52 protein-coding genes (2 of these 52 only partly in view) are annotated in these 55,433 nt (G+C 68.3%); 23 read left to right on the top strand and 29 right to left on the bottom strand.

The window, feature by feature from the left end:
• Together ACAM57_RS15640 and ACAM57_RS15635 are read left to right on the top strand one after the other, a co-directional pair.
• A protein-coding gene (locus tag ACAM57_RS15640; RefSeq protein ID WP_369662290.1) for a DUF3540 domain-containing protein crosses the window boundary here: on the top strand, positions 1-346 show its 3' portion. Its footprint begins 389 nt before the window's first position; only the last 346 of its 735 coding nucleotides appear in the window; its start codon lies off the left edge, out of view; its stop codon occupies positions 344-346.
• 23 nt (positions 347-369) lie between these two features.
• Positions 370-756: a DUF4150 domain-containing protein gene (locus ACAM57_RS15635; RefSeq protein WP_126019990.1), complete on the top strand. Its 387-nt coding sequence runs from the start codon at positions 370-372 to the stop codon at positions 754-756.
• Between the two features lie 28 nt (positions 757-784).
• Here the strand turns inward: ACAM57_RS15635 and ACAM57_RS15630 are convergent, their stop codons facing one another.
• The 4 genes from ACAM57_RS15630 to ACAM57_RS15615 form a co-directional block, all read right to left on the bottom strand.
• Positions 785-2,275, bottom strand: coding sequence for a tannase/feruloyl esterase family alpha/beta hydrolase (locus tag ACAM57_RS15630; protein WP_369662289.1), 1,491 nt, complete (start codon positions 2,273-2,275; stop codon positions 785-787).
• A gap of 220 nt (positions 2,276-2,495) precedes the next feature.
• Entirely contained in the window at positions 2,496-3,476 is a 981-nt protein-coding gene (locus ACAM57_RS15625; protein WP_369662288.1) for a tripartite tricarboxylate transporter substrate binding protein, read from the bottom strand.
• Positions 3,477-3,551: 75 nt separating this feature from the next.
• Complete coding sequence (locus ACAM57_RS15620) at positions 3,552-4,973, bottom strand: sensor histidine kinase (protein WP_369662287.1); 1,422 nt, start codon at positions 4,971-4,973, stop codon at positions 3,552-3,554.
• On the bottom strand, positions 4,966-5,673 hold the full coding sequence (locus tag ACAM57_RS15615; RefSeq protein WP_369662286.1) for a response regulator transcription factor: 708 nt from the start codon (positions 5,671-5,673) through the stop codon (positions 4,966-4,968). The genes ACAM57_RS15620 and ACAM57_RS15615 overlap by 8 nt, the downstream gene beginning before the upstream one ends.
• A gap of 187 nt (positions 5,674-5,860) precedes the next feature.
• Here ACAM57_RS15615 and ACAM57_RS15610 point away from each other — a divergent pair, with 187 nt between their 5' ends.
• The 5 genes from ACAM57_RS15610 to ACAM57_RS15590 are packed head-to-tail and all read left to right on the top strand — an operon-like array spanning position 5,861 to position 12,370.
• Positions 5,861-7,027 carry an efflux RND transporter periplasmic adaptor subunit gene (locus ACAM57_RS15610; RefSeq protein WP_369662285.1) on the top strand — a complete coding sequence of 389 codons (1,167 nt, stop codon included), beginning with the start codon at positions 5,861-5,863 and terminating at the stop codon, positions 7,025-7,027.
• On the top strand, positions 7,020-10,115 hold the full coding sequence (locus ACAM57_RS15605) for an efflux RND transporter permease subunit (protein WP_369662284.1): 3,096 nt from the start codon (positions 7,020-7,022) through the stop codon (positions 10,113-10,115). Before ACAM57_RS15610 ends, ACAM57_RS15605 begins: the two co-directional genes overlap by 8 nt.
• Before the next feature lie 16 nt (positions 10,116-10,131).
• Positions 10,132-11,637: an efflux transporter outer membrane subunit gene (locus tag ACAM57_RS15600; RefSeq protein ID WP_369662283.1), complete on the top strand. Its 1,506-nt coding sequence runs from the start codon at positions 10,132-10,134 to the stop codon at positions 11,635-11,637.
• Positions 11,634-12,014 carry a RidA family protein gene (locus ACAM57_RS15595; protein WP_369662282.1) on the top strand — a complete coding sequence of 127 codons (381 nt, stop codon included), beginning with the start codon at positions 11,634-11,636 and terminating at the stop codon, positions 12,012-12,014. Before ACAM57_RS15600 ends, ACAM57_RS15595 begins: the two co-directional genes overlap by 4 nt.
• Positions 12,014-12,370, top strand: a complete 357-nt coding sequence (locus ACAM57_RS15590; RefSeq protein ID WP_369662281.1) for a hypothetical protein — start codon at positions 12,014-12,016, stop codon at positions 12,368-12,370. Before ACAM57_RS15595 ends, ACAM57_RS15590 begins: the two co-directional genes overlap by 1 nt.
• On the opposite strand, the gene ACAM57_RS15585 is transcribed toward ACAM57_RS15590, so the two are convergent.
• The 6 genes from ACAM57_RS15585 to ACAM57_RS15560 all read right to left on the bottom strand — a co-directional run bounded on the left by ACAM57_RS15585 (position 12,334) and on the right by ACAM57_RS15560 (position 18,389).
• Positions 12,334-13,407 (bottom strand): phospholipase, encoded by a 1,074-nt coding sequence (locus ACAM57_RS15585; RefSeq protein WP_369662280.1) that lies wholly within the window; start codon positions 13,405-13,407, stop codon positions 12,334-12,336. The two genes, ACAM57_RS15590 and ACAM57_RS15585, sit on opposite strands and share 37 nt — an antisense overlap.
• Positions 13,404-13,817, bottom strand: a complete 414-nt coding sequence (locus tag ACAM57_RS15580) for a type II toxin-antitoxin system VapC family toxin (RefSeq protein ID WP_369662279.1) — start codon at positions 13,815-13,817, stop codon at positions 13,404-13,406. Before ACAM57_RS15580 ends, ACAM57_RS15585 begins: the two co-directional genes overlap by 4 nt.
• A 7-nt stretch (positions 13,818-13,824) precedes the next feature.
• Positions 13,825-14,082, bottom strand: coding sequence for a type II toxin-antitoxin system Phd/YefM family antitoxin (locus tag ACAM57_RS15575; protein ID WP_369662278.1), 258 nt, complete (start codon positions 14,080-14,082; stop codon positions 13,825-13,827).
• Positions 14,083-14,148: 66 nt separating this feature from the next.
• Positions 14,149-16,524 (bottom strand): Tex family protein, encoded by a 2,376-nt coding sequence (locus ACAM57_RS15570; protein WP_369662277.1) that lies wholly within the window; start codon positions 16,522-16,524, stop codon positions 14,149-14,151.
• An 81-nt stretch (positions 16,525-16,605) separates the two neighbouring features.
• Positions 16,606-17,586 carry a sensor histidine kinase gene (locus tag ACAM57_RS15565; protein WP_369662276.1) on the bottom strand — a complete coding sequence of 327 codons (981 nt, stop codon included), beginning with the start codon at positions 17,584-17,586 and terminating at the stop codon, positions 16,606-16,608.
• Between the two features lie 8 nt (positions 17,587-17,594).
• Positions 17,595-18,389 (bottom strand): response regulator transcription factor, encoded by a 795-nt coding sequence (locus tag ACAM57_RS15560; RefSeq protein WP_126020026.1) that lies wholly within the window; start codon positions 18,387-18,389, stop codon positions 17,595-17,597.
• Positions 18,390-18,759: 370 nt separating this feature from the next.
• Here ACAM57_RS15560 and ACAM57_RS15555 point away from each other — a divergent pair, with 370 nt between their 5' ends.
• From ACAM57_RS15555 to ACAM57_RS15540, 4 genes are all read left to right on the top strand, one after another.
• Positions 18,760-19,275 carry a hypothetical protein gene (locus ACAM57_RS15555; RefSeq protein ID WP_369662275.1) on the top strand — a complete coding sequence of 172 codons (516 nt, stop codon included), beginning with the start codon at positions 18,760-18,762 and terminating at the stop codon, positions 19,273-19,275.
• 22 nt (positions 19,276-19,297) lie between these two features.
• Positions 19,298-19,696: a GIY-YIG nuclease family protein gene (locus tag ACAM57_RS15550; RefSeq protein ID WP_369662274.1), complete on the top strand. Its 399-nt coding sequence runs from the start codon at positions 19,298-19,300 to the stop codon at positions 19,694-19,696.
• Positions 19,697-19,804: 108 nt separating this feature from the next.
• Positions 19,805-20,377 carry a DUF2239 family protein gene (locus ACAM57_RS15545; RefSeq protein WP_184637798.1) on the top strand — a complete coding sequence of 191 codons (573 nt, stop codon included), beginning with the start codon at positions 19,805-19,807 and terminating at the stop codon, positions 20,375-20,377.
• A complete protein-coding gene (locus ACAM57_RS15540) occupies positions 20,374-21,813 on the top strand; it encodes an MATE family efflux transporter (protein WP_369662273.1) in 1,440 nt (479 codons plus the stop codon). The genes ACAM57_RS15545 and ACAM57_RS15540 overlap by 4 nt, the downstream gene beginning before the upstream one ends.
• Positions 21,814-21,825: 12 nt before the next feature.
• On the opposite strand, the gene ACAM57_RS15535 is transcribed toward ACAM57_RS15540, so the two are convergent.
• Positions 21,826-22,302 carry a VOC family protein gene (locus tag ACAM57_RS15535; protein WP_126020037.1) on the bottom strand — a complete coding sequence of 159 codons (477 nt, stop codon included), beginning with the start codon at positions 22,300-22,302 and terminating at the stop codon, positions 21,826-21,828.
• A gap of 82 nt (positions 22,303-22,384) precedes the next feature.
• The gene (locus tag ACAM57_RS15530; protein WP_369662272.1) at positions 22,385-23,416 is read right to left on the bottom strand and encodes a hydroxyacid dehydrogenase; all 1,032 of its coding nucleotides are present in this window, start codon (positions 23,414-23,416) and stop codon (positions 22,385-22,387) included.
• Between the two features lie 110 nt (positions 23,417-23,526).
• Between ACAM57_RS15530 and ACAM57_RS15525 the strand changes: the two genes are divergently transcribed.
• Together ACAM57_RS15525 and ACAM57_RS15520 are read left to right on the top strand one after the other, a co-directional pair.
• Positions 23,527-24,057, top strand: coding sequence for an HD domain-containing protein (locus tag ACAM57_RS15525; protein WP_369662271.1), 531 nt, complete (start codon positions 23,527-23,529; stop codon positions 24,055-24,057).
• 290 nt (positions 24,058-24,347) lie between these two features.
• Entirely contained in the window at positions 24,348-24,812 is a 465-nt protein-coding gene (locus tag ACAM57_RS15520) for a hypothetical protein (protein ID WP_369662270.1), read from the top strand.
• Positions 24,813-24,899: 87 nt separating this feature from the next.
• On the opposite strand, the gene ACAM57_RS15515 is transcribed toward ACAM57_RS15520, so the two are convergent.
• The 9 genes from ACAM57_RS15515 to ACAM57_RS15475 form a co-directional block, all read right to left on the bottom strand.
• Entirely contained in the window at positions 24,900-26,381 is a 1,482-nt protein-coding gene (locus ACAM57_RS15515; RefSeq protein ID WP_369662269.1) for a flavin-containing monooxygenase, read from the bottom strand.
• A 13-nt stretch (positions 26,382-26,394) separates the two neighbouring features.
• Positions 26,395-28,020: an MFS transporter gene (locus ACAM57_RS15510; RefSeq protein WP_369662268.1), complete on the bottom strand. Its 1,626-nt coding sequence runs from the start codon at positions 28,018-28,020 to the stop codon at positions 26,395-26,397.
• Between the two features lie 61 nt (positions 28,021-28,081).
• Positions 28,082-28,720, bottom strand: a complete 639-nt coding sequence (locus ACAM57_RS15505) for a membrane integrity-associated transporter subunit PqiC (RefSeq protein WP_369662267.1) — start codon at positions 28,718-28,720, stop codon at positions 28,082-28,084.
• Positions 28,717-30,369: an intermembrane transport protein PqiB gene (locus tag ACAM57_RS15500; RefSeq protein ID WP_126020052.1), complete on the bottom strand. Its 1,653-nt coding sequence runs from the start codon at positions 30,367-30,369 to the stop codon at positions 28,717-28,719. Before ACAM57_RS15500 ends, ACAM57_RS15505 begins: the two co-directional genes overlap by 4 nt.
• Entirely contained in the window at positions 30,366-31,037 is a 672-nt protein-coding gene (locus ACAM57_RS15495) for a paraquat-inducible protein A (RefSeq protein WP_260319303.1), read from the bottom strand. The genes ACAM57_RS15500 and ACAM57_RS15495 overlap by 4 nt, the downstream gene beginning before the upstream one ends.
• Before the next feature lie 107 nt (positions 31,038-31,144).
• Positions 31,145-31,795 carry a paraquat-inducible protein A gene (locus tag ACAM57_RS15490; protein ID WP_184637782.1) on the bottom strand — a complete coding sequence of 217 codons (651 nt, stop codon included), beginning with the start codon at positions 31,793-31,795 and terminating at the stop codon, positions 31,145-31,147.
• 20 nt (positions 31,796-31,815) lie between these two features.
• Complete coding sequence (locus ACAM57_RS15485) at positions 31,816-33,297, bottom strand: MFS transporter (protein WP_369662266.1); 1,482 nt, start codon at positions 33,295-33,297, stop codon at positions 31,816-31,818.
• On the bottom strand, positions 33,297-34,529 hold the full coding sequence (locus tag ACAM57_RS15480; RefSeq protein WP_184637778.1) for a multidrug effflux MFS transporter: 1,233 nt from the start codon (positions 34,527-34,529) through the stop codon (positions 33,297-33,299). The genes ACAM57_RS15485 and ACAM57_RS15480 overlap by 1 nt, the downstream gene beginning before the upstream one ends.
• 144 nt (positions 34,530-34,673) lie before the next feature.
• Positions 34,674-35,549, bottom strand: coding sequence for a CmcJ/NvfI family oxidoreductase (locus ACAM57_RS15475; protein ID WP_369662265.1), 876 nt, complete (start codon positions 35,547-35,549; stop codon positions 34,674-34,676).
• 229 nt (positions 35,550-35,778) lie between these two features.
• On the opposite strand from ACAM57_RS15475, the gene ACAM57_RS15470 reads away from it, so the two are divergent.
• The 3 genes from ACAM57_RS15470 (at position 35,779) to ACAM57_RS15460 (ending at position 39,343) form a co-directional block, all read left to right on the top strand.
• Complete coding sequence (locus ACAM57_RS15470) at positions 35,779-37,638, top strand: M48 family metallopeptidase (RefSeq protein ID WP_369662264.1); 1,860 nt, start codon at positions 35,779-35,781, stop codon at positions 37,636-37,638.
• 78 nt (positions 37,639-37,716) lie between these two features.
• Positions 37,717-39,015, top strand: a complete 1,299-nt coding sequence (locus ACAM57_RS15465; RefSeq protein ID WP_369662263.1) for an MFS transporter — start codon at positions 37,717-37,719, stop codon at positions 39,013-39,015.
• Between the two features lie 166 nt (positions 39,016-39,181).
• Entirely contained in the window at positions 39,182-39,343 is a 162-nt protein-coding gene (locus ACAM57_RS15460; protein ID WP_165909549.1) for an HHHH-motif protein, read from the top strand.
• Positions 39,344-39,413: 70 nt separating this feature from the next.
• Here ACAM57_RS15460 and ACAM57_RS15455 read toward each other — a convergent pair whose 3' ends face one another.
• Both ACAM57_RS15455 and ACAM57_RS15450 read right to left on the bottom strand, forming a co-directional pair.
• Positions 39,414-40,034: a pyridoxamine 5'-phosphate oxidase family protein gene (locus ACAM57_RS15455; protein ID WP_184637771.1), complete on the bottom strand. Its 621-nt coding sequence runs from the start codon at positions 40,032-40,034 to the stop codon at positions 39,414-39,416.
• Positions 40,031-41,197, bottom strand: a complete 1,167-nt coding sequence (locus ACAM57_RS15450; protein WP_369662262.1) for an MFS transporter — start codon at positions 41,195-41,197, stop codon at positions 40,031-40,033. The genes ACAM57_RS15455 and ACAM57_RS15450 overlap by 4 nt, the downstream gene beginning before the upstream one ends.
• Before the next feature lie 77 nt (positions 41,198-41,274).
• Here ACAM57_RS15450 and ACAM57_RS15445 point away from each other — a divergent pair, with 77 nt between their 5' ends.
• Positions 41,275-42,165, top strand: coding sequence for a LysR substrate-binding domain-containing protein (locus ACAM57_RS15445; RefSeq protein ID WP_369662444.1), 891 nt, complete (start codon positions 41,275-41,277; stop codon positions 42,163-42,165).
• Here the strand turns inward: ACAM57_RS15445 and ACAM57_RS15440 are convergent.
• The gene (locus ACAM57_RS15440) at positions 42,162-43,019 is read right to left on the bottom strand and encodes an NmrA family NAD(P)-binding protein (protein ID WP_369662261.1); all 858 of its coding nucleotides are present in this window, start codon (positions 43,017-43,019) and stop codon (positions 42,162-42,164) included. The genes ACAM57_RS15445 and ACAM57_RS15440 overlap by 4 nt on opposite strands.
• Before the next feature lie 131 nt (positions 43,020-43,150).
• Between ACAM57_RS15440 and ACAM57_RS15435 the strand changes: the two genes are divergently transcribed.
• Complete coding sequence (locus ACAM57_RS15435; RefSeq protein ID WP_369662260.1) at positions 43,151-44,086, top strand: LysR substrate-binding domain-containing protein; 936 nt, start codon at positions 43,151-43,153, stop codon at positions 44,084-44,086.
• 57 nt (positions 44,087-44,143) lie between these two features.
• Positions 44,144-45,370, top strand: coding sequence for an MFS transporter (locus tag ACAM57_RS15430; RefSeq protein ID WP_369662259.1), 1,227 nt, complete (start codon positions 44,144-44,146; stop codon positions 45,368-45,370).
• Here ACAM57_RS15430 and ACAM57_RS15425 read toward each other — a convergent pair.
• The 4 genes from ACAM57_RS15425 to ACAM57_RS15410 all read right to left on the bottom strand — a co-directional run bounded on the left by ACAM57_RS15425 (position 45,367) and on the right by ACAM57_RS15410 (position 51,027).
• On the bottom strand, positions 45,367-45,903 hold the full coding sequence (locus tag ACAM57_RS15425; RefSeq protein ID WP_369662258.1) for a methylated-DNA--[protein]-cysteine S-methyltransferase: 537 nt from the start codon (positions 45,901-45,903) through the stop codon (positions 45,367-45,369). The genes ACAM57_RS15430 and ACAM57_RS15425 overlap by 4 nt on opposite strands.
• Positions 45,900-47,138, bottom strand: coding sequence for a YbfB/YjiJ family MFS transporter (locus tag ACAM57_RS15420; RefSeq protein WP_369662257.1), 1,239 nt, complete (start codon positions 47,136-47,138; stop codon positions 45,900-45,902). Before ACAM57_RS15420 ends, ACAM57_RS15425 begins: the two co-directional genes overlap by 4 nt.
• Positions 47,139-47,204: 66 nt before the next feature.
• Positions 47,205-50,285, bottom strand: a complete 3,081-nt coding sequence (locus tag ACAM57_RS15415; protein ID WP_369662256.1) for an FAD-binding and (Fe-S)-binding domain-containing protein — start codon at positions 50,283-50,285, stop codon at positions 47,205-47,207.
• Between the two features lie 46 nt (positions 50,286-50,331).
• Complete coding sequence (locus tag ACAM57_RS15410) at positions 50,332-51,027, bottom strand: GntR family transcriptional regulator (protein ID WP_369662255.1); 696 nt, start codon at positions 51,025-51,027, stop codon at positions 50,332-50,334.
• Positions 51,028-51,148: 121 nt separating this feature from the next.
• On the opposite strand from ACAM57_RS15410, the gene ACAM57_RS15405 reads away from it, so the two are divergent.
• From ACAM57_RS15405 to ACAM57_RS15395, 3 genes are all read left to right on the top strand, one after another.
• Complete coding sequence (locus ACAM57_RS15405; RefSeq protein WP_369662254.1) at positions 51,149-52,390, top strand: alanine--glyoxylate aminotransferase family protein; 1,242 nt, start codon at positions 51,149-51,151, stop codon at positions 52,388-52,390.
• Between the two features lie 65 nt (positions 52,391-52,455).
• A complete protein-coding gene (locus ACAM57_RS15400) occupies positions 52,456-53,433 on the top strand; it encodes a tripartite tricarboxylate transporter substrate binding protein (protein WP_126020094.1) in 978 nt (325 codons plus the stop codon).
• Positions 53,434-53,463: 30 nt separating this feature from the next.
• Positions 53,464-54,234 (top strand): fumarylacetoacetate hydrolase family protein, encoded by a 771-nt coding sequence (locus tag ACAM57_RS15395; protein ID WP_369662253.1) that lies wholly within the window; start codon positions 53,464-53,466, stop codon positions 54,232-54,234.
• Here ACAM57_RS15395 and ACAM57_RS15390 read toward each other — a convergent pair.
• Positions 54,183-55,145, bottom strand: coding sequence for a LysR substrate-binding domain-containing protein (locus ACAM57_RS15390; protein WP_126020098.1), 963 nt, complete (start codon positions 55,143-55,145; stop codon positions 54,183-54,185). The two genes, ACAM57_RS15395 and ACAM57_RS15390, sit on opposite strands and share 52 nt — an antisense overlap.
• A gap of 94 nt (positions 55,146-55,239) precedes the next feature.
• On the opposite strand from ACAM57_RS15390, the gene ACAM57_RS15385 reads away from it, so the two are divergent.
• Positions 55,240-55,433 carry the beginning of an MFS transporter gene (locus ACAM57_RS15385; protein ID WP_369662252.1) on the top strand. It continues 997 nt past the right edge of the window, so 194 of the gene's 1,191 nt are visible here — the first part of the coding sequence; its start codon is at positions 55,240-55,242; its stop codon lies beyond the right edge, outside the window.

Genomic DNA, 55,433 nt, shown 5'->3' with positions numbered 1-55,433 from the left:
CCCCATGGCGCTGGAGTCGGACACCTCGATCGCCATGCAGTCGCCCGAGTGGCGCGCGCAGGCCCGGCAGGCCCATTGCGAGATCGGCGAGATGGATTACCAGGGCGCCCGCGTCCGCTTCAACGTGCTGGTGTCGCGCTTCGTCGGGCGCGCCTGCGAGGTGGTGCTGGAGCGCCTCAACCTGCTCACCCGCTCGAGCTTCCGCCTGACCGAGGAAGTGGAACAGGTGCGTGCCGGCCAGCTCGACATCCAGGCCGAGCAGACCCTGCGCCTGCATTCGAACAACACGCTGCTCACCAGCAAGGGGCTGGTCAAGGTCGATGCCGAGCAGATCCACATGGGTTGACCCCGAACGAAGGAGCCGTTGCCATGTTCGCCAATGCACAGATGATGGGCGTCGACCTCGCCTTTCCCGACGTCTGCAAGACGCCGCCGGCGCTGCCGATTCCCTATCCCAACTTCGCGCTGGGGCCGACCGCCATCCCCAACGCCTGGAACATCCTCTACGGCGGCACTCCCGCGCACAACCTGGCGACCGTCACGCCCATCACCAACGGCGACAACGCCGGGGTGCTGATGGGCGTGGTGTCGCAGACGGTGATGGGGCCCTCGCGCCACATCACCGGTGCATTCACCGTGCTGCTGAAGGGCACGCCGTGCACGCGCATGACGAGCCTGTCGGTGCAGAACCGCTGCAACATCGTCGGCATGCGGATCGTGCCGAGCCAGTTCAAGGTGCTGGTGCTGGCGCCCTGATTCCGGGCGCCCGGAGGCGCTCCCGGCCTCAGGGTGTCGCGATGCACTTCCACGCGCTCAGCGACTGGTTCGCTGGAATCTCGCCCGTCGCGTTCCTCGCGAGCGATGGCGCGCCATAACGGGCCTGGTCGTCGTACACCCAGTTATCGAGATCCGCAACGGCATTCCAGGCCAGTTGCAGCGGCGTCAGCCCCACTCGCCTGAGCAGCGAGTTTGTGTTGTAGAAGCCGTGGCTGTAGTCCTCGATGAAATAGGCACGCACCGAGCCCTTGATGTCGCTTGCCGTCACCTTGCCGCCCGAGGGCAAGGCCGCCAGCTTGCTGACGAACTCGCCGGCCTGGGTGCAGGGCACCAGGAAGTCCGACGTGCCCTGGTAGATGATGATCTTCTTGCCCTTTCCGCCCGCCTTCTTCTGGCTTGCGGCCGCATCGAAGAACGCAAGCAGTTCGGCAGGCCGCACGTTCCAGACGGGCGCGAGTTCGTCGAGCAGCCTGTTGTAGCCGTCGTAGTCCGCGCCGGACTCGATGGCCACGTCCGCCAGGTGCCGCGAGACCGCGCCCAGCCCGTCGCTCAGGGTCTGCTGCGACACCTGCCGGCCGAAGAGGCTGGTGATCATTGCCGAAGCGCCGGCCCAGTTGACCACCCAGTCGTTGACCACCGCCGGTACCTCGATCGTCTTGAGCAGGTTGGTCTCGTCCACGGGCGGCGCTCCGGCGACGATGCCGTCGTAGGCGTCGGGCCAGTTCGCCATGGCCTTCAACGCCTGCCGGCCGCCGGTGGAAATGCCGACGAAATAGGTGTCGGTCGGCTTGCTGCCCGAGAGCTTCTTCAATAGATAGAGCCCGACGTCCAGCGACTTCTTGATGGAGTCCTGGCCGAAGTTCTTCACCATTTCCTGCTTCGCGACGTCGCTGAGCTTCCTGCCGGCCTGCACGAATTCGGGGTCGAAGGATTTGCCCGAATCGCCGACGCCCGCATCGGCGAGGATCACCGCGTAATTCGACAGCGCAATTCCCTGCAGCGAGGGCGAATACTGCAGATTGGTCTGGATGCCGTTGGCGACCACGTCGGTCTTCCAGGCAAAACCTCCGCCGCCGAGTTGCACGAATTTGCCGTTCCATTGCGACGGGACATAGATCTGGAAATTGATGTCGGACACGCGGTAGCTCGGGTCCTTCACCGCCGGATCGACACCGCCCGGAGAAGTCGGCTGGATCGTTCCCTTGATGAGGCAATAGGCCGGCAGCGCGAGCCAGACCTGCTCGACGGAAGTGACCGTGAAGCCGCCCGTCCTTGGCGAAGGAAAGCGGGTGCCGCGGAAATCGTCCAGCACCGCATCGGCATATCGCGAGCCGTTCAACTGGTTGGAGCAGGTCCTGATGAGCGTGCCGGAAATGTCGTTGGCCGCGTGTGCCGATGAAATGAACGCGCCGCAGGCCATTGCGAGGAGAAATGGCCGTAGCAGCCGCCCCGGCCACCGTGTTGCTCCATGAAAGCCGGAAATCTTCGTCTTGTTCAAGATTTGTCTCCAGGGTATCGATTTGGATTTCACAAACCCACCGCCGCCGCTTCTTCTTTCCGATTCAGCGTGGATGGACCCGTGCCTTCTTTTGAGGCAGTGAAATTCTCGATTGCCCTGCAATGGGCCGCACTATCCGTGCAGCGCCATCCGAATGACCTTCCGGACCTCGGAACCTGTCTTGAACGACTGAATTACCTTGAAAGCGCTACTGCGCTTGTTATTCGGCTTTCACGCCCGCGGTGCGGATCACCTTTCCCCATTTCGCCGTTTCGGCGGTAATGAACGCATCGAATTCCTCCGGCGTGCTGCCCGCGGGAATGGTGCCCATCGCATCCAGCTTGGCGCGCGTGTCGTCGCTCCTGATGATGTTCGCCACCTCCTGCGACATGCGCCTGACGATGTCGCGCGGCGTGCCCGCCGGCGCCAGCATGCCGGCCCAGGTGCTGCCGGTGAAGCCCGCGAAACCCTGCTCGATGAAGGTCGGCACATCGGGTGCCGCCGCCAGCCGCTTGTCGCCCGCCACGCCGATCAGCCGCACCTTGCCGGCCTTGGCCTGGTTGATGAGGCCCGTGGGCGCGTCGAAGAAAAGCTGGATCTGCCCGCCCATCAGGTCCGTCAGCGCCGGCACCGCGCCGCGGTACGGGATGTGGATCATGTAGGTCTGCGTCAGCGACTTCCACAGCTCCGTGGTCAGGTGCGCGGCCGAGCCGTTGCCCGAGGAGCCGAAGCTCACCTTGCCCGGATTGGCGCGCGCATAGTCGATGAGCTCGCGCGCCGTCTTGAACGGCGCATCGACGTTCACTGCAGCCAGCAGCGGCGATACGCCCATCAGCGAAACGCCCGTCAGGTCCTTGCGCGGGTCATAGGGCAGCTTGGGATACAGCGTGGTGTTGGCCGCATAGGCCGCGATGACCACGCCGAAGGTCGTGCCGTCCGGCGCCGCCTTCGCGATCGCATCGACGCCGATCAGGCTGTTGGCGCCCGGCTTGTTATCGACCAGCACCGGCTGCCCGAGCTTCGTCTGCAGCCCGATCTGCACCAGCCGCGCCATCTGGTCGGTGAAGCCGCCGGGCGTGTAGGGCACGATCACGCGGATCGGCTTGGTGGGCCATGCGGTCTGCGCGAAGGACGGCAAGGCAAGGCTTGCGGCGGCGGTGGCGAGCGTGAACCGGCGGCGGGACAGCGTGGCTTGGGACATGGCGGCGGAGACCCTTTCGTTGCGTCGTTTCGGGAATGGACCGGGTCATTCTCGAAGCGCCATTCGCGTGCCCGGTCAGGGTTTGCCCGGCACCGCCAGCGGCAACCTCATGTCGAACCGCGCCCCGCCCCCGCTCTCGTTCGCCGCCTCGATCCGCCCGCCATGCGCGTGCACCACCGCCTGCGAAAGCGCCAGCCCGAGGCCCAGGCCCGGCGTCTTCTCATCCGAGCGCGCCGTGGCGCCGCGGTAGAAGCGCTCGAACAGGTGCGGCATCTCGTCACCGCGAATGCCGGGGCCGCTGTCGGCCACGGTGATGACGGCCTCGTTCGCCTCCGCGTCCGCGCGCAGGCTCACGCGCACCGTGGTGTCAGGGGGCGAGAACTTGAGGGCGTTGTCGAGCAGATTGGCCAGCGCGAGGCTGGCCGCGCCGCGGGCGAAGCGTGCAGCGACGGGTCGCGCCGCATCCAGCGACAAGGCAAGGCGCCGCTCGCGCGCCAGCGGCTCGAGCCGCCTCAGTGCTTCTTCGGCGAGCTGGTTCAGCGACACCGTTTCCACCGCGTCGCGTTCCTGGCCGGCGTCGAGCCTGGCCAGCACCAGCAGTTCCTCGACCAGCAGCGTGAGCGACTCGACCTCCTCCAGCGAGGAGCGCAGCGTCTCCACATACGCGGCCGGTTCGCGCGGCCTGCGCAGAGCCAGTTCCAGCTCCGTGCGCAGGCGCGACAGCGGCGAGCGGAGCTCGTGGGAGGCGTCGGCCGTGAAGCGCCGCTGCGCCTCCATGCCCTGCTCGATGCGCGCCAGCATGTCGTTGAGCGTGTCGACCAGCCGTCCGATCTCGTCGCGCGTGCCGGGGTGGGGCAGCCTTTCGCCGAGGTTCGCGTCGCCGATGCGGTGGGCCTGCCGCACCACGTCGTCGATGGCGCCGAAGGCGCGCCGGGTGATGAGCGCGCCGGCCGCGCCCAGCGCCAGCAGCAGCGCACCGCCGAGGATGATGAACAGCGCGCTGGCCATGGCCACGGTGCGGTTCACGTCGTCCAGCGAGCCAGCCACCTGCACCGCGAGCAGCGAGGCGCGACCGGGCACGGGCACCGAGACCATTCGCGTAGGCTCCTCGCCGTAGCCGTCGAGCGTCTCGAACACGGTTTCGCCCGCCGCGAGCCGCTCGCGCAGCGCGGCCGGAATGGGCAGCTGCGCCTCGCCGAGGTTGCTGCTGCGCGCGAGCACGCGCCCATCGGCGTCGACGATCTGCACCAGGCGGTCGAGTCGCACGAAAGAAGGCGCGCCCGGGCCCGGCGGGGCCTCGTGGACGATGACGGTGTCGCCCTCGCCGGCCGACAGCAGCATGCCCATCTCGGTCTCGGCCAGCGCCAGCAGCGCGGCGTCGAGCTCGCGGTGCACGTTGCGCGAGAACACCAGGTACGAGCCGAGGGCCGCGACCGCCATCACCACCACGATCACGCTGACATGCGCCAGCGCCAGCCGCTTGCGGAAGCTAAGCATGCGCGACGCTTGCGGCACCTGCACCGTCGTCCGCCGGCGCCAGCCTGAAGCCGCGCCCGCGCACGGTCTGGATCAGCGGCGCGGCCGGCGGCGCGTCGACCTTGCGGCGCAGGTTGCTGATGTGCACGTCGATCAGGTTGTCGATGGAAATCAGGTCGTCCTTCCACACCTGCTCGGCCAGGCGCGAGCGGCTGACCACCTCGCCGGCGTGGCGCAGCAGGATCTGCAGGATCGCGAACTCCTTGTGGGTCAGCTCCAGCACCATGCCGCCGCGCAGCACGCGCTGGCTCATCGGATCGAGGCTGAGGTCGGCCAGCGAAAGCACCGTCGGGCGCACGAGTTCGGAGCGGCGCAGCAGCGCGCGCACGCGGGCCAGCAGTTCGTCGAAGGCGAAGGGCTTGGTGAGGTAGTCGTCGGCGCCGGTGTTGAGGCCAGCCACGCGGTCGCTCAGCGCATCGCGGGCGGTGAGCATGAGCACGGGCGTCTTGCAGCCGCGCTGGCGCAGGTCGCGGCACAGGGTGAGGCCGTCCTTTCCGGGCAGCATCCAGTCGAGCACGATCAGGTCGTAGGCGACGACGAAAGCTTCTTCGTCGCCCTCCTCCGCGGTGTGCACCACGTCGACCACGAAGCCCTCTTCCTGCAGCCCCCGGGCCAGCAACCGGGCGGCCTTTCGGTCGTCTTCGATCAGCAGAATTCTCATGGCGCGGATCATGCCGCGCGTTCCTGACTTCCGGCCACCGGTCCGGATCCTTAAGAGAACTTCAGGATTTCTTGGGAGCTTCTTCAGGCGCCTTTTCTTACGCTCCCCGGCAGGAGACGGGAGCGGATCGAGGGCATGGGAAGGCGTCCCGTGCACGGCGCGCCCGTCCCGCGAGATCCGTATCGCGATGAAGAAGAAATCCCTCTACCAGATCACTCCCGCGCGCATCGTCTTCGGCGTGATGACCTGCGCGGCCCTATACCTCGACTCCTTCGTCGACTCCTTCCACGGCACCGCCCATGCAGCCACCACGGTGGCCGCCGCTCCCGCGCCGATGCTCGTGCGCCAGGGCAGCCGCCTGAGCGTACCTGCCGGTTCGCCGCTGCGCGACCGGCTGCTCGTTGCCACGGTCGGCCAGGACACGCTGCCGCACGAGGTGAGCCTGCCCGCCACGGTGGAGGCCAACCCGGCCAATACCGTCAACATCCTCCCGCCGCTGACCGGCAGGCTGCTCGAACTCAAGGTGCGCCTGGGCGATACCGTCAAGCGCGGCCAAGTGCTTGCGACGATGAGTTCGCCCGACCTCGCGCAGGCCCTGGCCGACGCGCAGAAGGCCCGCGACGCACTCGACCTCGCGCAGCGCGCACTGGTGCGTGCACGCGGCGTGAACGAGGCCGGCTCCAACGCCGTGAAGGACGTGGAAGCGGCCCAGAGCGCCGTCGCCCAGCAGAAGGCTGAACTGCAGCGCAGCGAGGCACGCCTGCGCAGCCTCGGCGCGGAAGGCAGCGGAGCCCAGGCCGGCCAGGTGCTGAAGATCGTCGCGCCCACGTCAGGCACGATCACCGCGCTGAACGCGGCCGCCGGCGCGAACCTGAACGACGCCAACGCGGCGCTGATGACGGTGTCGAACCTCGATTCGGTCTGGGTGACGGTCAACGTGCCCGAGGGCGTCGTGGGCACGGTCGCGCCCGGGCAGAACGTGGTGGTCACGCTGGCCGCCTACCCGGGCCGCAGCTTCAGCGGCAAGGTCGCCTTCGTGAGCGCGGTGCTCGACGCCGACACGCGCCGCGCCCGCGCGCGCATCGCGTTCGCCAACCCCGAAGGCATCTTCAAGCCCAACATGTACGCGACGGCGGTGCTGGGCGTGCCGCAGGGCGCGCAGCCGCAGGTGCCGGCATCGGCGCTCTTGATGAACAACGACAGCGTGAGCGTCTTCGTCGAGGCCGAGCCCTGGACATTCGTGCGCCGCACGGTGGAGCTGGGCCGGGAAGACGGCGACAAGGTCCGCATCCGCAGCGGCCTGGCCGCGGGGGAGCGCGTGGTGGTGCGTGGTGGTGTGCTGCTGAATGATTAATCTCGTCATCACCCAGTTCCTTCGCCGCAGGCACCTGGCCTGGGCGATGTCGGTGGCGCTCGTGCTCTTCGGCGCGTGGTCGTGGACGCAGATGACGGTGGAGGCCTACCCCGACCTCGGCGACGTGAACGTGCAGGTGACCACGCAGGTCAACGGCCTGGCCGCCGAGGAGATCGAGCAGCAGATCACCACGCCGCTGGAGCGCGCGCTGAGCAACACGCCGGGGCTGGCCTCGATCCGCTCCAGCAGCACCTTCGGCCTCTCGCTGATCACCCTGACCTTCAAGGACGGCACCGACGACTACTTCGCCCGCCAGCGCGTGACCGAGCGCATCGGCCAGGTCAGCCTGCCCTCGGGCGCGCAGCCCGGGCTGGGGCCGGTGGCGGGGCCGGCCGGCGAGATCTACCGCTACACGCTGGAGTCGGACAGCAAGAACCTGATGGAGCTGTCGGAGCTGCAGCGCTGGAAGGTGATTCCCGCGCTCAAGCAGGTGGCCGGCGTGGTCGACATCAACAACTTCGGCGGCTTCACCCGCGAGTTCCAGCTGGAGCTGGACCCGGCGCGGCTGCAGAAGTACGGACTGGTGCTCAACGACGTGGTCACGGCCATCAACAACAACAGCGCCAACGCAGGTGGCGGGCGCATCGCGCGCGGCGACCAGAGCTACGTGGTGCGCGGCATCGGCCAGATCCGCACGCTGGACGACCTGGGCTCGGTGGTGGTGGCGCAGAGCAGCGGCTCGCCGGTGCTGGTGCGCGACCTGGGGCGGCTGCAGTTCGGCCACCAGGAGCGCGGCGGCATCCTGGGCAAGGACACCAACCCGGACACCATCGAGGGCATCGTGCTGATGCTCAAGTACGAGAACCCCTCGCGCGTGCTCGAAGGCGTGCACAGGAAGATCGACGAGCTGCAGGCCGAGCTCGCGCCCATGGGCGTGAAGATCGTGCCCTACATCGACCGCGACGACCTGGTGAAGCTCACGGTCGACAAGGTGACGCACACGGTGCTGGAAGGCATGGCGCTGGTGTGCTTCGTGCTCATCCTTTTCCTGGGCAGCCCGCGCAGCGCGGTGGTGGCGGCGGTGGCCATTCCGATGTCGCTGGTGACGGTGTTCATCGTGATGCACTTCACCCGCATGCCGGCCAACCTGTTCTCGCTGGGTGCGATCGACTTCGGCATCATCGTGGACGGCGCCATCGTGGTGATGGAGGCCATCCTGCGGCGCCGCGAAGAGGAGCCGCACGCCACGCTCACCGAGGGCAACATCCTCGAGACGGTGAGCCATGTGTCGGGGCCGATTTTCTTCGCCACGCTGATCATCATCACGGCCTACTTCCCGCTCTTCGCCTTCGAGCGGGCGGAGGGCAAGCTGTTCAAGCCGATGGCGTTCACGGTCGGCTACGCGCTGGTGGGCGCCCTGCTCTGCGCGCTCACTCTCATTCCGAGCCTGGCCTACGTGGCGCTGCGCAAACCGAGCAAGCCCTTCATCAACAAGCCGCTGGTGTGGCTCACGGGCGCGTACCGGCGGGTGCTGGCGCGGCTGCTGGACGTGCCGGCCATCGCCTACGGGCTGAGCGTGGCGGCGCTGGCCGCGGTGGTGGTGCTGGGCGCCACGGCCGGGCGCGAGTTCCTGCCCGACATCGACGAAGGGGCGCTTTGGCTGCAGGTGCAGCTGCCCTCTGGCCTGTCGCTGGACAAGGCCAGCGAGATGGCCACCGAGCTTCGGCACGTGCTGCTCGAATACCCCGAGGTCTCGTACGTGGTGACGCAACTCGGGCGCAACGACGACGGCACCGACCCGTGGACGCCCTCGCACATGGAGGTGCCGGTGGGCCTCAAGCCGTACGGCGAATGGCCGGCCGGGGTGAAGAAGGCCGACTTCGTGCGCACGCTGACCGAGCGCTTCGCGCGCATGCCTGGCTTCGACGTGGGTATCAGCCAGCCGATCATCGACGGCGTGAACGACGCCGTGGGCGGTGCGCACAGCCCACTGGTGCTGCGCATCTACGGCGACGACCTGAAGGAAAGCCGGCGCATCGGCAACCAGATCGTCGACCTGCTGCAGACCGTGCGCGGCACGGCATCGGCGTCGCTCTTCCAGGAGCCGCCGATCCCGCAGGTGGTGATCCAGCTCAACCGCGAGGCGGCGGCGCGCTTCGGCGTGAACGCGAACGACGTGGCCAGCCTGATCCAGACCGGCATCGGCGGCGCGCCCGTCATCACCGTGTACTCGGGCAACCGCACCTACAACGTGTCGGTGAAGATGCCCAGGAGCGCCAAGGGCAACACCGAGGCCATCGGCTCGCTGCTGCTCAACAGCTCCAGCGGCGCCAAGGTGCCACTCGCGCAGGTGGCCGACATCCGCCTGCAGACCGGCGAAAGCACGATCTCGCACGAGATGAACGAGCGCCAGATCACGGTGCGCGTGGACAACCGCGACCGCGACCTCGCCTCCTACCTCGACGAGGCGCGCGATCGCATCGCGAAGGAAGTGAAGTTCGACCCGGCGAAATTCCGCCTGCAGTGGGCCGGCCAGTTCGAGAACCAGCAGCGCGCGCAGGCGCGGCTGGGCGTGTCGCTGGCGATCGTGGTCAGCATCATGGCGGTGCTGCTGTTCTTCCAGTTCGGAAAGATCCGGCAGGTGGCGCTGATCCTCGGCGTGGTGCCCATGGCCACGCTGGGCGGGCTGATCGCGGTGCACGTGGCGGGTGAAACGCTCAATGTGGCGACGGCCGTGGGCTTCATCGCGCTCTTCGGCGTGTCGATACAGAACGGGATCATCATGGTCGCCAACTTCCGCCGCGTGCGCGGCGAAGGGCTGGCGCTGCAGGCCTCGGTGCTCGAAGGCGCGACCGAGCGGCTGCGGCCGGTGCTGATGACGGCCACGGTGGCGTCGGTCGGCATGCTGCCCGCAGCCCTGGCCACCGGCGTGGGCACCGACGTGCAGCGCGGGCTGGCGACCGTGGTGGTTGGCGGGCTGGTGGTGTCGACGCTGCTGACGCTCTTCATCCTGCCCACGCTGTATTTCGCGATGGAACGCGTGTTCGAACGCAAGGGCTGGGGCACGCGCTCGCGGCGCGATCGCTAGGAAATCGGAACAACCAGTGAAGACAAAGAAGACAAACCTGGCGACGCCCGTGGCGGCCGGCATTGCGGCGATGCTGCTGGCCGGCTGCGCGGTCGGCCCCGACTACGCCCGCCCGCAGCTGAACCTGCCCGCGCGATATACCTCCGCACCACCCGCGAGCAAGGAAGCCGAAGGCGTGCCGCTGGCGCGCCTGTCGCCCGAGCTCGACGTGCCGGCCCAGTGGTGGCAGGCCTTCCGCAGCGAGCCGCTGAACGCGCTGGTCACGCAGAGCCTCGCCGGCAACCCGACCATCGAGGCGGCAGACGCCGCCCTGCGCGCGGCGCAGGAGAACGAAGCCGCCGACCGTGCCGCCTTCTGGCCCAGCGTGGCGCTGGGCTACTCGCCCACGCGGCAGCGCGTGGCCAGCGCGGTGGCGAGCCCGGTGTCGTCCAACGCGAGCCTGTACACGCTGCACACGGCGCAGGTGACGGTGTCATACACGCCCGACGTGTTCGGCGGCACCCGCAGGCAGGTGGAAGGCGCGAAGGCCAGTACGGAGCTGCAGCAGTTCCAGAGCGTGGCCGCAAAGCTCACGCTCAGCAGCAACGTGGTGACCGCCGCGATCACCGAGGCCTCGCTGCGCGCACAGCAAAGCGCCACGCTGACCATCATTGCGGGCCAGAAGGAAGTGCTGCAGGCCTATCGCAGGCAGCTGGCGCTGGGCCAGGCGGCGCCGGCCGACGTCGATGCGCAGGAGGCCGCACTGGCCGCCACCGAAGCGACGCTGCCGCCGCTCGACCGGCAACTGGCGCAGCAGCGCAACCTGCTGGCCACGCTGGCCGGCCGCTTCCCGAGCCAGGGCGTAGAGGCGCGCTTCGATCTCGATGCGCTGCAGCTGCCGACGGAATTGCCGCTGACCTTGCCCTCCAGCCTCGTCGAGCATCGGCCGGACGTGCGTGCGGCCGAGGCGCAGCTGAAGTCGGCGAGCGCCGCCATCGGCGTGGCGGTGGCGGCCCGGCTGCCGAACGTCACGCTGGGCGTGAACTCGTACGGCTCCTCGGCCTACCGGCTGGCGGACCTGTTCAAGTCGTCCTCGCTCTTCTGGACGGTGGCTGGGAGCGTGACGCAGCCCATTTTTGACGGCGGCGCGCTGAAGCATCGCGAGGCCGCCGCGCGCGCATCGTTCGACCAAGCGGCCGCGCAGTACCGCGCGACGGTGCTCGCAGCCTTCCAGGACGTGGCCAATACGCTGGAAGCCATCGACGCCGACACCCGCGCGCTGCAGGCGGCGGTGAAGGCCGAGCGCACGGCTTCGCAGAGCCTGGCGCGCACGCAGGCGCAAGTGCGGCTGGGCGACGCCAGCGCGCTCTCGCTGCGCATCGCGCAACAGGCCCAGCAGCAGGCGCTGCTGAATCTGGTTCAGGCCCGCGCGCTGCGGCTGACCGACGCGGCCGCCCTCTTCCAGGCGCTGGGCGGCGGCTGGTGGAATGCACCCCAAGCTGCCATCGTCTCGTCTTCTTCCATCTCTCCCGCATCGCCATGAACATCATCCGCCACGACATGGGCCCCCGCTTCAGCGAGATGGTGACCGTCGACCTGGGCGCCGCGCGCCTGCTGTACCTCTCGGGCCAGGTGGCCGAGAACCCGTCGCTGGACATCACCGGGCAGATGCGCGAGATCCTGCGCCACATCGACCGCCTGCTCGCCACGCAGGGGGCGACCAAGCAGGACCTGGTGAGCGTGACGATCTACCTGCGCACCGTGGGCGACTACGCCGCGATGAACTCGGTGTGGGACGAATGGGTGCCCGCCGGCCATACCCCCGCGCGCGCCACGGTGGGCGCGAAGCTGATCGACTCCGAGTACCGCGTCGAGATCCAGGCCACGGCGGCGATCGCTGCGACAGGGCCGGTGCCGTGATGCGCTCGGCCCTCCTCTGTGCGCTGATGCTGGGCGGCTGCTCGGCCTTCAATGCGCACTCGTTCGGCCGCTCGGCCGGCTGGCGCGCTGCCGAGGTCGTCAGTGTCGGGCGCGCGGGCGAGCTTGCCGCCACGGTCGATCGCGATTGCGGCTCGGACGGCGGTGCCGCGGTGCCCTACGCCGTCGTGCGCTACCACAACGGCGGCGTACACAGCCGCTCGCTGGGCACCGGGCGATGGCCTGCGGGCGCCCGGCTCAATGTAGGCGATGCGGTGGAAGTGAACGTGCTCGACTGCGCCCTGCCCCTGGCGCTGCCGGGTCAGAGCGGCAGCAGTTCGGGCACGCCGTCGCGCTGAAGCCAGCCCTCGAACTCGTCCGACAGCCGCCGCGCCTCGCGCGTGGCGCGGCCCCATGCCGCGATGCGCGCCTGCGCGTCATTCGCGAAGTGGATGAAGTCCTTGCGGTCGGGCAGCTTGCCGTTGGGCAGCGTGCGCACCCATTCCGGGTCGGGCGCGAGCACCACCATCCGGTCGAGAAAACCGCTGGCCTTGTGGCGCCAGCGCAGGCCCTTGTCGAGCCAGCCCGGCACCACCGCCTGCTGGAAATGCGGATACAGCACGATGCCCTCGTCGGCCGGCTGGTAGTCCAGGTGCAGGTGGTAGTCGGTGATGCCGCCGTCCCAGTAGGCGCCGCGCGGCGCGCCGGGAATGTCGTGCACCGCCGGCAGCAGGAACGGAATGGAGCACGAGGCCTGCAGCACCATGTTGAAGTTGGCCTCGCTCAACGCGTGCTGGCGCGTACGGAAGTCGCGCGTGGCGAAAGGCAATGCCGCGCCGGGCGTGGAGAACACGCAGCGCTCCAGCCACGCGCCCAGGCTCTTGCGGTGAAGGCTGTTGGTGGCGAAGGCGCCCAGGTAACCCACCGGCGTGCGCGCCCTGCCCTCGCGCCCGAGGATGTGACGGCCGCGCGATGTCACCACGTGCAGCCGGTAGCGCGGATGGCTCAGCACCTCGGCGATACGTCCGCCATAGAAGGCTTCGAGGCTCTCGGCGAAGCGCTCGCTGAGCTGGCGCGGGCTGAGCTTCTTCTGCCCCGGCGGTACCTCGAACTGCTGGTGCACGTAGTCGTGCTCGAAGCGCTCGAATGCCGCGTCGGAACCCGACAGGCAGGCCGTCGACAGCCGCCACGCGCCGATCGACGCACCCACCAGGTGCACCTGCTGGCTGGACTGCGGCAGCCAGCGGCCGAAGATGAAGCGGTCCAGCGGCCCGAGGATCAGCCCCTTCGGCCCGCCCGCCGCGCCGGGGATGGTGCGCACGTCCTGCGGACGCAGGCCGTGCTGCGCGATGTGCTTGCGGGCCGCGGGGCCGGCGTAGATGCGCAGGGCTTTCATGCCTTCGGCTGCTCGAAAGGATTCAGAACCTCGACGCCGAATCCGGCGAAGTCGCTGACGTTGCGGGTCACCACGGTCAGCGCGTGCTGCCGGGCGGTGGCGGCGATCATCGCGTCCTCGTACAGCGTGTCCGAACTGCGATGCATCAGCTTCGCCCAGAGCCTGAAGGTTTCCGCATCCATGGGCAGGACGTTGTACGAGACGGCAACCATGGCCGCCCATTGCTCGATCTCGTCGGCCTTGGCTGCGTCCTGCTCGCGCGTGAGTTCGATGCCGGCCTGGATCTCTCCGAGCGTCACCGCCGAGAGATGCAGGTCGCCGTCCGCGATGGGGGCGATCCACGCGAGCACCGCGCCGTGCGGGCGGGGCCTGCGGAGTTCGGAAATGACGTTCGTGTCCAACAGGTACATGCCGACCTCAGCGCATCGGGATGACGCGGCGCCTGCGAGCGCTACCCCGCTGAGGGACGAGAAATTCGGTGCGGGCTTCTTCCGAAAGCAGCAGATCCTTGAGCGACGGCTTGGCGCTCGCGTGCAGGCGCCGCCACTCAGCCGCCGGAACGAGCACGGCTGCTTCGGCGCCGCGCTTCGTCACCATCTGAGGCCCGTCGACCAGGCAAGCCTCCAGGAATTCACTGAAACGCGCCTTGGCGTCTTGTACCGGCCAGGTTTTCATGGCGGATCACCCATTCATAACTAGTTAGATGACTAGTTTAATGGGCAATCGTTCTTTCGGAAGGACTTACTTGCGAAGCCCCTGCAGCTTGGCGAAGGCATTGGCCATCTGCCCCGCCGGTTGCGGCGAGCTGTCGCGGCGGCCGTGCTGCTGCTGGCCGCGTCCTGCGCCCTCGAAGCGGTTGTCGCGCGGGCCGTCGCGGCGCGCGGGCGCCGCATCCAGCTTCATCGACAGGCCGATGCGCTTGCGCGCCACGTCCACTTCCATCACCTTGACCTTGACGATGTCGCCGGTCTTCACGACCTCGCGCGCGTCGTTCACGAACTTGTGGCTCAGCTGGCTCACGTGGACCAGTCCGTCCTGGTGCACGCCGAGGTCGACGAAGGCGCCGAACTGAGCCACGTTGCTCACGGTACCTTCGAGCACCATGCCTTCCTTCAGGTCGGCGATGTCCTCCACGCCGTCGTTGAAGCGCGCCACCTTGAAGTCGGGGCGCGGGTCGCGACCGGGCTTCTCGAGTTCGCCCAGGATGTCCTTGACGGTGATGACGCCGAACCTCTCGTTGGCGAAGAGTTCGGGCTTCAGCGTCTTGAGCATGTCGGCACGGCCCATCAGCTCGGCGATGGGCTTGCCGGTCTTGACGATGATCTGCTCGACCAGCGGATAGGTTTCAGGGTGCACGCCGGTGATGTCCAGCGGGTCGGCGCCGCCGCGGATGCGCAGGAAGCCCGCGCTCTGCTCGAAGGCCTTGGGGCCGAAGCCGGTCACGTCCAGCAGCTGCTTGCGGGTGGAGAAGGCGCCGTTGGCTTCGCGCCAGCGCACCACCGCCTTCGCCACGCTGGCAGACAGGCCCGACACGCGGCTGAGCAGCGGCACGCTGGCGGTGTTCAGGTCGACGCCCACCGAGTTCACGCAGTCTTCGACCACGGCCTGCAGGGTGCGTGCGAGCTCGCTCTGGTTCACGTCGTGCTGGTACTGGCCCACGCCGATGCTCTTGGGGTCGATCTTCACGAGTTCGGCCAGCGGATCCTGCAGGCGGCGCGCGATGGAGGCGGCGCCGCGCAGGCTCACGTCCACGTCGGGCATTTCCTGCGAGGCGAATTCGCTGGCGGAGTAAACCGAGGCGCCGGCCTCGCTCACCACCACCTTGTCGACCTTGAGCTCAGGGGCACCGGCCTGCGCGGCCATCTTGGCCAGCAGCTTGATGAGGTCGGCGGCGAGCTTGTCGGTCTCGCGGCTGGCGGTGCCGTTGCCGATGGCGATCAGGTTCACGCCGTGCTTGGCGCACAGCTTACCCAGCGTGTGCAGCGAGCCTTCCCAGTCCTTGCGCGGCTCGTGCGGGAACACGGTGGCGGTCTCGACCAGCTTGCCGGTGGAATCGACCACCGCCACCTTCACGCCGGTGCGGATGCCGGGGTCCAGGCCCATCACCACGCGAGGGCCGGCGGGCGCAGCCAGCAGCAGGTCGCGCAGGTTGTCGGCGAACACTTTGATGGCGACCTTCTCGGCGTCTTCGCGCAGGCGGGTGAACAGGTCGCGCTCGGTGGAAAGCGCGAGCTTCACGCGCCAGGTCCAGGCCACGCACTTGCGGATCAGGTCGTCGGCCGGACGGCCCGAATGGCTCCAGCCCAGGTGCAGCGCGATGCGGCCTTCGGCGATGCTGGGCTTGCCCGGCTCGGGCTCCACCGGCAGCACCAGCTTGGCGTCGAGGATCTCGAGCGCGCGGCCGCGGAACACGGCCAGCGCGCGGTGCGAAGGCACGCGGCCGATGGGCTCGTCGTATTCGAAGTAGTCGCGGAACTTGGCGACGTCGGCGTTGTTCTCGTCCTTGCCGGCCATGAGGCTGGAGCGCAGCAGGCCCTCGTTCCAGAGCCATTCGCGCAGGCTCTGCACCAGCGCGGCGTCTTCGGCCCAGCGCTCGGAAAGGATGTCGCGCACGCCGTCGAGCACGAGCGGCACGGTGGAGAAATCGGGGCCCGGCTTGCCGTCGTCCAGCGTGGTGGCGGGTTGCAGGAAGGCCTTGGCTTCCACGGCGGGGTCGAGCGTGGGGTCGGCCAGCAGCTTGTCGGCCAGCGGCTCGATACCGAATTCGCGGGCGATCTGGCCCTTGGTGCGGCGCTTCTGCTTGAACGGCAGGTAGAGGTCTTCGAGCTCCTGCTTGGTGGGCGCCAGCTCGATGGCGGCGCGCAGTTCGGGCGTCAGCTTGCCCTGCTCGTCGATGGCCTTGAGCACGGCCACGCGGCGGTCCTCGAGTTCGCGCAGGTAGGAAAGGCGGGCTTCAATCTCGCGCAGCTGGGTGTCGTCGAGGCCATCGGTGGCTTCCTTGCGGTAGCGGGCGATGAATGGAACCGTGGCGCCTCCGTCGAGCAGTTCGACGGCGGCCTTCACCTGGTTCTCGCCGACCTTGATCTCGACGGCGAGCTGGCGAATGATTTTCTGCATGTCTTGAGCGCGTCCCTGGCAAAGCGCGGGAGTTTGCCATAGGCGGGGACGGCATCCGCCCCGGGCAAGCCGGCGGGCGTGTTACAGCTTGCTTTCGGATTCCTGCCTTGCCTCGGCTTCGCACGGCACCACGAGGCGCACGCACAGGCCGTGCGGCGCGACGGGGCCGATGTCGAGCTCGGCACCGATCGCCTCGGCGCGCGAATGCATGCTGCGCAGCCCCTTGCCCAGACTGCCGGAGGGGCCCGCGTCCCCGGCCGGCGCGCTCCCGGCCGGGCTCAGCCCCCTGCCGTTGTCGCGCACCTCGAGCACCATCGCCCGGCCCTGCTCCTGCGGCGCGACGCGCAGCTCGACGCGGGTCGCGCGGGAGTGGCGCAAGGCATTCGACAAAGCCTCCTGCGCCACGCGGCAGACCTGCGACGCGGTCTCCGCCGGCATCGGGAAGCTTTCAGTCTCGGCCGAGATGTTCCATTCGAAGGCGACGCCCATGCGCTCGAACGCGGGGCGCAGGCGGTAACGCAGGTGGCCCAGCCGCTCGACGACGGTGCTGTCGCCCTGGTCGTCGAGGTCGTCCACCGTCATCTGCAGTTCGAGCAGGCAGGCCTGCAGCGCCATCGAGAGGCTGCCGGGGCCGCCCGATTTCGGGTCCTGGCTGGCCAGCAGCGCCACGAGCCGGGAACCGACGCCGTCGTGCAGGTCGTTGGCGATGCGGCGGCGCTCGGCCATCACCGCCTGCGCCTGGCGAAAGCGCGCGGCCCGACGCTGCGAGACGTACCAGATGCCCAGGATCATTCCCAGCACCAGCACGTTGGCCGCCTGCAGAGCCCAGAAGGCGAACGGCATGTCGCTGGCCATGACGGTGACAGCGGAGCCTGCCCTGATGGCCTGCGCTGCGACCGGCGTCAGGTGCAGCGCGCCCGCGAGCGCGGCCCATGCCAGCAGCCGGCGTCGCGAGACGTGCTGGCGCAGCCAGACGAGCAGTACGCACCACGAGCCGATCGACAGCCACACGAACTGGTCTTCCAGAAGATGCGGAAGCTGAAGGACCTGCGGCGCGAGCATGGCATGGCCTAGAGAAGTCCCCGATGGGAGGCGAAGCTCACGGCCTGCGCGCGGGTGTGCGCATGCAGCTTGCGGTAGATGTTCTTGACGTGCGCGTTAACCGTCTGGGCACTGATGGTTAGCTGCAAAGCGATCTCTTCGGTTACGTAGCCCGTCGCTACAAGTCGCAACACTTCGCGCTCCCTGGCGGATAACGTCGCCTTGCTGTCCGGCGGGCGCACCGGGTTCACGTTGGAGCGCTTGTGATCGAGGTGCACGAGCAGCCGGCGGGCCAGCCGCGGGGTGATGGCGGCACCGCCATTGACCACCTGCAGCACGGCCTGCGCATAGCTCTGGAACCACGCGTTCTTGACCAGGTAGCCAGAGGCGCCGAGCTCGAAGGCATGCAGCACCTGAGGCTCGTCCTCGAGGGCGGAAATGACGATGATCTCGGCCGCGCTGCGATGGCGCTTGGCCTCTTCGATCAGCTCGAATCCGCTGCCGTCTCCGAGGCGGATGTCGACCATGAGCACGTCGAACTCGTGCTGCATCAGCAGCCGCCGTCCTTCGCGCAGCGTGCCTGCCTGCCCTTCGAGCTGGATGCGCAGATCGCCCAGCAATTCCTGCGCGATGACGCGGCGTACGAAGGGGTCGTCGTCCACCAGCAGGACGCGCACCGGCTTGGTCTGTTGCCCGGTCAGGAAGTCGGGCCAAGGGAGGGTATCCGCGGACGGTGAAAGTAGTCCGCCGAACTGGCCAGGGTTGGTGTATTTCCTAGCGGAGTTGCTTGAATCTGTCAACGAAACGTCGAGATCGCTTTCCATTTCAGCCCCTTTGTGACAACTAGTCCATCTTGTTCGTTTCCAAAAGTTAATTCATTTCTACTCAGATTTTTATCTTCAGCTTTTTTGATTACTTTGGTTGCATCTTGTTGCGATTGACTACTCGAGTCAAGCAAAAGTAGTAATTCTCCCTTTGGGCGGCGCATGTAATACCAGCCCGCTGCTCTCTTGAAGCGCTGCTCGACATGTCTTTTGCCATAGCCTCGCTCTACCCAGCAGGGCCCTTTCTTCCCCCGTTTCCCGGGCGCCGAAGAAGCATTTCGGCTGACATCTGGCCCTTCCGGACCGCCTCGCTGATCGCTGGCTGATCGCGAAGCGGCCCGCGGCCCCTTGCGTGCCTTACCCTCGCGCAATGACATTCCTTGCGCGCGTGCTGCGCGTACTGCGTGCCCTGCTCCGCGCCATCGGCACCGCGCTCATCGTTGCGCTGCTGCTCTTCGAGGAGTGGGGCTGGGAGCCGCTCGCGGCCCTTGCTGCGCGGCTGTCCCGCCTCCCCCTCTGGGCCGCGCTCGAGGAACGGCTGCGCCGGCTGCCGCCGTGGGGTGCGCTCCTGGCCTTCTTCGTGCCGGTGCTGTTGCTTCTGCCGGTGAAGGTGCTGGCGCTCTTTCTCTTCAGCCGTGGCCATGCGGCGACCGCCCTCACGGTGCTGGTGCTGGCCAAGCTGGTGGGCACCGCCATCGTGGCGCGGATCTTCCAGCTGGTCGAAGGGCCGCTGATGCGCATTCCGTGGTTCGCCCGCTGGTATCCGCGGTGGAAAGCCTGGAAGGACCGCGTGCTCGACCTCGTCCGGCAGAGCCGTCCCTGGCGCCTTGTGCGGGCACTGAACAGGCGCATGGCTCGCGGCTGGCGGCGGTTCAGGGAAAGCTGAACTCCATTTTTACCCGGATGTATTGTCGTTCCAATTTAATCCGGGTAATATTTGGGGCATGAACCTGTCCACGGAAAACCGCCGCGCCCTGATCCGGCAATACAAGGAAAACCCGCGCCCGGCCGGCGTTTACGCGATCCGCAACAAGCTCAGCGGCCGCGTCTACGTGGCCGGCAGCCTCGATGTGGATGGCGCGATGAACCGCGCGCGCTTCGAACTGAACATGCGCTCCCATCGCAGCAAGGCGCTCGGCCAGGACTGGATCGCGCATGGCGCCGAACATTTCAGCTTCGAGGTGGTCGACCGCATCAAGGAGCGCAAGGACCCCGGTTTCGATCGCAAGGCCGAGCTCGAGAAGCTTCTTTCGCTATGGCAGGAAGAGCTTCAATGCTTCGGCGCGAACGGCTACAACACACCCTGAGCGCATGCGCGACACATGGCGACGAGATGGCGCGCATCGAAGCGCGGCAGCGAGTAGATTACGCACCTCGTTTCGCTTGGTACCCCCCAGGAACAAACAAACATCCGAATGTCTTCCGACACCCCAACAACCACTTTGACCGTGTTCTTCGGCTTCCAGCGCGTGGCACACGGCAGCAAGACCGAAGTGCTCGAACAGCTGAGCCGCCGCGACGACCCCGGCCCGTATCTCGTGTTCGATGACCAGACCGGCGCCCAGCTCGACCTCGACATGCGCGAGCTTCCGCCCGAGCTGCGCTACCCCGAGGCCGAGCCGCATCGCGACGATGCCCCGCGCGGCGTGGGCCGTCCCAAGCTCGGCGTGGTCGCTCGCGAAGTCACGCTGCTGCCGCGCCACTGGGACTGGCTCGGCCGCCAGCCCGGCGGCGCCTCGGTCGCGCTGCGCAAGCTGGTCGAAGACGCGCGCCGCGTGAACGCCGAGCGCGACACCGTGCGCGCAGCGCAGGAAGCCGCCTACCGCTTCATGACCGCGATCGCGGGCAACCTGCCCGGCTTCGAGGAAGCCACCCGCGCGCTCTTCGCCGGCGAGGAGCAACGCTTCGCCACCCTGATCGACCCCTGGCCCGCCGACGTGCGCGCCCATCTGCAGAAACTCGCGGCCGCCGGCTGGAACCATCGATGAGAACGACAACCGAGACGCCCGGCACCGGCAGCAGCAACAGCCCCGGTGCCGGCCAGAGCGGCCTGCAGGGCGTGCCCGTGTCGCCCGTCAACGCGCCGCGCCCGCTGTGGAAGGTCTTTCTCTTCTTCCTCGCGCCGATGTTGCTCAGCAACATCCTCCAGTCGCTCTCCGGCACGCTCAACAACGTGTACGTGGGGCAGATGCTCGGCGTGGGCGCGCTCGCGGCGGTGTCGAGCTTCTTTCCGGTGATGTTCTTCTTCATCGCCTTCATCATCGGCCTGGGCGCCGGCGCCTCGGTGCTCATCGGCCAGGCATGGGGTGCGCGCGACGTCGCCAAGGCCAAGGCCGTGGCCGGCACCACGCTCACCGTCGGCGTGCTGATGGGGCTGGTGATCGCCGTATTCGGAGGCGCGTTCACCACGCCGATGCTGGCCGCGCTGGGCACGCCCCCCGACGTGCTGGCCGACTCCACGCGCTATGCCCGCATCATGCTGATCGCGATGCCCGGCGTGTTCATCTTCCTGCTGGCCACCGCGATGCTGCGCGGCGTGGGCGATACCGTCACGCCGCTGCTCACGCTGCTGATTTCCACGCTGATCGGCCTGGTGGTCACGCCCGCGCTCATCCGCGGCTGGGGCGGCCTGCCGCAACTCGGCGTGGCCAGCGGCGCGTGGGCGTCGGTGCTGTCGTTCGCAGTGGCAACCACCTGGCTGGGCTTTCGCCTGCACCAGCGCAAGAGCCCGCTCGCGCCAGACGCGGAATTCATGCGCAACCTGCGCATCCAGCCGCACCTGCTGAAGGCCGTGCTGCGCATCGGGGTACCCACGGGGGTGCAGATGATCGTGGTGGCGCTGGCCGAGGTGGTACTGCTGTCGATGGTCAACGGCTTCGGCTCGAACGCCACGGCCGCCTACGGCGCGGTGAACCAGGTGGTGGCCTACGTGCAGTTCCCGGCGATCTCGATCGCGATCACCGCGTCGATCCTCGGCGCGCAGGCCATCGGCGCGGGCCGGGCCAACCGGCTCGGCGCCATCGCGAAGACGGCGCTGCTCATGAACCTGGTGCTGACCGGCGGCCTGGTGCTGCTGGGCTACCTGTTCTCGCGGCCGCTGATGGGCTTCTTCATCACCAGCGCGCCGGTCATCGAGATCGCGCAGACGCTGCTGCACATCATGCTGTGGAGCCTGGTGGTCTTCGGCATGGCTTCGGCGCTGTCGGGGATCATGCGCGCCAGCGGCTCGGTGCTGGTGCCCACGCTGATCTCGATCTTCTGCATTCTCGGCGTGGAGGTGCCGGTGGCCTGGGTCATGAGCCACCGCATCGGGCTCGATGGGGTCTGGGTGGCCTACCCGGTGACCTTCGGGGCGATGCTGCTGCTGCAGACTGCCTACTACCAGCTGGTGTGGCGCAAGAAATCGATCCACCGGCTGGTGTAGCCGGCGCGCCGGCTACTTGCCGTCGAAGGCCCGCTGCACCTGTGCGAGGTCGAGCTTGACCATCTTCATCATGGCCTGCATCGCGCGGTTGGCCTTGGCAGCGTCCTTGTCCTGGAACATGCGGATCATGGCCTTGGGCGCGACCTGCCACGAAACGCCATAGCGGTCGGTGAGCCAGCCGCACTGCACCGGCTGGCCACCGCCTTCGAGCAGCCTGTCCCAGTAGTAGTCGACATCGGCCTGCGTCTCGCACGGCACGAACATCGAGATGGCCGGGTTGAACTTGTACTCCGGGCCGCCGTTGAGAATCATGAATTCCTGCCCGTCGAGCTCGAAGGTCGCGGTGAGCAGCGAGCCCTTGCGGCTGGGGTTGGCGTCGCCCCACAGCAGTGTGTCGGTCACGCGCGAGTTCGGAAAAATGCTGCTGTAGAACTTCAGCGCCTCTTCTCCGTTGGTGTCGAACCAGAGACAGGGAACGATCTTCTGCATGGGACTCCTTCGCTTCTGACGATGAACCTGATAGTTCAGTATCCAGGCGTCGCAGGCCCCCTGTCAACCCGTGCGACGCCTGTCAGCGGGAAGTTCCCATGGACCCGGCTTTCGAGGCGCCTGCCCCGAAGGCCTTCCGCCAGCGATAGGCCTCGGCCGCATTGACCGCGCCCTTCGGCGCCCTGCCCTGGAAGATCTCCGCGAGTTGCGACACGGTTTCCATCGCCTGGTGCTCCACCGCCGGCGGCGTGAGCCCGCCGATGTGGGGCGTGGCGATCACGCGCGGATGCGCCGCCACGTCCGGCGAAGGCATCTGGTCGGGTGCGCGGCCCACGTCGAGCGCGCATCCAGCGATCACGCCCGCATCCAGCGCCGCTAGCAGCGCACGCTCATCCACCAGGTTTCCGCGCGAGGCATTGATGAAGAAGGCGTGGGGCTGCATCGCGGCGAACGCCCGGGCATTCATCATGTTCTCGGTCGCCTCGGTGGCGGGCGCGAGGCAGACCACGAAGTCCGATTGCGCCAGCAGCGCCTCGAAGCTCACCTGCTCGAACTCCGCTCGATCGGTAGCCGTGTACGGGTCGTGCACGACGATGCGCATGTTCAGCGCCAGCGCGACATCGCAGAGGTACCGGCTGATCTGCCCGTAGCCGATCACGCCCAGCGTGCTGCCGCGCAGTTCGCGCCCCATCGCGGGCGGCGGCGGGCGGCCCGCGTGGTAGCTCGCGGCGGAGGCACTGATGCCCCGGCCCAGATCGATCATCGCGCCTACGATCCACTCCGACACCGAGGTGATGAACCCTGCGCTCGCCTGCGTCACCAGCACGCCATGCCGGCTGGCGGAAGCCACGTCGATGTTGCGGATGTCGATGGCGCAGCGTACGAAGGCCTTGAGTTGTGGCAGCGCCGCGAACAGCGCCTCGTCGCCCACCGTCTGGCGGTAGGAAATGATCGCGTCGCAGTCCTGCGCCAGATCGGCGAGCTCGCGCGAGGAAAGTTCGGCGTCGCTGGGATTGAGGCGAACCTGCGCGATGGCCCGAAGGGCGGCGGTGGCGCGGTCGCCGAAGTAGTTGGCCAGCTTGGCTGGCGGATGGCTGACGAAAACCGTGGTCATGAAAAAACTTCTGTTCGGGAAGAAAGACTGGCCGCGAGCATCATGCTGCTGCAAGCGCCAGGACCGTGCGCCGCCACGAAGGCAGAATGGAAAAATCAACAGGACGCAGCATGACCATAACCTCGCAGACACCCGACGCCGCTCGCGCTTACGCCGTCGAAATGCATGGTGACCAGAAATACGGCATCCATCCGTACGTGCACCACCTCGACGCCGTCGCCGCCCTGCTCCAGCCCTACGGCGACAAGGCGCGCATCGTCGGCTACCTGCACGACGTGGTCGAGGACACGGCAGCGACGGTGGCGGACGTGCGCTCGCGCTTCGGCGACCTGGTCGCTTCCTGCGTCGCGCTGCTGACCGATGCGCCCGGCGCCAACCGCAAGGAGCGCAAGGCCAGAACCTATGCGGCGCTGGCCGAGGTGAAAGGCGACGAGGAACTCGCGCTGCTGGTGAAGGCCGCCGACCGGCTGGCCAACGTGCGCGCATGCGTGGCCGATGGCCAGCGCGCGCTGTGGGACACGTACCACGGCGAGCACCCGACCTTCAGGGCAGCTGCGTTCAGGGCTGGGCAATGCGATGCGTTGTGGATCGAGCTCGACACGCTGCTCTCGCCCTCTTGCGCGCCAGCAGCGACGCCCTGACAAGGGCCGCGCCCGGTTGGTTCGCCCCAGACAGGCGAGCGATCTTTCGAGGGCAAGGCGCTCGTCGTGGTCCGGACAGACGGGCCACGCGCCCTGCGCCGGCCAGCCCGAGCCTGTAATGGTGCGAAATTGATTGGTGCCCGAATGGACGCCACAGTGCACCGACTTCAGTTCTCCGGAAAGCCAGAAAGGGGTCAGGTTGCTGGCAGCCCCCCCTACCCCGGGCACGCATCCGGAAGAAGTCGGGTACATCCATTTCAGTAACGCAATCAATCGAACTGGAGGGCTAAATGGGCATTGTGTTTGCAGAAAACTGGGACAACATCGATGGACTCAGGGCAAAACATGGCGATTGGTATGAGGACACATACAACACCCTGGGCGATGCCAGCTACCAGCAGATAACCGCCATGCTGAATACATGGGCGGACAGAGAAATTGCCAATGGGCACGCAGTCGAACTGCACGAATTGGCCGTTGCCGTATTGAGCGACAGGCTCAAGGTCACAGTGGAACTGGGCTTCCACCAACGTCAGACTTTCAGGGGGCAGGACTACTTCCACATCACCGTGATTCACCCGGATGGATGGAAAGCCCACCTGTTCAGCCGCGCGGCGATCTATATGGGCAGCGTCGCGCACATCGAGAAAACGATCGAAGGCGGCACCAAAGTCCCCACCGTCTACGAAAAAGAATCTACGTGCAGCCTCAACAGCCCTACACGCCGTTCGTTTGAGTCTCGCAAGTTCGAGTAAGGGCAGCCCACGGCCGACGGTGTGATGTCAGCTGGCGCATGACGCCATATGAATTCCAAGTTCGTTTTCCTCGAACTCCGGCAATAGCTAACCAGCACGCCGATTCGTGAACTCCATCACCCCGTCGTCCACCGAACCGAAGCGCAGGCTCACCAGATCGCGCGCGTAGTTCTGGTACACGCGCCACGGCGCGCGCGAGCCCTGCTTCGGAAACCTGTCCACCGCGCGCTGCACATAGCCCGAAGAGAAGTCGAGCCAGGGCTCGGGCGCCAGCGCCGGGTCTGTGTTGCGCGGCGTGCATTGCCTCCAGCCTTGCTTCTCCATGTGGTTGAGCACCCGGCAGACATACACGCAGGTCAGGTCGCTCCTGAGCGTCCACGAGGCGTTGGTGTAGCCGAACGACGAGGCCAGGTTGGGCACGTCGCTGTACATCATTCCCTTGTAGCTGAAGGTCGCGGCCGGTTCCACGCGACGGCCGTCCACCTCGAGCTGCACGCCACCGAGCACCTGCAGTTCCAGCCCGGTGGCGGTGACCACCACGTCGGCCTCCAGCTCCCTGCCCGACTTCAGCCTGATGCCGCCCGGCGTGAAGGTGTCGACGTGGTCGGTGACCATCGAAGCGCGCCCTGCCCTGATGGCCGCGAACAGGTCGCCGTCGGGAACCAGGCAAAGGCGCTGGTCCCACGGGTTGTAGCGCGGCGTGAAATGCGTGGCGATGTCGTAGCCGGGGCCGAGCGCCTGCCGTACGCCGCCGAGGATCATCTTCTTCGCGTAGTCGGGCTTGCGCCGGGCGAGGCGGAAAAAGTACATCGACAGCAGCACGTTCTTCCAGCGCGTGAGGCCGTAGGCCAGCCCGGCCGGGAAGATGCCGCGCAGCCTTCGCGCGATCGGGTCCTGCGCCGGGCGCGCGACGACGTAGGTAGGCGAGCGCTGCAGCAGAGTCACGTGGCCGGCCGTCTTCGCCATCGCGGGCACCAGCGTCATCGCGGTCGCGCCGCTGCCGATGACGACCACGCGCTTGCCGCCGTAGTCCAGGTCCTGGGGCCAGTGCTGCGGATGGACGATGCGGCCCGTGTAGTTGCCGATGCCCGCGAAGTCGGGCGTGTAGCCCGCGTCGTACCTGTAGTAGCCGCTGCACAGGAAGAGAAAGTTGCAGCGCAGGCGCAGCGGAAGCCGCTCGGGGCCGCGCTCCACGTCCACGCTCCAGCAGGCCTCCGGCGTCGACCACGAGGCGCGCACCACGCGGTGGTTGAAGCGGATCCTGCGGTCGATGCCGTGCTGCGCCGCCGTCTCGCGCAGGTAGTTCAGGATCGACGGCCCGTCCGCGATGGACTTCGCCTGCGTCCACGGCCGGAACGAATAGCCCAGCGTGTACATGTCGGAGTCCGAACGCACGCCCGGATAACGGAACAGGTCCCAGGTGCCGCCGCTGCGCTCACGCCCTTCGAGGATCGCGTAGCTGCGGCCCGGGCAGTGCTTCTGCAGGTGGTAGCCGGCACCGATGCCCGAGAGGCCGGCGCCGACGATCAGTACATCGAAGTGCTGCTGTTGCTCGCTCTCTTCCCGCATCGGTCGTGCCCTTTCACTTCTTGCCGTCCGTGCCTCCTGCCGCCGGTGGAGTGCTCCGGATCATCAGCCACGCGCTCAATGCGCTGAGCACGGCCAGCGCCGCGCTCGACAGCATCACCCAGCGAAAGCCCGCGACGAAGGATTCGGCCACCGCGCGTTTCACGGCTGCCGCAGTGGCCGCGTCCGCGCCCGGAGGGATCGCCGCGCCCGCCAGCTTGCTGCGCTCGCCTTCGAGAAATGCCGTCAGTTGCGCCGTCGCGTCCATCTCGCGCAGATGCCCGGCCAACGCGGTGTCGAAGGCCCAGGCCATGAGCGCGCCGAACACCGCGATCGCCAGCACCGCAGCCGCGCGCGACACCGCGTTGTTCACGCCAGAGGCCACGCCCGCCAGGTCTGCGCCGACCGCGTTCATCACCGTGGTCGTCAGCGGCGCCACCGTCACCGTCATGCCGAAGCCCAGCACCACCACGGCCGGCAGGAAGCCGCTCCAGTAGCTCGCGCCCACGCCCGGCAGCGCGAACAGCGCGAAACCCACGGCGGCAATCGCCGGCCCGATCACCAGCGGCATGCGCGGCCCGAAGCGGTCGACCAGCTGCCCGGCCCAGCCCGAGAGCGCGAACATGATGAAGATGAACGGCAGCAGCGCCGCTCCCGCCACCGTGGCCGAGTAGCCCTGCACCTGGATCAGGTTGAGCGGAAAGAAATACAGCCCGCCGCCCAGCGCCGCGTAAAGCAGCAGCGTCAGCAGGTTGGCGCCGCTGAAGTTGCCGATGCGCAGCAGCTCCAGCGGCAGCATCGGCGTGCGCGCCTTGCGCTCGGCGACGAAGAACGCAACGCTGCCCAGCACGCCGATTGCGAGCGCCGCAAGCACCGCCGCCGAACCCCAGCCCTGCGTCGGCGCCTCGATGAAGGCGTAGACGATGCCGCCGAGCCCGGCCGTCGCCAGCAGCGCGCCCCACAGGTCGAGCCCGCCGCTGGCGGAAGCGCCTCGGCTCTCGGGCACGTGGCGCCACACGATCCACAGCACCAGCAGCGCCATCGGCACATTGATGAGGAAAGCCCAGGTCCACGAGAAATGATCGACCAGGAAGCCGCCCAGCACCGGCCCCACCGCCGCCGTGATGCCGCTGAAGCCCGACCATGTGCCGATGGCCTTGCCGCGCTCCTTCTCCGGATAGGCCGCGCTGATGAGCGCCAGGCTGCCCGGCACCAGCAGCGCGCCGCCCACGCCCTGCACCGCCCGCGCCGCGATGAGTTGCTGCACATTGCCCGCGAGCGCGCACGCCACCGACGACAGCGCGAAGATGCCGACGCCTATCGCGAAGATGCGCCGCCGGCCGTAGTGATCGCCCAGCGCCCCGCCCACCAGCAGCAGCGCCGCCAGCAGCAAGGCATACGACTCGACCACCCATTGCGCCTGGAAGGCTGTTGCGCGCAGGTCGGACTGGATGGCCGGCAGCGCCACGTTGACCACCGTGCCGTCGATGAAGGCCATGCTCGAGCCCACGATGGCCGCGGCCAGCACCCATGGCCTGGCGGCTTCAGGACAGTCGCTCCCTTCGCCCTCTCCCGCGCGGGAGCCATGAAGGCCATGAAGAATCAGCGTCTCGTCGCAGGGCGCCTTGCCGATCTGTGCCATGGGGTCTCCTTTTCATGGGATTCCGGTCTCGCACTGCCCCTTCAAGGGGAGAGAAGAAAACTCAGGTCGCGCAGGCGGTCGCCGACGGATTCGCCCGCGCCGCGCTCACGCTGCGCGCCATCGCGGCGGCCACCGCCGAGGTCACGCGCTGTGCCCCCTGCGCCACCGCGTCCATTCCGCTGCCCACCGCCTCGCCGAGGCTCAACTGGCAGACCACGGTGCGCGCCTCGTCCGAGCGCCGCAGCGTCCAGCTGAAATTCGCGTCCACGCGGCCGCCCTCGACCGCGTCGAACTGCCGCAGCTGCACCGCGATGCGCCACACCGGCTGCGAACTCTGCCGACCGCCCTTGGTCACGTCGAGCGCGCCGAGCCGGCCGGCGATGCCGCTGGCCAGCGCGTCGCGCAGCTCGTTCTCGAAGGACGAGGCCCAGCGGTGCTGCTCCAGCACCTCGACCTGCACGCTGCCGTTGGGCTGGCGCACGACCATCTGCGGCCGTGCGAAGCGCTCGGGAACGGCCACCGGCGCAAGCTCGATGTAGAGCGGCGCGGCGCTGCCGAGCGTCGAAGGCGCGGCATCGGCTGCGGCCACCGGGCTTGCCAGCGTGTAGTAGCTGTCGGGCTTGCTCGCGCAGCCCGCGAGCACCGCCAGCGCTGCGGCCGCCGCCGCCACGGCCATCGATGAAAAGTGGTTCTTCTTCATTTCTTGTTGTCGTCCGGTTTGCCGCGCAGCAGCGATTCGGGATGGCGCTCGAGGTAGTCGGTCAGCACGCGCACCGAGCCGGCGGCGCGCGTGAGCTCCTGCAGCGTCTGGCGCATGTCCTGCTGCAGCGGCGAGTCGTCGGCCAGCGTGCGTTCGGCCGTGTTCACGGTCTTGCGCACGTCCTTCATGGCCGCGGCCAGCTCGGGCGTGACGTCGTTGTTGATGCGCTTCACCGTCTGCTCGGCGGCCGTGAGCGTCTTGTTGAGCGAAGCGAGCGTGGTGCGCAGGTCGCCCGCGATCTGCTCGTAGGGCACCTTGTTGAGCTTGGTCGCGATCTCCTGAACCTGCGACTGGATCTCGTCGAGGCTGTTGGGCACGGTAGGCAGTTCGATCGGGTTCTTCGCTAAGTCGATCTTCGCCGGCGGCGCCTTCGGGAAGAAGTCGAGCGCCACGTAGACCTGCCCGGTCAGCAGGTTGCCGTTGCGCAGCTGGGCGCGCAGGCCCTTCTCCGCCAGGAAGCGCAGCCGCTCCTGCTGGGTGGAGCGCGACTCGGTGCCGCTCTCGCCCGCGCGGCGGCGCAGGCGGTCGGGGTAGACCTGCACCAGCACCGGCATGCGGAACTCGCGCTCGGCGCGGTCGAACTCCACGCCGATCGACTTCACCTCGCCGATCACCACGCCGCGGAAGTCCACCGGCGCACCCGGCGTCAGGCCGCGCAGCGACTGGTTGAAGTACATCAGCAGGGTCTGCGAGGGCCCGTCGGGCTCCTTCATGGCCGTGGTCTCGTCCTGCGCCAGCGTGAAGGAGGCGTTCTCCTTGGCCACCGGTCCCATCGCGTCGTCGGGCGCCTGGAAGGCTATGCCTCCGAGCAGGATGGTCGCCAGCGACTGCGTGCGCAGCGTGAAGCCGCTGGCGCTGAGCTGCGCGTCAATGCCGCTGGCCTGCCAGAAGCGCGTGTTCATGCCCACGAACTTGTCGTACGGCGCATTGATGAAGACGCGCAGCGTCACGCCGCGCCCGTCGCCGTCGAGCTCGTAGGCCGCCACCTGCCCTACCTTGATGCGGCGGAAGTACACGGGCGAGCCCACGTCGAGCGAGCCCACGTCGTTGGCACGCAGCAGGAACTGCTTGCCCGAGTCGTCGCGCGTGACGGTGGGCGGCGTCTCCAGCCCGGTGAACTCGCCCGCCGTTTCCTGCGACACGCCCGCGTCGGCGCCGATGTAGGCGCCCGACAGCAGCGTGTTGAGCCCCGAGATGCCCGAGGTGTCCAGCCGCGGGCGCACCACCCAGAAACGCGAGTCGGAGGCGGTGAAGCTCTGCGCGTCCTTGTTGAACTGCACCAGCACGCGCACATGAGAGCGGTCGCGCGCCAGGCGCAGGCTGGTGACCAGGCCGATCTGCACGTCCTTGTACTTCACGGCGGTCTTGCCGGCCTCCAGGCCCTCGGCGGTCTTGAAGGTCAGCACCACCTCCGGGCCACGCTCCATGATGATGCGCGCCACCAGCGTGATGCCCACCAGCGCGGCCACGATGGGAATCAGCCAGATCAGCGACGGCAGCCATTCGCGGCGGCGCACCACGCGCGGCTTCGGCAGCGGAGGCTGGCCGGATGGCTCCGGTTTGTCCTGGGGTCGGTCTTCTTCACTCATGCTGGTTTCTCGTCCCTGTTTTCATGTCCCTGCAGACGTTGCTCGCGCTGTGCGCCTTCTTCGTGGTCCTGCAGGATGGCCTGGTCCTCCCTGCTGTCCCAGGTGAGCTTCGGGTCGAAGCTCAGCGAGGCCAGCATGGTCAGCACCACCACCGAGCCGAAGGCCGCGATGCCCACGCCCGCGGTGATGACCGCGAAGCCCTGGATCTGCACCAGCCCGGTCAGCAGCGACACCACGAACACGTCGAGCATCGACCACCGGCCGATGATCTCGATGATGTGATAAAGCTTCGCCCGCTCGCGCCGCCGCCAGGTGCTGCCGCGCTGAGCCAGCACCACGAGCAGCAGCAGCACCGCGAGCTTGAACAGCGGCACCAGGAAGCTCGCGATGAAGACGATGGCGGCCAGCCCGTAGGCGCCGGACACCCAGAAATAGATCACCCCGCTCAGGATGGTGTCGTTCTGCGTGCCGAACAGCGTGCGCGTGATCATCACCGGCAGCAGGTTGGCCGGGATGTACATCATGCAGGCCGCGATCAGGAAGGCCCATGTGAGCTTCAGGCTCTGCGGCTTGCGCGTATGCAGGTGCGTGCCGCAGCGGCCGCAGGGTTCGCCCTCCTCGGCGTCTTTCCAGACGGCGCCGCAATGGCGGCAGGCCATGTAGCCCATCGAGGCGGCGGTGGGAACCTTCGCATCCGCCTCGTGTTCGTGGTGGTAATGCTCGCCGTAAGCCGCAAGGCTGCCGAGGCGCTGCCGGAGGTGGCCCTGCAGCTTCTTCATGCCGATGCTCCACCCTTCTCTTCTTCACCAGGTTCCTCGCCCTTCGGCCTGAACGCCATTCCCCAGAACGCACCCGGGTCGAAGGACAGCACCGCCGTCAGCATCACCGTGAGCGCCATGAAGGCCCACAGCGCCGGCCCCGGCACCACGGTCGCCATGCTCGAAAGCTTGACGATGGCCACGAGAACGCCGAGCAGGAACACTTCGATCATTCCCCAGGGCCGCAGCGACTGCATCGCCCGCACCAGCAGTGCGAAGCCCACGGGCCGGTGCTCGCGGCTCAGCGGAACCAGCAGGTACGCCAGGATGCAAAGCTGCAGGAAGGGAAAGAGGATGGTCGTGGCCAGCACCAGCAGCGCCACCACCGACATGCCTTCGGCGCTCAGTGCGACCACCGCGCCGGCCAGCGTGGTCTGGCTGCGCAGGCCCTGCAGCTCGATCTCGACGATGGGAAACAGGTTCGCGATGGCGAACATGATGAGGCAGGCCACCGTCAGAGGAAGGATCCGGCGCTCCTGCTCGCCCGGGTGCCGGTCGAGCTCGGTGCCGCAGCGCGGGCAGCGCGCCACGTCGCGCGGGCGCAGGGGCGTGCGGCCGTAGACCGCATCGCAACCCGGGCAAACCACGGTTTCAGGTACTTCCGTCATGGGTGAGTACCCTAACTCATTCAGCCGCCGTGGCTTGTCGTCTTGAGCCGCAGGCTGCTGAAAACCGCCGCCACCGCGGCAAAACTGGCGGCCAGCACCAGCGCGACCACCGGCCCGTGGCCCCCGTGCGGGCTCCAGATGCTGAAGACGCCCGCCAGCACCACGGCGCCCAGCGTCTGCCCGGTGAGCCGTGCCGTGCCCAGCATGCCGCTGGCCGCACCACTGCGGTGCGCCGGCGGCGAGGTCACGATGGTGTGGTTGTTCGGCGACTGGAACAGCCCGAAGCCAAGCCCGCACAGCGCCATGCGCCAGGCGATGTCGGCATTGCCCGGATGCGCCGGCAGCGCCGCCAGCAGGACCAGGCCCGTGGCCAGCAGGCCCAGTCCGATGCCGCCCAGCAGCCCGTCGGGGTACCGGCCGATCAGCCGCCCTGCGATAGGCGCCATCACCACGATGGCCAGCGGCCACGCAGTGATGAGCAGGCCCGCCTCGATGTGGCTGCGCCCGTACACCTCCAGCAGCAGGAAAGGCAGCGCGATGTAGGCCAGCATCTGCGCGCAGAAGGCGGCCACCGAGGTGCTCATCGACAGCGCGAACACCGGAATGCGCAGCAGGTCGATCGGGAAAAGCGGCACCGCTTCCCTGCGCTGGCGGCGCAGGTAGATGAAGCCCACCACAAGGCCCGCCAGCAGGATGCCCCAGGCCGAGGCCTGCGAGCCGCCGCCCTGAACCGCGCCCTCGCGCACGCCGAGCCGGTCCACGCCCAGGAACACCAGCGAGAACATCAGCACGTTGAGCGCCACATCCACCGGCGAGAAGCGCAGCCCCGCAGCCGGCGGCACGCGGTTGAAGGGCAGCGCCTTCATGCCCAGCGCGAAGGTGACGAGGCCCAGCGGAACGTTGATGGCGAAGAGCCAGGGCCAGGAAGCCACCGACAGGATGGCCGCCGCCACCGAAGGCCCCGCCAAAGAAGAAGTGGCCACCACCAGCGAATTGATCGCCATGCCCTTGCCCAGCTGCGACGACGGGTAGGTAAGCCGTACCAGCGCCGCGTTCACGCTCATGATGCCGGCCGCGCCCAGGCCTTGGAACGCGCGCGCCGCGATCAGCGTGCCCAGCGAGTTGGCAAAAGTGGCAGCCAGCGAAGACAGTGTGAACACCGCCATGCCGACCAGGTACACGCGCCGGTAGCCCACGAGATCGCCCAGCGAGGCCAGCGGCAGCAGCATTACCAGCGTGGCGATCTGGTAGGCGTTGACCACCCAGATCGACTGCGAGGGGCTGGCGTTGAGCTCGCGCGCGATGCCCGGCAGCGCCAGGTTGACGATGGTGCCGTCGAGCACCGCCACGATCAGCCCGAGGATGATGACCAGCATCGCCCAGCCGCGCTCCGGCTGGGACAGCCCGTCGACGGGCCGGGGCCCCGCGTTGCCGCCGCGGTTGTCGCCATTGTCGTTGTCTTCGGCGGCCGGGAGCGCGGCGCCTGCGCGTACCGTGTTCATCAGGCTTGCTGTGTCCTTCCTGTCTTGGCTGCCTTGCCCGTGGGCTCCGAGCGCACGCCGCCCAGCGTGAGCCAGGTCAGCACCAGCGCGATGAGCGCGCCGCCGGCCATGCCGGCCACCATCGGCAGCGGCCTGCCGTCGGTGAAGAGGCCCACCACCGCCATGGCCAGCGCACCGGTGAGCATCTGCAGCGTGCCCAGCAGCGCCGAGGCCGTGCCCGCGATGGCGCCGTGCATCTCCAGCGCGAGCACGCCGGTGGTCGGGATCACCAGGCCCATGAAGCCCGAGGCAATGAAGTACAGGACGATCAGCACCCAGATGCTGTCGCCGCCCATCGCGAAGTAGGCGAACATCGCGATCATCGCGGCGCCGCAGCACACCACGCCGAACTTGACGAGATTGACCAGCCCGTAGCGCTCGCCCAGCGTGCCGGTGAACTGCGAGGCGCCGATGAAGGCGGCAGCGTTCACGCCGAAGGCCACGCTGTAGAGCGCGGGCGAGAGGCCGTAGTGGTCGATCATCACGAACGAGGAGTTCGCGAGGTAGGTGAAGAAGCCCGCCATCGCGAAGCTGCCGATGAACACCAGCCCGAGGTAGTGCGTGTCGCGCAGCAGCAGCCAGTAGGCCGAGAGCGCGCTGCCGAGGCTGCTTTCGACGCGCTCCGATGCCGGACGGGTCTCGTCGAGCAGCTTCACCATCATGGCCAGGCCCGCCACGGCCGCGACAGTCACGGCCCAGAACACGCCGCGCCAGCCGGAAAAAGCGATGACCGCGCTGCCTGCCAGCGGCGCGAGGATCGGCGACACGCTGAACACCAGCATCAGCAGCGACATCAGCCGCGCCGCATCGGTGCCCGTGTGCAGGTCGCGCACCACCGCGCGCGGAATCGCCATGCCGGCCGCGGCGCCCAGGCCCTGGATGAAGCGCAGCACGATCAGCGTCTGGATGTCGGTCGCCAGCGCGCAGCCGATGCTGGCGAGTGCGAACAGCAACAGCCCTGCGTACAGCGGCGGCTTGCGGCCCACCATGTCGGAGATCGGCCCGTAGAGCAGTTGCCCCGCGCCGAGTGAAAGGAAGAAGGCCGTGAGGCTCATCTGCACCGCGCCGATGTCGGCGTGCAGGCTCTGTCCGATGGCGGGCAGCGCCGGCAGGTACATGTCGATGGCGAATGGCCCGATGGCCGAGAGCAGGCCCAGCAGCAGGGCCATCTTGAAGAAGGGGGAAGAACGCATTGCAGCGATTGTCGCGAAGCACGGCAATCGCTGCAGGCGTGGGGTCTGTGCCGGCGTGCGCCCTGCCCTTGCTAATTCCTGGCAAAGAATCGCGCGGGCACAGCGCTGTAGAACACAGCGTGCATGAGCCGTTTCGTCTTACTGCTACTTGCCTTGCGGCGGCTTGCCCGCGGGCCAGAACACCAGCGCGCGCAGTTCGATGCTGCGCCGCGGCGGCGCCTCCTGCGAACCCGTCGGGTCCTCGAAGGCGGTGTGCGCGGTGTAACGCGCCACGCCCTGCTCGAGCGAGTCGTAGATCTTCAGCAGCAGCGCCTCGTCGGGTCGAAGCCTCGGGAACCAGTACCAGCGGTGCTCCGGATTCCAGGTAAAGGACCAGGTCTCGCCCACCTTGTCGGGATAGACGAGGTCGCTGGGCACGAGGTCGTTCGACGAGATGGAACGCGCGTCGCACAGTGCCAGCGGCAGGCGCTCCACCGTGGCCAGCGGGCGCCACAGGTTGACGATCGCGAAGCGGTTCTTCAGCCGCTCCTCGGCCTCTTCCGGCGGCAGGTGGTCGCGCACGCGGCGCGGCGCGGAGACGAAGGTCTGGTCGTTGTGCACGCGGCGCACCGGCTCGCGCAGCTCGGCCGTGCGGCGCGAGCCCTGCGCGCTGTCGCGCAGCGTGTGGTCGAACACGACGATCTTCTCGGCGCCGGTCACGTCGCGCAGCAGCGCCTCGGCCTCGCGGTAGTAGATGTCGCGGATCGCGGCATCCTGCGAGAAATCGGCGAGCACGCTGCGGTGCGAGATCTGCGTGAAGCCACTGCGGTCGAGCGTCAGCTCGTTCAGCGCCACCAGCGGGCGGCCGTCGCGGATGGTCACGCGGCGCGCTTCCAGTTCGCCGGTCACCCAGGGCGTGCCGGACGGAGGCTCGAATGTGTAGCTCACGGGCCGGCCCTGGCCCGCCTTCAGGTAGTTGAGCTCGGCCTCCACCGAAGGCAGGTTGGCGGCCAGCATCTGTCCATTGGACCCAACGCTCATGCGACGTGACTCCTCGAAACGGTTCCTCTGCAAGCGAACGCAGAGGCTATACCCGTGCCATCGCGCGCGGAACGAAACAAAGGAGATAACCATATTCGGCGGCAGGTGGTGCCCTGTCGCGCTTGACGCAGCACCCGGCTTCACTGCATGCGCCGTGCCCGCTACGCTATCGGCTTCCCGGACAGTCCATAACAACTCGCAGCATTCGTCATCCAGGAGAAGATCGCCCATGGCCCTCGCCCGCACGGTTCACGCCGACCTCTTGCGCGTGTTCGTCCTCACGCTCGTGTCGCTTTTCGCCATTCCGGCGGCGACGCTCGCTTTCACCGAATACGCGCTGCGCTCGCAGGACGCGGAGTTCCTGCAGGCGATGGAAAACCGCATCGCCAAGGATGCGAGGCTGTCCGCCGCGGACAAGGCCGAAGCCACCGCGTTCTACCGCACCCACCAGCTCTCCAGGGCCTGCGACGCCACCGCCCCCGAAGACAGGAACTTCCACGACAAGGTGTGCAGCCCCTATTCGATGCAGTGGCAGTTCCACTGGGCCGACCGCGCCGCCATCTGGACCATCGTGCTCGGCGCCGCGCTGCTCGCCGCGGCGCTGGTGCTGGGCGCACTGGCCTTCGCCAACCGGGGCCTGCGCTACGCCAGCTTCGTCGCGGGCTGGCGGCTCATGACGGTGTCGTGCGCGGTCGAGGTGGTGCTGCAGAGCGCGATGCTGGTATGGCTGTCGTTCTGGCTCACCGCGTACTTCTGGCACAGCTACTACGTCAAGCTCATCGCGCTGGCGGGCATCGCAGCGGGCGCGGCGGTGTTCTATGCGATCTACACGCTGTTCAAGAAGCTGCCTTCGGGCAACGAGATCGAGGGCGAGCTGGTCTCGCAGGCCGACGCGCCGCGCCTGTGGGAGCGCATCCGCCAGCTCGCCGGCCGCGTGAAGACGGCGCCGCCCGACCAGATCGTGGCCGGCATCGACACCAACTTCTTCGTGACCGAGGCTCCCTGCGAAGTCAAGGGCCGCACCCTGCAGGGCCGCACGCTCTTCGTGAGCCTGCCGCTCTTGCGCGTGCTCGACCAGACCGAGGCCGACGCAGTGCTCGCGCACGAGCTCGCCCACCTGGGCGGCGGCGACACCCGCAGCAGCGCGGCGCTGGGCCCCAAGCTGCTGCAGTTCGACCAGTACACCTGGAAGATGCGAAGCGGCGGCCTCACCATCGTGGCGCACTACCTGCTGCGGCTGTACCGCATGATCTTCGCCTTCGCGCTGGCCCGCGACAGCCGCGAGCGCGAGTACAGGGCCGACCGCGTGGCCGCCGGCCTCACGGCGCCGCACGCGATCGTGCAGTCGCTCATCAAGATCTCGGCCTACGCGAGCTACCGCAACGACGTGGAGCAGAAGCTCTTCGAGCAGGACCGCGAGCACGACGGCGCGCTCGGCATCGCCCGCTTCGTCGCCGACGGCCTGCCGCCCTACGCCAACTCCGAAGCATTCATCGAGGCGATGAAGACGGCCGGCGTGCCGCACCCCTACGACAGCCACCCGCCGCTGCTGGAGCGCATGCGCAACGTCGGCCACCACGTGCCCGAGAGCGCCTACGGCGGCATCGTCGCGACCGCGCCGCAGGCCTCGTGGGCCGATGAGATCGAGACCGCCCACGCCATCGAGCAGCGCCTGTGGAGCGAGTACGAGCAGCGCTTCGTACAGAACCACGAGCTGAGCCTGGCCTACCGCTACGAGCCGGCGACGGAGGAAGAACGCGCAGTGGTGCTGCGCCACTTCCCGCCGGTGGGCTTCGCGCTGAAGAACGGCGAGCGCGTCGACATCAGCTACGAGGGCATGCACCCCAGCGCGGACGGCGGTTCCACCATTTCGTGGGACGAGGTCAAGAGCCTGACCTACAAGGACGGCAGCTTCGGCGACACCCTCATCGTCACCCACCACGACAAGGGCATGCTGGGCGCGCGCACCACCAAGGTGAAGCTATCGGGCCTCGGCAAGCAGAAAGAGAACTTCAAGGGCGTCGTCGGCCACTACTGGCGGCGCCACCAGATCATGAGGGCCCAGCAACAGCAGCAACAACAAGCGTGACGCCGGCGGCCGCGGCCGCTCCCCCCTTTCCTCCGACCAGCCTCCACAAAACCATCCAACACAGGAGACAAACCAACCATGAATCCCGTCGAACAGAGAACCATCTCGAAGATCAGCTGGCGACTGCTGCCGCTTCTGATGGTGAGCTACTTCATCGCCTACCTCGACCGCGTGAACCTCGGCTTCGCCGGCGCGGCCATGTCCAAGGACCTGGGCTTCACCGCCGCCGTGTTCGGCAGCGCGGCCGGCATCTTCTTCCTGGCCTACTTCCTCTTCGAGGTGCCGAGCAACATGGCGCTGGAGCGCTTCGGCGCGCGCCGCTGGATCGCCCGCATCATGTTCAGCTGGGGCATCCTCTCGGCCGCGCAGGCCTGGGTGGGCGGCTCGACCAGCTTCAATGTCGTGCGTTTCCTGCTGGGCATCGCCGAGGCCGGCTTCTTCCCTGGCGTGATCTTCTACATCACGCTGTGGTTTCCGGCGGCGTACCGGGCGCGCATCGTGGGCTGGTTCATGTTCGCCATACCCATCTCCACCGTGATCGGCTCACCCATCTCGGGCTACATCCTCAACATGGACGGCATCGGCGGCATGCACGGCTGGCAGTGGCTGTTCATCCTGGAGGCGGTGCCCTCGCTGGTGCTGACCTTCTTCGTGCTGATGTACCTGCCCGACGGCCCGAAGGACGCCAAGTGGCTCACCGACGAGGAGCGCAACTGGCTGCAGCGCACGCTGGACGCCGAGCGCGCCAACCGCGAGTCGATCAACAAGATCTCGTGGAAGCAGTCGCTGCTGAACCCGCGCGTGATCGGCCTGGGCTTCGTTTACATGGGCATCACGGTGCCGCTGTACGGCCTGAGCTTCTTCCTGCCGCAGATCATCAAGGGCTTCGGCGGGCTGGGCAACGTGGAGATCGGCTTCATCAATGCCTTCCCGTACCTGGTGGGCGCCATTGCCATGCTGTTCTGGACGCGGGCATCGGATGCGCGCAAGGAGCGCAAGTGGTTCCTGCTGATTCCGCTGGCCTGCATCTTCCTGGGCCTGGTGCTGGCCGCCCAGACCTCCGCGCCGGTGCCGAAGATGGCCGCCGTGACGCTGGCCGCCTTCGGCATCTTCAGCGCCCTGCCCACCTTCTGGACGCTGCCCACCGCCATCCTCAGCGGTACCGCCGCCGCGGCGGGCATCGCGTGGATCAACTCCATCGGCAACCTGGGCGGCTACATCGGCCCGACCATCTTCGGCACGCTGAAGGACAGGACGGGCAACGACTTCTACGCGGTGCTCTTCCTGGCGATGCTGTCGGCGGTGGCCGTCGGGCTGGTGCTGATCATCGGGCACGACGCGCGCACCGAACAGGCGGCATCGCCTGGAAGGGCCTGATCGAACAACGCTGCCCGGGCGCTATTCCATGTGCCGCGGTTGGTGAGGTTTTTCACGCGCCGCGCAGCACAAACGTCATCTGAATGTTGCCCACAGCCGTTTTGCAAGGGCGCCCATTCAGCGACGCATTTCCCGTCCATCGATGTCATTGCCTAGAAAGAACGCCATGAAGACCAAGCATTTCATCCTCTCCAGCATCCTCGCTTTCGCAGGCCTCGCCCTGCTGGCACCGGCCGCCTCCGCCGCGCCGTACCACCATCCCAAGAAGCACAAGGTGTGCAAGTGGGACGCGCGCCATCACCACCGCGTCTGCCACTGGGTGCGCTGATCCGCCCCATCGGTCCACGGACCGCAGGAAAGAGCCCGCTTCCGCGGGCTTTTCTCGTCATGGCGCCGGCTCAGTAGAGCGTCGCTCGCTGCCGCGCCGGCAGCTCCCGGTCGTAGGCTTCCCCGTCGAAGGCGGATTCGGTCAGCGCCGACAGGATCGCGCCCGGCGTCGGCACCTCGCGCTTCGCATCCGCCGGCAGCGGCGCCCACAGCCTCGAACGCTGGATCGCCCGCGCGCACTGGAAGAACACCGTCTCCACCGTCACGCGGATCACGCATTGCGGCAGCTTGCCTTCCATGGCGAAGCGCTCCAACAGCGCCGGCTCGACCGAGATCTGCGCCCTGCCGTTCACCCGCAGCGTCTCGCCCACGCCCGGGATCAGGAAAAGCAGCGCCACGCGCGGGTCGGCCACGATGTTGCGCAGGCTGTCGATGCGGTTGTTGCCGCGCCGCTCGGGCATCAGCAGCGTCTTCTCGTCCTGTACCACGACGAACCCCGGCGGGTCGCCGCGCGGAGAGGCATCGAGCCCGCCCGGGCCGATGGTGGCGAGCACCGCGAAGGGCGAAGCGGCGATCAGCGCCTGGTAGTTCGGGTGCAGGTACGGCACCTCCTTCTTGAGTGAGGCGTCGCCGGGCACCCCGAAAAGTGCTTCGAGCTGGGAGACGGTTCCGATGGCGTGAGAGGTCGTCATGCACTTCCTTGCTGGATGTTGGTCGATTGTGTCGACGCGCCCCAGCCGCAGGCCAGCGCCGCGAGCGCAAGCAGCAAGGCGGCCACGCCGTAGATCCAGGGCGGCGAGGCGACCGGCAGCAGCAGCCCCGCGATCAGCGGCCCGGCACCGGCGCCGATGTCGCGCCACACCGAGCGCGCCGCCAGCGCCTGCACGCGCTCCGGCCCCGGCGTGCGTCGCGCCACGATGGGCGGCAACAGCGGCAGTTGCAAGGCGCGCAGCACCACGATCAGCGCCGCGCAGTTCCACAGCCAGCCGAGGCCGAAGCCCATGAGCGCGATGGCGGTGACCACCGACAGGCTCACCAGCAGGCGCTCGGCGCCGAAATGCTCGGCCATGCGCCCGCCGACCGGGCTCAGCAGGATCTCCGCGAGATAGCGCAGCGCCATCAGCACGCCGGCCACGATCACGGCGCCGCCCGGCAGCAGGTCCTTGCCCAGGTAGGAGAGACCGACGATGAAGAGCCCGTCGAGCGCCAGCCCTTCCATGAACGACCAGCCGTCGAGGCTGTTGGGCAGCTTGAAGCGCTTCACCGGCCTGGCCACTGGATGCGGCGCCGCCGGCAGCCGCCGCGTGACGAAGCACGCCAGCAGCGAGAAAACCGCAAGGACGCCGAAGATCGCGCGCGGCCCTGTCCACTGCGCCAGCAGCGCCCCCAGAGGCAGCGCGAGCACCGGCCCCATCGCGATGAAGGCGCGAGAACGCCCGTTGCGCCGCGCGGCGCCCACCGGATCGGCCGTGGCCAGCGCCTGCGTCGACAGGTTCAGCGCCGCGAAACACAGGCCCCACATCAGCCGCAGCGGCAGCAGCGCCCAGAAGCCCGAGAGCGTGGCGTAGCCCAGGCCGCACGCAGCAGCAGCCACCACCGCGATGGTGCAGGTCAGCCGGTCGCCGTTGCGGGCATAGTAGCGGGCGACGAAGCCGTAACCGGCGATGCGCACCAGCCGGTTGGCCGCAAGCAGCATGCCGGCCTCGGCCAGCGTCACGCCGAACTCCCTGGCGTACATCGGCAGCAGCAGGTAGAGCACCACGTCGGCCGGCAGCGAGAGGCCGAGGGCCATCGCCGCATGGCGGGAATTCAGGTCGGTTGGGGAAGTCTGGGGAGCGGGTGCGGAGCGTGACATCGAGCCTCGATGGTGAGGCGGCGGCCGCCCGCCGACAAACGACATTAACGACCGTCATGCGTGAGAAAATCGCACGCATGCCGCTTCGAGAGCCTCCCCTGAACGCCGTGCGCGCCTTCGCCGCCGCGGCACGCCACCTCAGCTTCACGCGCGCGGCGCTCGAACTGCACGTCACGCACAGCGCCGTGAGCCGGCAGATCAAGAGCCTCGAGGAGTTCCTGGGCATCGCGCTCTTCGAGCGGCGCATCCGGCAGGTGGCTCTCACGGCCGAGGGCCAGCAGTTCTTCGCCGAGGTGCAGCCGGCGCTCGCGCAGATCAACGCCGCCGCGCGGGCGCTGCAGTCGCAGGGACCGGCGCGCGCCGTGCGCATCAACGTGCGGCCCTCCTTCGCGGTGCGCTGGCTCATTCCGCGCCTGCCCTCCTTCGTCGAGCGCTTTCCGGAGATCGAGCCGCAGGTCGTCACCAGCACCGTCATGCCCGAGGAGGCCATCGGCAGCTTCGACATCGCGGTGCGCCGGGGCCTGGAAGGCTGGCCCTCGTCGATGGAGGTGCAGCCCTTTCTCGAAGATGAAGTGCTGGTGGTCGGGGCCCCTGCGCTCTTCAAGACCCACCCGCTGCCGGACCTGCGCGCCCTCGCCTCGCACGTGCTGCTTTCGGCCCGCACGCGCAAGGACGACTGGGACGCCTGGAAGAAGCAGGTCGGCGCCCCCCGCGCCCGACCGGCGGGCCGGCTGCAGTTCGACCACCTGCACTTCGTGCTGCAGGCGGCGGTCGACGGACTGGGCATCGCGCTGGCGCCGACATCGCTGGTGTCGCACGACCTCGCCTCGGGCCGCCTGGAGTCGCCGCTGCCCACGCTGCGCATGACGCTGGAGCGCTACTACTACGGCCTCGCGCCCGATGCTGCGCCGGAAGCGGGCTATGTGGCCGAGTGGTTCGAAGAGATGCAGGCGCGGCAGGCTGCCTAGCCGGCAAGGGAGCGGATCACCTCCGCCACGCCCACCCTGCCCTTGCGCACGCTCGCATCGTTGCTCTCGAAGCGGATCCATCCCTCATTGAAGCCATCGAGCATCTGGATGCGCGGCACCGGGTCGCGCATGCCCTGAGCGCGGAAGATCGCGCCCCAGTTCTCGCGCGGCACCGCTTCGGCGTGCACCGGACGGCCCAGCACCTGCGTGAGCGCGGCGGCAATGTCGTGCTGCGTCAGCCGCTGGGGCCCTTCGAGCTCGACCACACGCGGCAGTTCGCCCTCGTGCAGCAGCAGTTCGGCGGCGACGCGGCCCACGTCGGCCGTCGCCACCATCGGCACAGCACGGTCGAGCGGCTGCAGGTAGCTGGAAAGCAGGCCCTGCTCGCGGGCCTGCGCGATGTCCCAGCGCAGGTTCTCCAGGAACCACGCGGGCCGCAGGAAGGTGACGGCGAAGGGCAGCGTGCGCAGCGCCTCTTCCAGCAATGTGCGCTGGCTCAGCAGATTGGGCTGCGCGGCCTGCGCACCGACGGTCGACAGGCACACCACGCGCGGCGGCCGCGCGGTTTCCAGCGCCTCGCGTATCGCCGCGTTCTCGGCCCTGACCTCGGGAAAGCCCGGCTCGGGGTCGAAGTTCGGCGGCGGCAGCACGAAGACGCCGGCCGTGCCGGCGAAGGCGCGCGCCAGTGCGGCGGCATCGTTCATCTCGGCGACGGCCACTTCGCAGCCGAGCCCGGCCCAGACAAGGCCCTTGCCTTCGTCGCGCACGACCGCGCGAACGCGCTGGCCCTCTGCCAGCAAGGCACGCGCGACGGCGCCGCCGACCTGTCCGGTGATTCCGGTGATTGCGTACATGGGATTTCCTTTTCTTCACTTGATCGATTGATTGGCTGACGCATGCGACGGCACGATCGTAGGAAGAACCGATCTTTGAGTGAAGCGACCTCAGTGCATATCATTCATGACACCTGATCACGAATAAGAAGATGACTCTCGACGGACGCCTCCTCTCCAACGTCAGCGTGCTGGCCGCCGTGGTCGAAGGCGGCAGCTTCGCCAGCGCCGCCAACGCGCTCGGCCTGACTCCTTCGGGCGTGAGCCGCGCCATCGCCCGGCTCGAAGGCCGCGTCGGCATACGGTTGTTCGACCGCACCACCCGCTCACTGAGCCTCACGGACGAAGGCCGGCAGCTCTACGCCAACATCAATCCGCTGGTGCTCGGCATCGAGGACGCGGTGACGATCGCTTCGGGTGCGTCCGGCGCGGTGCGCGGGCGCCTTCGCGTGAACACCGATGCATTCACATCCCGCCTGCTGCTGGCGCGGCACCTGCCGCGCTTTCTCGCGCGCCATCCCGACCTCACGCTGGAGCTGATCGCACGCGACCAGCTCGGCGATCTCGTCGCCGAAGGCTTCGACATCGCGGTGCGCTTCGGCGAGCCGCCGTCGTCGTCGCTGGTGGCCCGCAAGCTGATGGATTCGCGCGTGGTCACCGCCGCAACGCCGGCCTACCTCGCGCAACACGGGCGCCCCGCGAAGCCGGCGGACCTTGCCGGCCATGCCTGCCTGCAGGTGCGCAACCCGGTCACCGGTCAACCCTACGCCTGGGAGTTCCAGCGCGGGCGCAAGCTCCTGAAGGTGCCGACCACCGGAAGGCTGCTGCTCACCGATCCAGGCACGGTGCTCGAAGCCGTTCTCGCCGGCATCTGCGTCGCGCAGATCAAGGCGGTGGGCATCCAGCCGCAGCTCGACCGGGGCGAGCTGGTCGATCTGTTTCCAGACTGGCCCGACGAGCGGCTCCCGCTCTACGCGCTCTATCCGTCGCGCCACTTGCCGGCCGCGAAGGTCCGGGCCTTCATCGATTTCGTGATGGAGGTTGTCTCGCCAGCTTCCGAGCCAGCTGCGAAGAAGCCGCGGCGTTGACGCTCGCGCGTCCGGAAACGGCCAGCCGCGAAGGCCCGCCGCCAGCACGATGAGGGCATGACTCGAACAACGCCCCTCCCCCACGCATTTCAAAACCTCGCCTGGTCCAACCTCGCCGCGCAGTCCGCCGAACAGCTGAGCCTCGCGGCGGTGCCGCTGGTGGCGGTGCTCGCGCTAGGCGCGGGGCCTGGCGAGATCGGCTTCCTCGCGGCCGTGCAGACTCTGCCCTTCCTGCTGGTCTCGATGCCCATGGGCCTGCTCGCGGACCGCATGTCGCGGCGGCGGCTGATGGTCTGGGCCGAGGGGCTGCGGGCGGTGTCGCTGCTCGTGCTGCTGGCGATGGTGTTCGCATCGAAGCTGAGCATCGGATGGCTGGCGGTGCTGGGATTTCTGGGCGCTGTCGGCACCGTGGGTTTCAGCGTCGCGGCACCCGCGCTGGTGCCGGCGCTCGTGCCGAGGGACGCACTGGCAGCGGCCAACGGGCGGCTGGAACTGGCGCGCAGCGCGGCCTTCACCGCCGGACCTGCGCTCGCGGGTGCCCTCGTGGCCTGGGCCGGCGCGTCGGCCGCGTTCGTGCTGGCAGCAGTGCTTTCGGCGGCTGCCGTGGCCCTGCTGCTGCGCCTCGCCGAGGCACCGCGTGCCCCTTGCGCCAGCCGGCATCCGCTGCTCGAAGTGCGCGACGGCGCGCGCTTCGTCTGGCAGCACGAAATGCTGCGCCCGATGCTGCTGACCGGCGCGGTCTTCAACATCTCGTGGTTCGTGCTGCAGGCGGGCTACGTGCCCTACGCCGTGCGCGTGCTCGGCCTCGGCGCGCAGGCGGTGGGCTTCACGCTGGCGATGTACGGCGCGGGCATGGTCGTCGGAGCGCTGCTGACTCCTCGCGTGGTGGCGCGCCTGCCCTTCGGCCGCGCGATACAGGTCGGCCCCTCGGTCGCGGTATTGGCTGCAGCAGCAATGGCGGCCACGCTCGTCGTGCCGACCGCGACGCTGGCGGCGCTCTCGTTCTTCCTGTTCGGCGCGGGGCCGATGGTCTGGGTCATCACATCGACCACGCTGCGCCAGAGCGTGACGGCAGCCACGATGCTGGGCCGGGTGTCGGCCGTGTTCCTCACGATCAACGCCGGCGCCCGACCGATAGGCGCGGCGCTGGGCGGCATGGTCGGCGCCGCATGGGGCGAGCCGGCCTGCCTGCTGCTGGCGCTCGCGGGATTCGGGCTGCAGGCGGCGATCATCTTCGCGTCGCGCATCGCTACGCTGCACCGGCTGCCGGTGCCTGCTGCCTAGAAAAGCGACGCCATTCCGTTCGGCCGCGCATCCTCGATGTCGAGCATGCGCAGCTTGGTCAGCGCGCCGCCGCCGGCCGAGAAACCGCCCGGCTTGTTGCCCGCCGCCAGCACGCGGTGGCACGGCACCACGGGCGCGAAGGGGTTGTGGCCCATGGCCTGGCCCACGGCGCGCGACAGGCCCTTGTCGCCCAGCTCCTCGGCAATCTCGCCGTAGGTGCGGGTCTGGCCCGGTGGAATGCGCCGCGCGATCGCGTAGATGCGCTGGTGGAATTCGGAGACGCCGCTCATGTCCAGCTCGATGTGGCTCAGGTCGTCGTGCACGCCGCGCAGAAGGCCCTGGATGGCCTCGACGGCACGCTGCGCCATTTCGTTCGGCGGGCCTTCCTGCAGATCGGGAAATCGCTGCCGCATGCGCGCACGCGTGGCGGGCTCTCCGTTGTCGGCGGGCAGCTGCACGCCGACCAGCCCGCGCGGGCCCCATGCCAGCGCGCACATGCCGATGGAAGTTTCGAACAAGGCAAAGCCGCTCATCGCGATGTCTCCATTTGCAGCGAATGCTGGCGCGACGCAAGCACCGCGCCGAGCCACAGGGCTGTTGCCGAAGCCACGAGCCCGCGCGCCAGCCCGCCCGGACCGTCCGAGATCCAGCCCGTGACCGTCGGCCCGACGATCTGCCCCAGCGCGAAGATGATGGTGAAGGCGCTGATGCCCTGCGCCCAGCGCGACGGCGGCAGGTTGTGGCGCACCAGCGCGGTGGTCGAGGCCACCACCGACAGGAACACCGCGCCGAAGAGCACGCCCGAGATCAGCGCCACCGGCGCCGACGAGCTCAGCACCGGCAGCAGCGTCGCCACGCCCAGAAGCCCGTTGAGCAGTGCCTGCGGCTGCCCGCCGTGATACCGGTCGAGCAGCCCTGCCCACAGCCTGGAAGACGCCACGCATGCGATGCCCAGCAAGGCATAGAACAGCGTGACGAAGCCTGCGCTGGCGCCCTGCTCGCGCAACAGCGCGATCACGAAGGTCATGTAGCCGATATAGCCCATGCCGAACAGGGCATAGCCGGCAAGCGCCCAGCCGAAGCGATGCAGCGCGACGGGCGGTGCCGAGCCCGCCGCGGCGGCGGGCGCCGCGGGCGCAGCAGACTGCTGTTCCGGCATCGCACGCCCCGCCCAGGCCAGCAGGCAGGTGGCGGCCCCGCTCGCAACCGCCAGCGCCCACCACGCCCAGGCCCATCCGTGAGGCACGCCGGCCGCCGCGCGCAGCACCTGCGGCACGAGCAAGGCCGACAGCAGGATGCCGAAGCCGGTGCCTCCGTAATAGATGCCGAGCAACAGGCCGCCACGCGCCGATCCCGCCTCGCTGAGCCGGGCCGCGAGCAGCCCGCCAGCCACGAACACCCATGCACTGGCCACCCCCGCCAGCAGGCGCTGCAGCAGCAAGGCCGACGCATCGGTGACGAAGCCGCTGCCCGCCATGAACACGCTGGCCAGCACCGCACCGAACACCAGCAGCCGTGTCGCGCCGAAGCGCCGCATCAGCGCCGGCGTGCCCAGCGCACCGACGAGATAGCCGACCGCGTTGGCCGTGTTCATGCCCCCAGCCAGCGCATAGCTCCAGCCCAGGTCCGCGCGCATGGGCGGCAGCAGCAGCGCGTAGGCGAAGCGCGTGATACCGAGCGACACGGCCGCGCCCATCGACAGCGCGAAGGCAAGCCGCAGCGTGGGCTGGGCGGAGATGGGGGATGGAGAAGCGAGCGTCGTCGGCATTGGCGTGGCGGGCGGCAGGCGGGCCTATTCTGCGGCAGCCGCCGCCAGCCTGCAGGCGCCGGCCGCTCAACCCGCTTCGGCCACCGGGTCTGTATGCAGCAGGTGCCGCTCCAGCAGCACCGCCACGTGCACCGCCTCGCGCTGCGCCCCGTCGCCGATCTGGTGGCGGCAGCTGGTGCCGTCGGCCACCACGATGGCACCCGGCTTCGCGCGGATGGCGGGCAGCAGGCTGGCCTCGGCCATCTTCATCGACACCTCGAAATGGTTGGCCTCGTAGCCGAAGCTGCCGGCCATGCCGCAGCAGGAGCTTTCGATGAGCTCGGGCTGTGCGCCGGGAATGAGCTTGAGCACCTCCATCACCGGGCTCACCGCGCCGAAGGCCTTCTGGTGGCAGTGGCCGTGCAGCAGGATGGGCGCCTCGGCGGGCTTCAGCGGCAGCTCGAAGCGGCCTTGCTTCAGCTCACGGGCGATGAATTCCTCGAACAGCAGCGCATGCTTCGCCACCAGCTCGGCCTTCTCGCCGAAGCCCATCACCAGCGCCTCGTCGCGCAGCGTGAGCAGGCACGAAGGCTCGAGTCCGACGATGGGCACGCCCGCGCGCGCCAGCGGCAGCAGCGCATCGATCAGCGCCTCGGCCTTGCTCTTGGCCTCGTCGACCATGCCGCTGGCCAGGAAGGTCCGGCCGCAGCAGTGATGCCCGCCTCTGCCCTTCTCGACCGTGTACAGCACATAGCCCGCCGCCTGCAGCACGCGCGCGGCCGCGAACGCGTTCTCGCTCTCGAAGGTGCCGTTGAAGGTGTCGACGAACAGCACCGCCGCCTTGCCGCCGCGCCGCGCGATCGACAGCGCCACCTCGCGTTCGACGAACAGGCCCGGCTCGTTGGCACGCGCACGCCAGAAGGTGTCGCCGCGCCACTCGGGCAGCGAGCGCTTCGCCGAGAAGCCCAGCAGCTTCTCGCCCAGCCATGCGGCGCCGGGTACGCTGTTGCGCAGGTTCAGCAGCCAGGGAAAGCGGCTGGCCTTGTGGGCGTAGTCGGGCAGGTTCGCCACGAGCCTGTCTTTCAGCGTGTGGCCGTGGCGCTTCTTGTAGTGGTCGAGGAACTCGACCTTCATCTTCGCCATGTCCACGCCGGTCGGGCAGTCGCGCTTGCAGCCCTTGCAGCCCACGCACAGGTCCATGGTTTCGTGCATGGCCTCGCTGGTGAAGGCGTCGGGGCCGAGTTGGCCCGACAGCGCCAGCCGCAGCGTGTTGGCCCGGCCGCGCGTGAGGTGCTGCTCGTCGCGCGTCACGCGGTAGCTGGGGCACATGGTGCCGGCGTCGAACTTGCGGCAGTGGCCGTTGTTGTTGCACATCTCCACGGCCTTGGCCAGGCCGCCGGTGCTGTCGCCGCCGGTGCCGGGCGCGGTCGTCACCTCGGTCACAGGGTCGGCGTCGACGTTCCAGGCCGACCAGTCGAGCACGGGCTTGAGCTCGATGCGGCGATAGGGCTTGGGCGCGGTGGGCGGCGCGAAGCGGAACAGCGCGCCGTCGTCCATGCGCGGCGGGTCGATGATCTTGCCGGGGTTGAAAAGGTCGATGGGGTCGAGCTTGCGCTTGATCGCGCGGAAGGCCTCGTTGATGGCCGGGCCGAACTGCCATTCGATCCACTCGCCGCGACACAGCCCGTCGCCGTGCTCGCCGCTGAACGCGCCCTTGTACCTGCGCACCAGCTCGCTCGCCTCCTCGGCAATGGCGCGCATCTTCGCGGCGCCGTCGGTGCGCATGTCGAGGATCGGCCGCACGTGCAGCGTGCCGACCGAGGCATGCGCGTACCAGGTGCCGCGGCTGCCATGCTTCGCGAACACCTCGGTCAGCGCGTCGGTGTATTCGGCCAGGTGCTCCAGCGGCACGGCGCAGTCCTCGATGAAGCTCACGGGCTTTCCGTCGCCCTTGAGACTCATCATGATGTTGAGGCCGGCCTTGCGCACCTCCCAGAGGTTCTTCTGCCGCGCCTCGTCGGGCATCTCGACCACGCTGCCCGGCAGGCCGAGGTCGCCCATCAGCTCGACGAGCTGCTTCAGTTGCGGCAGCAGCGAAGCCTTGTCGGAGCCCGAGAACTCCACCAGCAGGATAGCTGCCGGCTTGCCGATCAGCGCGGTCTCGACCGTCGGCTTGAAGGCCGGGTTGGCCAGGCTCAGCTCGATCATCGTGCGGTCGACCAGCTCCACCGCCGTGGGCCCGAGTTTCACGATGTGCTGGGCCGAGTCCATCGCGGCATGGAAGGTCGGGAAGTTGACGATTCCCAGCACCTTGGCGCGCGGCAGCGGCGCGAGCTTGAGCGTCAGGCTGCGGGTGTACGCCAGCGTGCCTTCGGAGCCGATCAGCAGGTGCGCCAGGTTCACGCTGCCGTCGGCCGTGTAGGGCCGCTCGCTCTGGTTGTCGAAGATGTCGAGGTTGTAGCCCGCCACGCGCCGCATGACCTTGGGCCAGTTCTCGGCGATCGCCTCGCGGTGCTGCCGCGCGAGGCTGCGCACGAACTGCGCAATGCCTGCGGCGCGCACGCCCAGCGAGCCGACGGTGCCGAAGTCGACGAGCTCGCCGTTCGACAGCCATGCGCTGGCGCCCAGCACGTTGTGCACCATGTTCCCGTAGGCGATGGAGCGCGAGCCGCAGGAGTTGTTGCCCGCCATGCCGCCCAGCGTGGCCTGCGCGCTGGTCGACACGTCCACCGGATACCAGAGCCCGTGCGGCTTGAGTTGCGCGTTCAGGTGGTCGAGCACCAGGCCGGGCTCGACCGTGGCCGTGCCCGCCTCCACGTTCACGTCGAGCACGCGGCGGAAATGCTTGCTGTTGTCGATCACCAGCGCCGCGCCGGTGGTCTGGCCGCACTGGCTGGTGCCGCCGCCGCGCGCGAGCACCGGCACCTTCAGGTCGCGGGCGATGTCGATGGCAGTGGCGATGTCGCGCTCGTTTGTCGGCACGAAGGCGCCGACGGGCGTGATCTGGTAGATCGACGCGTCGGTGGCGTAGCGCCCGCGCGAGGCGTCGTCGAACAGCACCTCGCCCTGCGTCTCGGCGCGCAGGCGGCGCGCGAGCAGTTCGCAGGCTTCATTGGGCGGAAGAACAGTTCCGGCTGGCTGCATGTGGCTGGCGGGGTCGATGCGCATGGTGATCAGGTCGCTTTGACGGACTTGGCCGATTTACTCGGCCGCTTTACTTGGCTGATTTGGCCGGTGGATAGATCTCGCCGGCACGCAGCAGCTCCAGCACCGTGTCGCGCTTGCGCAGCACGTGCGACACGAGCACCTTGCGCATGGCCTCGGCGTCGCGCTTGGAGAGCGCGTCGATCATCTGCTCGTGCTCCTCGACCGCATGCTTCCACTTCGCCTCGTTCTGGTTGGTGCGAAAGCGCAGCGACTGCACGCGGGCGTTGATGGAGCGGTAGGTGTTCGACAGCACCGGGTTCGCCGCCGCCTCGTTGATCGCGGTGTGGATGCGCGCATTGAGCCTGTAGTAGCCCGAGAGATCGCGCCGCGCAAAGCAGGCCAGCATCTCGTAGTGCAGCGCGCGCACCTCGGCAAGCTCTTCGTCGGTGATGCGCCGTGCCGCCAGCTCGCCCGACATGCCTTCGAGCATGGCGAGCACCTCGAAGGTGTCGAGCACGTCGGCCTCGGTGAGCTTCACCGCCACAGCGCCCCGGTTGGGCAGCAGGTCGACCAGCCCTTCGGCCGCGAGCAGCTTGATGGCTTCGCGCAGCGGCGTGCGCGACACGTTCAGCTGCAGGCACAGCTCGCGTTCGTTGAGCTTGGCGCCGGGTGCGATGAGCCCTTCGACCAGCATGGTGCGCAGGCGCACGGCCACCTGGTCGTGCAGCGCGAGCCTGGAGATTTCGATGATTTCGGCGGTCATGGTTTTGTCCCTTGAATGCATTTTGAATGCAAAAAACAGGTCCCACAACCTTGGTTAATAAGGGTAAACCATCAAGCAAAAATGAATTTTGAATGCAAAACTGAACGCGAAAGGAGCGTTCATGCTGCAACTCGACATCCATCCCACCGGCCGCCACTTTCTCCAGATTCCCGGTCCGAGCCCCGTGCCCGACCGCATCCTGCGGGCCATGAGCCTGCCTACCATCGACCATCGCGGGCCCGAATTCGGCACGCTCGGGCTGAAGGTGCTGGGCGGCATCCGGCAGATCTTCAAGACGAAGCACCCGGTCGCGATCTACCCTGCCTCGGGCACCGGCGCCTGGGAGGCCGCGCTCGCCAACACTCTCAGCCCGGGCGACCACGTGCTCATGTACGAGACCGGCCACTTCGCCTCGCTGTGGCAGAAGATGGCCACGCGCCTGGGCCTTTCCACCGAGTTCCTCGCCTGGCAAGGCGCCGATTCGCAGCTGCCAAACGCGCCGAGCTGGCGCCGCGGCGTGCAGGCCGATCTCATCGAGGCCCGCCTGCGCAAGGACACCGAGAAGAAGATCAAGGCCGTGTGCGTGGTGCACAACGAGACCTCCACCGGCGTCACCTCCGACATTGCTTCGGTGCGCAAGGCCATCGACGCGGCGGGCCACCCCGCCCTGCTGATGGTCGACAGCATCTCGGGCCTGGCCAGCGCCGACTACCGCCATGACGAATGGGGCGTGGACGTGTGCGTCAGCGGCTCGCAGAAGGGCCTGATGCTGCCGCCGGGCATCAGTTTCAACGCGCTTTCGCCGCGCGCACTCGAAGCCGCGAAGCACGCGAAGCTGCCCAAGGCCTTCTGGGCCTGGGACGAGATCGTCGAGATGAACAAGGACGGCTACTGGCCCTACACGCCCAACACCAACCTGCTCTACGGCCTCTCGGAGTCGCTGGACATGATCCTCGGCGAAGGCCTGGACAACGTGTTCGCGCGCCACCAGCGCTGGGCCGCCGGCGTGCGCGCCGCCGTCAACGCCTGGGGCCTGCCGGTCCAGTGCGCCGACCCGGCCGTGTACTCGCCCGTGCTCACCGGCGTGATCACGCCAGAGGGCGTGGACGCCGACGCGCTGCGCCGGCTGATCCACCAGCGCTTCGATCTCTCGCTGGGCACCGGCCTAGGCAAGCTCAAGGGCCGCATGTTCCGCATGGGCCACCTGGGCGACAGCAACGACCTGACGCTGGTGGCCATGGTCGCCGGTGTCGAGATGGGCATGAAGCTCGCGGGCATCAAGCTGGCAGGCAGCGGCGTGCAGGCCGCCATGGACCACTTCTCGAGCCACACGGCACCGGCCGCGCTGCAGAAAGCCGCATAGACAACAGGCTCGCAGCGCCACTGCCGGCGCGCATCGGATTCCCACCCACGACGGAGACAAGGAAGATGCAGAGACGTTCGTTGATCCAGGCTGCGGGCGCCGCGGCCGCCACGCTGGGCGTGCCCCGGCTCTTCGCGCAGGAGTGGCCCACGGGGCCGGTGCGCATCGTTGTCGGCTTTCCGCCCGGCGGCGGCACCGACGCGCTGGCCCGCGTGGTCGCGCAGAAGCTCACCACGATGTGGGGCCAGCAGGTGATCGTCGAGAACAAGGGCGGCGTGGCCGGCGTGCTCGCGGCCGACTACGTGGCTCAGCAGCCCAGCGACGGCAGCACACTGCTGATGGCCCACATCAACAGCCACGCGCTCGCGCCCAGCCTGCAGCCCAAGCTGCGCTACAACGTCGAGCGCGACTTCGTGCCCATCGTGCTGGTGGGCGTCACGCCCAACCTGCTGATCGCCAACCCGGCGCAGAAGGCGCTCTCGGTGAAGGACATCGTCGCCGCCTGCAAGGCCGCGCCCGGCACGCTGAGCTTCGGCTCGGCCGGCGCCGGCTCGGCGCAGCACCTGGCGCTGGAAATGTTCAAGCTGCAGGGCGGCGTCGATGCGCTGCACGTGCCCTACAAGGGCAGCGGCCCGCTGCTGGCAGACCTGATGGGCGGGCAGATCCAGTACAGCTTCGAGACCATGACCGCCGCCACGCCACACGTGAAGAACGGCCGCGTGCTCGCCGTGGCGCAGACGCGCACCAAGCGCGCCAAGGGCCACCCCAACGTGCCGACCATGCAGGAGCAAGGCTTCCAGGGCTTCGAGGCCACCACCTGGTACGGCCTCGCCGGCCCGGGCAAGCTGCCCGCGTCCATCGCGCAGAAGGTGAACCGCGACGTGAACACCGTGCTGGCCATGCCCGACGTGCAGGAGCGGCTGGACACCTACGGCGCGGAGGACGGCGGCGGCTCGCAGGACAAGTTCAGGCAGTTCATCAGCACGGAGATTGCCAAGTGGGCGAAGGTGGTGAAGGACGGGAACGTTCACGTCGAGACCTGAAGGGCCTGCTTTGCTGAGAAGATCCGGAAGATGAATTCATCCCAGACCGCCCTCACCGACGCACTCGTGGCCGCGCGCCGCGGCAACCGCACCCTCGACGCCACGCCCTGGCTCGACACACTCGAAACCGCGGCACAGGCCTATGAAGTGCAGGACGCCGTTGCGTCGGCGCTCGGCTGGTTCGAGAGCCAGCCGGTGCCCCGCGCATGGAAGTCGGGCGGCGGCTCGCGAAGCGCGACGCTCACGCATGCGCCGCTGCCGCCTGAAGGCGTGCGGCAGAGCCCGGCGGATTTCAGCGACCTCGTCTTCCACACGCCCGGCATCGAGGCCGAGATCGCCCTGCGGCTCGGCCAGGACGTGACGCCCGCGCGAGCTGCGACGCTCGACCACGAGAACTCGGCAGCGCTGATCGACGCCATGGCGGTTTCAGTGGAAATCGTCGATGCACGCTGGCAGGACCTCCCCTCCACGCCCGCCCTGCTGCGCCTGGCCGACTCGCAGGTGCACGGCGCGCTCGTGCTCGGCGAGTGGAAACCTTTCGCCGCCGTCGACTGGGCCTCGCAGCGCTGCGAGACGAAGATCGGCAATGCCGAAGTGGTGGTGCGCGAAGGCACGCACCCCCTGGCCGATCCGGCGTGGCTGCTGCCGATCTGGCTGCGCCACATCGCGCGCAACGGCCAGACGGCACCGGCCGGCACCGTCGTCACCACGGGCTCATGGGTGGGCGTGCTGCCCTGCCGGCGCGGCGATCAGGTGACGGCCGAGTTCCCCGGCGTCGGCGCCGTGCGCTTGATCGTGTAGCGCCCGCCTCCCACGCCCGAGCAGGCCACCAGGAAGTCGAGTACCGCCCGCACCCGCGCGGGCAGCGTGCCGGCCTTGCCGATGTAGACCGCGTGGATCGGCTCCACCTCGGCCGGATTGAATTCCTCCAGCAGCGGCACCAGCCGGCCAGCGTCGATGTCGTGCTGTATGTGGTACAGCGACAGCCGCGCCACACCCGCCCCGGCGATGGCCAACTGGCGCAGCGTTTCGCCGTCGCCCGCGCGCACCGGGCCGGCAACGGGCAGCCACTGCATGCGGCCGTCCACGCGCAGCGGCCAGTCGGGCGTGTTGCGCCGGTAGCTCCAGCCAAGGCGGTTGTGCGCCTGCAGCTCCTGCGGCGTGCGCGGCGTGCCGTACTTGGCGAGGTAGTCAGGTGCGGCGACGATGGCCTGGCTGGTTTCACCCAACCTGCGCGCCACAAGGTCCGACGCCGGCAACTGGCCCCAGCGGATCGCGATGTCTGCGCGCTCGTCCATCAGGTCGACGATGCGGTCGGTCAGCGCGATGTCGAGCGTGATCTGCGGGTGCATCTCCAGCAAGCGTGGCACCAGCGGCACCAGCTTGTGGTGGCCGAACGAGACGCTGGCGTTGATGCTCACCCGCCCGCGAGGCGCGGCGCCAGCCGCGGCGCAGCGCTCGGCCTCGTCCATGTCGGCCAGCACGCGCAGGCTGCGCTCGTAGAACTCCGTGCCCTCGGGCGTGAGCTGCAGCTTGCGCGTCGAGCGGTGCACCAGCTGTATGCCCAGGCGCAGCTCGAGCCGCGCCACCAGCTTGCTCACGGCCGAAGGCGTCATGCCCAGCAGGCGCGCGGCGGACGAGAAGCCGCCCGACTCCACCACCTGCACGAAGGCTTCCATTTCGCCGGAGCGGTTGACCTCGATGCGCGGCATGGTTCCTCATCAGTTCTGTGACTTCAAGTCACAAGTCTATGTAGCCGTGGCATTCTAGTCATCGATGGCATTCGTCCTCACAGTACAGGGCATCATGCCAATCGCTCTACTTGCCCTCACCGCCGGTGCCTTCGGAATAGGCACTACCGAGTTCGTCATCATGGGCCTGCTGATGCAGGTCTCGACGGATCTTCACGTCTCCATCACGGCCGCCGGCCTGCTGATCTCGGGCTACGCCCTCGGGGTCGCGGTCGGCGCTCCCGTGCTCACCATCGCCACCCGCAAGCT

Source organism: Variovorax sp. V15 (assembly GCF_041154425.1).
GTDB lineage: Bacteria > Pseudomonadota > Gammaproteobacteria > Burkholderiales > Burkholderiaceae_C > Variovorax > Variovorax guangxiensis.
This window is presented reverse-complemented; position numbering and strand designations above follow the sequence as displayed.

Coding starts and splice junctions, on each gene's coding strand:
- ACAM57_RS15635 (WP_126019990.1), top strand. CDS start 370: ATGTTCGCCAATGCACAGATGATGGGCGTCGACCTCGCCTTTCCCGAC.
- ACAM57_RS15625 (WP_369662288.1), bottom strand. CDS start 3,476: ATGTCCCAAGCCACGCTGTCCCGCCGCCGGTTCACGCTCGCCACCGCC.
- ACAM57_RS15620 (WP_369662287.1), bottom strand. CDS start 4,973: ATGCTTAGCTTCCGCAAGCGGCTGGCGCTGGCGCATGTCAGCGTGATC.
- ACAM57_RS15615 (WP_369662286.1), bottom strand. CDS start 5,673: ATGAGAATTCTGCTGATCGAAGACGACCGAAAGGCCGCCCGGTTGCTG.
- ACAM57_RS15610 (WP_369662285.1), top strand. CDS start 5,861: ATGAAGAAGAAATCCCTCTACCAGATCACTCCCGCGCGCATCGTCTTC.
- ACAM57_RS15605 (WP_369662284.1), top strand. CDS start 7,020: ATGATTAATCTCGTCATCACCCAGTTCCTTCGCCGCAGGCACCTGGCC.
- ACAM57_RS15595 (WP_369662282.1), top strand. CDS start 11,634: ATGAACATCATCCGCCACGACATGGGCCCCCGCTTCAGCGAGATGGTG.
- ACAM57_RS15590 (WP_369662281.1), top strand. CDS start 12,014: ATGCGCTCGGCCCTCCTCTGTGCGCTGATGCTGGGCGGCTGCTCGGCC.
- ACAM57_RS15585 (WP_369662280.1), bottom strand. CDS start 13,407: ATGAAAGCCCTGCGCATCTACGCCGGCCCCGCGGCCCGCAAGCACATC.
- ACAM57_RS15580 (WP_369662279.1), bottom strand. CDS start 13,817: ATGTACCTGTTGGACACGAACGTCATTTCCGAACTCCGCAGGCCCCGC.
- ACAM57_RS15575 (WP_369662278.1), bottom strand. CDS start 14,082: ATGAAAACCTGGCCGGTACAAGACGCCAAGGCGCGTTTCAGTGAATTC.
- ACAM57_RS15570 (WP_369662277.1), bottom strand. CDS start 16,524: ATGCAGAAAATCATTCGCCAGCTCGCCGTCGAGATCAAGGTCGGCGAG.
- ACAM57_RS15565 (WP_369662276.1), bottom strand. CDS start 17,586: ATGCTCGCGCCGCAGGTCCTTCAGCTTCCGCATCTTCTGGAAGACCAG.
- ACAM57_RS15560 (WP_126020026.1), bottom strand. CDS start 18,389: ATGGAAAGCGATCTCGACGTTTCGTTGACAGATTCAAGCAACTCCGCT.
- ACAM57_RS15555 (WP_369662275.1), top strand. CDS start 18,760: ATGACATTCCTTGCGCGCGTGCTGCGCGTACTGCGTGCCCTGCTCCGC.
- ACAM57_RS15545 (WP_184637798.1), top strand. CDS start 19,805: ATGTCTTCCGACACCCCAACAACCACTTTGACCGTGTTCTTCGGCTTC.
- ACAM57_RS15540 (WP_369662273.1), top strand. CDS start 20,374: ATGAGAACGACAACCGAGACGCCCGGCACCGGCAGCAGCAACAGCCCC.
- ACAM57_RS15535 (WP_126020037.1), bottom strand. CDS start 22,302: ATGCAGAAGATCGTTCCCTGTCTCTGGTTCGACACCAACGGAGAAGAG.
- ACAM57_RS15530 (WP_369662272.1), bottom strand. CDS start 23,416: ATGACCACGGTTTTCGTCAGCCATCCGCCAGCCAAGCTGGCCAACTAC.
- ACAM57_RS15525 (WP_369662271.1), top strand. CDS start 23,527: ATGACCATAACCTCGCAGACACCCGACGCCGCTCGCGCTTACGCCGTC.
- ACAM57_RS15520 (WP_369662270.1), top strand. CDS start 24,348: ATGGGCATTGTGTTTGCAGAAAACTGGGACAACATCGATGGACTCAGG.
- ACAM57_RS15515 (WP_369662269.1), bottom strand. CDS start 26,381: ATGCGGGAAGAGAGCGAGCAACAGCAGCACTTCGATGTACTGATCGTC.
- ACAM57_RS15510 (WP_369662268.1), bottom strand. CDS start 28,020: ATGGCACAGATCGGCAAGGCGCCCTGCGACGAGACGCTGATTCTTCAT.
- ACAM57_RS15505 (WP_369662267.1), bottom strand. CDS start 28,720: ATGAAGAAGAACCACTTTTCATCGATGGCCGTGGCGGCGGCGGCCGCA.
- ACAM57_RS15500 (WP_126020052.1), bottom strand. CDS start 30,369: ATGAGTGAAGAAGACCGACCCCAGGACAAACCGGAGCCATCCGGCCAG.
- ACAM57_RS15495 (WP_260319303.1), bottom strand. CDS start 31,037: ATGGGCTACATGGCCTGCCGCCATTGCGGCGCCGTCTGGAAAGACGCC.
- ACAM57_RS15490 (WP_184637782.1), bottom strand. CDS start 31,795: ATGACGGAAGTACCTGAAACCGTGGTTTGCCCGGGTTGCGATGCGGTC.
- ACAM57_RS15485 (WP_369662266.1), bottom strand. CDS start 33,297: ATGAACACGGTACGCGCAGGCGCCGCGCTCCCGGCCGCCGAAGACAAC.
- ACAM57_RS15480 (WP_184637778.1), bottom strand. CDS start 34,529: ATGCGTTCTTCCCCCTTCTTCAAGATGGCCCTGCTGCTGGGCCTGCTC.
- ACAM57_RS15475 (WP_369662265.1), bottom strand. CDS start 35,549: ATGAGCGTTGGGTCCAATGGACAGATGCTGGCCGCCAACCTGCCTTCG.
- ACAM57_RS15470 (WP_369662264.1), top strand. CDS start 35,779: ATGGCCCTCGCCCGCACGGTTCACGCCGACCTCTTGCGCGTGTTCGTC.
- ACAM57_RS15465 (WP_369662263.1), top strand. CDS start 37,717: ATGAATCCCGTCGAACAGAGAACCATCTCGAAGATCAGCTGGCGACTG.
- ACAM57_RS15460 (WP_165909549.1), top strand. CDS start 39,182: ATGAAGACCAAGCATTTCATCCTCTCCAGCATCCTCGCTTTCGCAGGC.
- ACAM57_RS15455 (WP_184637771.1), bottom strand. CDS start 40,034: ATGACGACCTCTCACGCCATCGGAACCGTCTCCCAGCTCGAAGCACTT.
- ACAM57_RS15450 (WP_369662262.1), bottom strand. CDS start 41,197: ATGTCACGCTCCGCACCCGCTCCCCAGACTTCCCCAACCGACCTGAAT.
- ACAM57_RS15445 (WP_369662444.1), top strand. CDS start 41,275: ATGCCGCTTCGAGAGCCTCCCCTGAACGCCGTGCGCGCCTTCGCCGCC.
- ACAM57_RS15440 (WP_369662261.1), bottom strand. CDS start 43,019: ATGTACGCAATCACCGGAATCACCGGACAGGTCGGCGGCGCCGTCGCG.
- ACAM57_RS15435 (WP_369662260.1), top strand. CDS start 43,151: ATGACTCTCGACGGACGCCTCCTCTCCAACGTCAGCGTGCTGGCCGCC.
- ACAM57_RS15430 (WP_369662259.1), top strand. CDS start 44,144: ATGACTCGAACAACGCCCCTCCCCCACGCATTTCAAAACCTCGCCTGG.
- ACAM57_RS15425 (WP_369662258.1), bottom strand. CDS start 45,903: ATGAGCGGCTTTGCCTTGTTCGAAACTTCCATCGGCATGTGCGCGCTG.
- ACAM57_RS15420 (WP_369662257.1), bottom strand. CDS start 47,138: ATGCCGACGACGCTCGCTTCTCCATCCCCCATCTCCGCCCAGCCCACG.
- ACAM57_RS15415 (WP_369662256.1), bottom strand. CDS start 50,285: ATGCGCATCGACCCCGCCAGCCACATGCAGCCAGCCGGAACTGTTCTT.
- ACAM57_RS15410 (WP_369662255.1), bottom strand. CDS start 51,027: ATGACCGCCGAAATCATCGAAATCTCCAGGCTCGCGCTGCACGACCAG.
- ACAM57_RS15405 (WP_369662254.1), top strand. CDS start 51,149: ATGCTGCAACTCGACATCCATCCCACCGGCCGCCACTTTCTCCAGATT.
- ACAM57_RS15400 (WP_126020094.1), top strand. CDS start 52,456: ATGCAGAGACGTTCGTTGATCCAGGCTGCGGGCGCCGCGGCCGCCACG.
- ACAM57_RS15395 (WP_369662253.1), top strand. CDS start 53,464: ATGAATTCATCCCAGACCGCCCTCACCGACGCACTCGTGGCCGCGCGC.
- ACAM57_RS15390 (WP_126020098.1), bottom strand. CDS start 55,145: ATGCCGCGCATCGAGGTCAACCGCTCCGGCGAAATGGAAGCCTTCGTG.